Origin of the sequence: Modicisalibacter tunisiensis, from assembly GCF_020148005.1 — a bacterium.
Classification (GTDB): domain Bacteria; phylum Pseudomonadota; class Gammaproteobacteria; order Pseudomonadales; family Halomonadaceae; genus Modicisalibacter; species Modicisalibacter tunisiensis.
Map to the genome: position 1 here is coordinate 1,012,729 of NZ_JAGXFD010000001.1, position 55,656 is coordinate 1,068,384.

Genomic DNA, 55,656 nt, shown 5'->3' on the forward strand with positions numbered 1-55,656 from the left:
CGGCGAGTCGATATCCATTATGCCTTTACGCTGCTGGGCTGCTCTCTGGTCTGTCTGAACAAGCTTCAAGGCAGGTTTTGAAAGGCACTCTAAAGCCCAATACAATTAATGGCTTCGACTATCGCAGCCTGCCATGGGATTCCACCGGTATAGCGAGCACCCCGTCCTCGCCAGGATCTGGGCTACCACAGCGAGCTTGATACACCCGCGTCCATTGATAGTGTCTTTATCGCTGGCCAATTCGATAGATAAAATCTGCTAGATAGTGATGGCATCCGTGTAAGGAAACTGGTCACACAGCAACAAAGGTATGAGAATCCAGAAACATCTCATCAGGAGGGCGTCGCCATGAAACCTTCAATAGTAAAGTCCTTCGCTGTCGTCGCTATATCACTGGCCTCAGTCCCGGCATTTGCCATGGATAGCCTAGTCATCGAGCGATTCTACATACAGAATAAAGAGCCCTTGAATGCGAGCCATAAGGTCGCGGATTATCCAGGATTATTAAGAGTTAGCGAAGGCGATAAAGACAGTGAGGGTATCCGGAATAACATGCGTGTAAACGAAAATGCGTATCATGGAAATATACCCTATCTACAGAGGGCGAGGGCAGTAGGTAATCTCAGGGGGGATGCCGAATAAGACAGTATCTATTGATCTGTCATTACATCAGAGAGTGGAAACGTTTCCACTCTCTTTATTTATGTCGATTGGTTATGAAATGCTTCAGGGGGGGATGGTGACCTGACCCCGAGTGCGGAAAGCGCCGGGTGACCGATGACGGGCTCGTGTAAGGATTCGTGCCGGTAGCCGACAAAGTAGGGCGCAGGCAAGGAGTACGGTGGGAAAGCATCGCGGGTTCGTACCCGAGCATCTGTATAGATGCGCCGGCAAGTTGGCTCGATACTCTCTACGGCAGGCGTTCCAGGGCCATGGCCGACAGGTCGTGCAGCGCAGGTAAATTTTAGAGGTGGGAGGATGGCCTGGCATGAAGATGCGCATGATAGGGATAGCGGTGGGCGCCTGGGGGCTGGTTATCGGCGCGCAGAACACTTTGGCCGCTGAAATCGACTTTTCCGCCCGTGATATGGCGTCCTGGTCAATGCGCTCCTTCGAGGGCGAGACACATTACTCGGTTGTACAAGAGCACGGCGTCGAGGTACTCGAGGCGAATGCTCGGGGCCAGGCCTCCGCGAAGTACCTGAAACGCGAGATCGATCTGCGCAAGACGCCTTACCTGCACTGGTGCTGGAAGGCGAGCGCTCGCTATTCGGGGCTCGATGAGCGCAGCAAGGCCGGCGACGACTATCCCGCCCGGCTCTACGTGGCGCGCAAGACGGGTTTCCTGCCGTGGCAGGTGCACTCGGTGAACTATGTATGGTCGTCCAATCAACCCGCGGGGGCACGCTGGCCGAATGCCTTCACCGACCGGGCGATGCTGCTGGCTCTTCAGGGGCAACGGTCACCACTCGACGAGTGGCGCGCGGAAGTCCGCAACGTGAGCGCTGATTTCAAGGCGCTGTTCGGAGACGCCGCGAGCGAGATCGATGGCGTGGCGCTGATGAGCGATGGCGACAATGCAGGCGGCAACGCCACTGCGCGGTATTACGGCGTGGGATTCTCCGATTCGCCGGAGCCCCCGGCCTGCCCGGGATGAATCAAGCGAGGTTTTCTTCATGTTGAACATGATTCGACGATTGATGAGGGGGGCCGAGCCCGTCGAGCGGACGCCGCAGACCCAGGCGGAAGCCGATGAGCAAGCACAAGGCCTGGCGCTTTATCATTACGAAGGCTGCCCCTTTTGCGGGAAGGTCCGGCGTGCCATTGCCAGGCTGAACATCGAGATCGTGCTGCATGACATCAACCGGGACCCCGGTGCCAGACAGCGTTTGATCGCCGGTGGCGGCAGGAGGACCGTGCCTTGCCTGCGGATCGATGATGGCGACACGACGACCTGGCTCTATGAGTCCAGCGATATCGTCGCCTATCTGGAAAAGCGATTTGCGGCATCGTGATGAACCGCATGACATGGCGTCTCTACCCGCTTCGATGGAAACCGCATGCATGATCTAACGCCACGGCGCATGCCGACCCAGCCACGATTGAGTGTCATCGTGCCGGTATTGAACGAGGCCTCGACGATCCAGGCCTGCCTGACCGCCTTGCTGCCATTATGGGTCTGTGGTGTCGAGGTCATCGTCGTCGATGGGGGCAGCGTCGACGATACCGTCGCCCTGGCACGTCCCCTGGCGGATCGGGTGCTGGTCAGCGAGCGCGCCCGAGCCCGGCAGATGAATCATGGCGCCCGGGAAAGTCGAGGAGAGCATCTTGTCTTTCTGCATGCCGACACGCGCCTGCCGCGCCGCGCCGACCTGTTGATCGACTGGGCATTGAAGGGACCCGGTTGCTGGGGGCGTTTCGACGTGACCATAGAGCGGAGTTTTGTGCTGGCCGGGCTGGTCGGCTGGAGCATGAATCTGCGGTCCCGGCTGACCGGCATCGCCACGGGTGACCAGGCGCTCTTCATGACACGCGAGGTTTTCGCCCTCGTCGGCGGTTTTCCCGACCAGCCATTGATGGAAGACATCGCCATGAGCCGGCTGCTGCGCCGCCTGTCCAAGCCGGTTTGCCTCGCCCCGCGAGTGGCCACGTCGGCGCGACGCTGGCAGCAGCACGGCCCGTTACGCATCATCGTCACGATGTGGTGGCTGCGCCTGCGCTACTGGTGTGGTGCGTCGCCCTGGACCCTGGCGGGGGAGTACACCGATGTTCGCTGACGCAATGGCCCCGGATGCCCAAGTGGTGGTGCTGGTGTTCGCCAAGGCGCCGATCCCCGGCAAGGTCAAGACTCGGCTGATGCCGTCGCTCGATGCCAAGCAAGCGTGCGACGTGCATGTCGCGCTGCTCGAACGCACGCTCGCTGTAGCCTGCCGGGCCTTTTCCCCCGCGCGGGTCCAGCTTTGGGCCGGTCTGGAGCCGACTCATCCGACTCTCGAGGCCTTGGCGGCGTGTCACGGTATTGCGCGGCATGCCCAGTCGTCGGGCGACCTGGGCAGACGGATGCACGCCGCCCTGTGTGCCCAGCAGGGCCCGGCACTGTTGATCGGCAGCGACTGCCCGGTGCTGACGCCGATTCTGCTGGCCCGCTGTGCGCGGGCGCTGGTGGATCACGACCTGGTGCTGCTGCCCGCCGAGGATGGTGGTTATGCGCTAATCGGGGGAGTGCGGCCCCATTGCGGCGTATTCGAGGCCATCGAATGGGGCGGTCGGGACGTGACCGCACAGACTCTGGAGCGGGCCCGGGCTCTGGGCCTTCATGTGGCCTGCCCGGAGACGGTCTGGGATATCGACACGCCGCGCGATCTCGAGCGTTGGCGAAACCTGGACGATTCGACATGAAAACGGGCCGGATAAAGTGGTCAGCGGATGCGTTTCATTGCCATGATGAATCAAGACCATCGATCAGGAGACGTGTCATGGCATCGTTGCCGGATTCATCGCGGGGAGCGCGCGCCGGGCGACCCGTGGAGCCATCCAGTGATCGACAGCGCCGTCTGGCGGCGGTCCGCCCGCGCCTGCTGGCCTTTGCCCGCTTGCAACTGCGCGATGCCTCCGAAGCGGAGGATGTGGTTCAGGAAGCCTTGATCGCGGCGGTCGAGAAGGATGATTGCTTCGAGGGGAAATCCGGTTACGAGACATGGGTCTTCGGGATCCTGAAAAACAAGATCCTGGATGCGCTGCGGGCCCAGAAGCGACGGGGAAAATGGCAGTCCTGGGACGATGACGGCGTCGAGGAGGCCATCGAACGACAATTCCAGGAAACGGGCAGATGGACGAAAATGGCACGCCCCAGGAGTTGGGGCGACCCGGAGAGCACGCTGGCCAGCGAACGTTTCTGGCAGGTGTTCGACAGTTGCATGATCGCGCTTCCCGATAACATTGCCAGGGTCTTCACGCTGCGTGAACTCATGGGGCTCTCCACACAGCAGATCTGTGAGGAGGTCGGCATCAAGGAAAACAATTGCTGGGTCATACTTCATCGGGGAAGGTTGCTGTTGAGGGGCTGTCTGGAAAAAGGGTGGTTGTCGGAGGCCGAGTGATGAGAATTTTGATGTGTCGAGAAGCGACGCGATTGATGTCCAAGCGACTGGATACTTCGCTGAGTTTCCAGGAAAGAATGTCGCTTAAGTTTCACCTGGCCATGTGCGGCGCTTGCCGGAACTGCAACCAGCAGTTCCAGTTGCTTCATGGCCTGGGAGGCGTGCTGGAAGAAAAGGTGAGACCAGCATCCCGTGATACGGGAAATAATGCAGAATGACGCTTCTCGATAAAGCCGTTAACCATGCCAGAGATCCCCTGACGATATTACTGCAGCCTCTTTTTCTGGGAAGCGACTTTTACCACGCTGCCAAGCAGTGCGGTGACTGGTTACTGTCGCACGATCATCCAGTGGCGCCGAGCTTTCATCTGGTTACCGAAGGCCAATGCTGTCTGGCGTGGTTAGATGGTGGCCAGGAGCTGCTGAACCCGGGGGACCTGGTCTTCTTTCCCGGAGATGCCCCGCACCGCCTGACACCTGGGGCGGGTCCAGCGCGTGAGCCGCAGCGGGTGGTTTCGCTGAGCAGTGAAGTCGCCGGCGTGGGCTTGATTTGCGGTCATTTCCGGTTTCTTCATCAGGTGCCACCGGCCTGGTTCAGCGCGTTGCCGCGTATCGTGCGAATTCCTCACAAGGCGCGTGGGCGCGCCTTCCAGAATGTGGTCGAGACGATCGTCGATGAAATGTTGGACGCCGAAGCTCCCGGCCATGAGCTGACGACCAACGCCCTGGCCAATGTCTTGTTGATCCTGATTCTGCGCTACTGTCTGGAACGGGGGCTGTTGGAGGCGCGTAGCCTGATGGAATTTCAGGACCCGCCAGTACGACGGGCACTCGGGCTGCTGCATGAAGACCCCTGTCGCGACTGGACGCTACGGGAGCTGGCGTGCGAGGTAGGCCTGTCCCGCTCGAGTTTCAGCGAGCGTTTTCACCGTGTCGTCGGCACGACCGTAGCCCGTTACCAGGCGCGACTGCGCATGCTTCTGGCGGACCAGGCGCTAGCCAATGGCGAGAGCATTGTGGGCGCCATGCTGGCCAGTGGCTATCGCTCGGAATCCACCTTCCGAAAGGCCTACAAGCGGATCAAGGGCGTTCCGCCAAAACGCATCAAGATGCTGTAGACAGCGTGATCACTTCACTGACCTGCAAGACCGGTTCTGCATTGGTGAAGTGGGGAATATCGTCCATGATCTGTTGTCCGACGGCGTCGAAGGCCGACTCGAAGGCCGCCGGTGAGTCGAACCCCAGGTGGGCGATAAGATAATAGGGTGATGAAGCATCGGTCCCGCGATGCACTCTCGCATAACGCAGGCCATGCTCTCCCAGCTTTTTCTCGACCAGGGGAACATGCTTTTCCAGGTAATACCGATCATCAAAGGCAAGATTATCCTGGCTGGGGTAGGCTACCATGATATCGATCATTTCCGTCTCCTAATGGATAAATCCAGAGATATTTCAAGTAAAAATCCGTATTGGGTACGTCTCGTATGCAAGGCTCGGGGTTATTCCCGGCGTGAAGTCTTGGCCAGGCGCGGGTAAACACTGCCGAGTATGGCACCCCAAATCCAGTGCAGAACCAGGGTCATGACCGGTGCCATGGGTCCGATGCTCAAGCCGAACGGACCGGCGCCCGCCATGGGCATGGCAATCACCATCATCACCAGCCAGGCACCCGTGCTGAACACGAGGCCCTTGGCAAGAGGTGTCTTGCCCGGCAGAGCGTCGACGAGCAAGGCAAACAGCAGCCCCCAGAGCACGGTGCCGATGGCGAAGTGCATCAGCCAACCCAGCAAGGGAGACGGAGGCAGCCCCATTCGGGCATGCAGCATCTGCGCCAGCATCTGGATGACATTCAACTGAGGCATGATCCCCATGCCGGCCTTGAACAGCATGATCAGCGACAGAACGATGGTGGCGGCCAGGCCAGCGACCATGCCACTTGCATAACGGTTCATGGAAAGCTCCTTTCCCGGGTTACCGAAGGTTCTCAACGAATCGGAGCAGCAAACGATGAATTGCAGCTCATTCATGTTGTTGCTCGTCTCGATTAGTCGTCACCCGGCTCTAACCCTTACAAATCGCCTCCCCGCTATTGGGTGAAATTTCTTCCATGAGTTGCCGGCTCAGTGCGATGAGCGAATCAGCCTGCCAGTCAGGCTCGAAGAGCTGTGGGTCGATGACCTTTCCGGGGCGGGCGATGAAGCCGGTTCGGCATCCCGCGCTTGCGGCGCCGATCAAATCCCAGCCATGCGCCGCGATCATGACCAATTCTCGGGTCGAGACTTGCCAGTGATCGGCGACGTATTGATACGCTGGCTGGCTCGGCTTGTAGGTCTCTACGGAATCGACGCTGAGAATAACGTCGAATGAGGTATCCAGCCCTGCATGCGCTAGTTGGTGCTGTACAGTCTCGAGCGTGCCATTGGTCAGCGCGGTCAGTTGAAACCCTCTGGCGCGCAGCTCGGCGAGGGCGGGCGCCGCATCGGGGTGCGCCGGCAGGGCGGCCAGCATGTCGGTAAGCTCGCGTTGATGATCGTCGTCGATGTGGATGCCATGGCGCAGACCGGTTTGCCGCAAGGCACTCTTCGCCAGAAGCCCGAAGGGGAGATAACGACCGGCAAGCGTTGCCGTCATCCATGTTTCCTCCAGGGTAAGGAACCACTCTCCGCGCACTGCCGCCTTGCCAAATAGCTTCTCGAAAAGTGGCGACAGTACTGCGGTGTCGAGCAACGTCTCGTTGATATCGAATACCAGGATCATGGGAGCTTTCCGTTGTCGGATGGACGGTGCCCTCACTCAAGCATGCATGGCAGCGTTTCGCAGCGGTTTTGGCGGGATGATGTACGTTGTGACATGAAATAGAGACGTGGGGTGACATTCCTTCAGCCCGATGGAGCTACCCTTGTGCGTGACATACGTCATCACGAGGAGGGTTACATGACGGACTTTACGCTACACACGGTCGACAGCGCGCCCCAGGAAGCCAGGGAGCGGCTCGAGAGTACGCAAAAACAGATGGGCTTCCTGCCCAACCTGTTCGCCAAGATGGCGGAAGCGCCGGTGCTGCTGGAGGCCTATCAGACACTCGACGAGATCTACTCGCGGACCAGCCTGACGCCGGCACAGCAGCAGGTCGCGCTACTCGCCATCAGTGCCACCAATGGCTGCAGTTTCTGCGTGGCGGCGCACTCCGGGGGCGCGAAGGCCGCCAAGGTGCCGGAGGGTGATATCGAGAAGCTGCGCGAGCTGAAAAATCCCGATGATCCAAAGCTGAATGCTGTGGCACGTTTTGCCAAGCATCTCGTCGAGGCACGAGGCTGGGCCGAGGAGGCCGAGATGCAGGCGTTTCTGGGCGCCGGTTTCGAAAAACAGCAGCTTCTCGAACTGGTCATCGCCGTGAGCCTCAAGACGCTGTCCAACTACACCAATCACATTGCCGGCACGCCACTCAACGACGAGCTCAAGGCTTTCGAGTGGCAGAATCCGCGTGGCTGATTGAGAACGGTGCATCAGAGGCGCCATCACGGGCGCTGTGGGCGATATGCCAGCCTTGGCATATCGCCCTTTTTATGGTGATAGCCGTGGTTCGATGTAAGGATCCTGGTGTGGGCACGACTCAATGCGGGAGCCTCGGCGATTCGGGCATCCTGCCCGGGGCATGGGGCAGGCTGGGGTCGCGTCATGCCGCGTCAACGCCCATGACCAGTCGGTCAACATAAGGGGAAGCGATTGAAACAGTATCGTGTGGTGATTCTTGGCGTGGTTTTGGTGGCGATCGTGGCCTTCTTTGCGTGGGGGTTCGACGATTACCTCACGCTCGAGTCCATCAAGTCGCTGCAAGGGCGGTTCGATCAGTGGTTCTCGGACTCTCCCTGGCTGGTCGCCGGTGGTTTCTTCCTCGTCTATGTCCTGATCGCCGCGCTCTCGCTACCGGGTGCCACGCTGCTCACTCTGCTGGGTGGGGCACTGTTCGGCCTGGGCTGGGGGTTCCTGATCATCTCCTTCGCGAGCACGATTGGTGCCACACTGGCCTTTCTGGTCTCCCGGACCCTGTTCCGGGAGTTGATCGAGCGTCGCTTCGCGCGGCAGATCGAGACGATCAACCGGGGCATCGAGCGCGACGGGGCGTTGTATCTGTTCAGCCTGCGCCTGGTGCCGATCTTCCCGTTCTTCGTCGTCAATCTGGTGATGGGCCTGACCCGGCTGCGCACCTCGGTGTTCTATGTCGCCAGCCAGATCGGCATGATCCCCGGCACTCTGGTCTACGTGAATGCCGGCCAGCAACTCGGCGAACTGCAATCGCTGGGAGGTGTCGTGTCGCCGTCGCTGCTGCTCTCCTTCGCCCTGCTGGGCGTCTTCCCGCTGATCGCGCGTTGGATCGTCGACGCCCTGCAACGCCGCAAGCGCTACCGGGGGTATTCCAAGCCTCGGCACTTCGATTACGACATTTTAGTGATCGGCGGTGGCTCGGCAGGGCTCGTGACCAGCTACATCGCCAGCGCGGTGCGGGCGAAGGTCGCGCTGGTCGAGCGCGACGCCATGGGGGGCGACTGCCTCAATACCGGCTGCGTGCCTTCCAAGGCGCTGATTCGCGCCGCGCGAGCCGCCCAGGACATTCGCGATGCCGAGCGACTGGGCGTCCATGCGGGGGCGCCGCGAATCGACTTCGGCGAGGTCATGGGCCATGTGCGGCGCGTCATCGAGGAGGTGGCGCCCCATGACAGCGAGGAACGCTATACCGGACTGGGGGTCGAGGTTAAACGCGGTAAGGCGCGGCTGTATTCCCCATGGACGGTCGATGTCGACGGCCAGCCACTGACGGCCCGGCATATCGTCATCGCCACCGGGGCCACGCCCAGGGTGCCACCAATCCCGGGCATCGAGCAGATCGAGGTGCTGACCTCCGAGAACCTGTGGACGTTGACCGAGCAGCCGCGCCGCCTGGTGGTGCTGGGCGGCGGCGCCATCGGCTGCGAACTCGGCCAGAGCTTCGCCCGCCTGGGCAGCCAGGTCACGCTGGTCGAGGGGGCCGAGCGGCTGCTGGGGCGCGAGGATGACGAGGTCGGGGAACTCGTCGCCGGCCTGCTTGCCGAGGAAGGCCTCGAGATCATGACCGGTACCCGGGCGCTTGCGGTGACGGTCGAGAACGGCGGGAACCAGCTTCTGGTCGAGGCGGCCGACGGAAAGCAGACCCGCATTCCCTTCGACCGTCTGCTGGTCAGTGTCGGTCGCCAGGCCAACGTCGAGGGGCTCGGGCTGGAAGCGCTGGGGATCGCCACTCGCGACAACGGCACCCTGGAGGTCAACGAGCAGCTACAGACCAGGCTGCCCAACATCTGGGCCTGCGGCGATGTCGCCGGCCCTTATCAGTTGACCCACGCCGCCGCGCACCAGGCCTGGCATGTTGCCGTCAACGCCCTGTTCGGCGAGTTCAAGCGCTTCAAGGTCGACTACCGCATCATGCCCGCGGTGACGTACCTGCAACCCGAAGTGGCCCGCGTGGGGCTCAACGAGCGCGAGGCCAAAGCCCAGGGCATAGCCTACGAGGTCACCCGTTACGAGATGGCCGAGAGCGACCGGGCGATCGCCGAGCGCGCCACCACCGGCTTCGTCAAGATCCTCACCGTGCCCGGCAAGGACCGCATCCTCGGTGCCACCCTGGTCGGCGAAAACGCCGGTGAATGGCTGGCGGAGGTGACGCTGGCCATGAAGCACAACATCGGACTCAACAAACTGCTCGGCACGATTCATCCCTACCCGACCCTCTCGGAAGCCGTCAAGGGCACCGCCGGCGTGTGGAAGAACGCCCACAAGCCCGAGCGGGTGCTTGGTTGGCTAGCATGTTATTTCCGGTGGCGACGTGGAGGGCGTGATTGACGTTGTCATCGCACTCATTCATTGAGGCCGCCATGTGATTCCTTGGATACTGGTGGACATCACTCGATGTTTTGGATCTGCTCGCGCATCTGCTCGATCAGCACCTTCAACTCCACCGCGCAGCGGGTGCTCTCGGCGACCACCGCCTTGGAGGAGAGGGTGTTGGCCTCGCGGTTGAGTTCCTGCATCAGGAAATCCAGGCGCCGGCCGACCGGCCCCTTCTGCTTGAGCTGGCGTTCGACCTCGGTAACGTGGGTCTCGAGGCGGTCGAGTTCCTCGTCGACGTCGGCCTTCTGGGCGAGCAGGGCGATCTCGGCCTCGAGCCGCTGGGGGTCGAGCTCGGCCTTGAGGGCGTCCAGGCGTTCGGTGAGCTGGGTGCGCTGGCGCTCGAGGATGGTCGGCATCAGGCCGCGCACCTCGGCGACCTGCACGCGCACGGCGTCGAGGCGTTGCTGGATGAGCTCGGCCAGCCGCTCGCCCTCGCGGGCGCGACCGTCGATCAGGTCGTCGAGGGCGGCGTCGAACAGCGCCCGGGCGGCCTGCTTGACGGTGTCCAGGTCGATGCCGCGGGCGTCCACCACGCCGGGATGATCGAGCAGGGCCAGGGCATCGGGCAGCGGCGCGTCGGGCAGTTCGGCGCGTACCTCGTGCAGGGCGCGGGCGAGTTCCGCGAGGCGTTGACGGTTGACGCTCAGCGTCTCGCCGCCGGTGGCCGGGTCGAAGCGCAGGCTGCACTCCACCTTGCCGCGGGCCAGCCGCCGGCGCATCGCCTCGCGGAAGGCCGGCTCCAGGTCGCGCAGGGTGTCCGGCAGGCGAAAGTGCGGCTCCAGGTAGCGCTGGTTCACCGAACGCAGTTCCAGTTGCAGGCTGCCCCAGTCGGCGTCCCGGGTCTGCCGGGAAAAGGCGGTCATGCTGTACGCCATGCAAGCTCCTTGGCTGTTCGTCGCGAGAAAGGCCTGCGGCCAGTGTAACGAATCCGCGCCGGGGTGACGCGAACGTGTAGAATGTCGCCCCACCCGGGGCCACCCGGCAAGACTTCGATTCCAGCGATCCTGACGAGAGGTGATATGCACTCAGGTCCTATCCGTCCCAGTGGGCGCCAGCCCGAACAGACCCGCGAGATTCAGCTGATCCGTGACTATACCCGGCATGCCGAAGGGTCGGTGCTGGTGGCCTTCGGCGACACCCAGGTGCTGTGCAACGCCAGCGTCGAGGCCGGTGTGCCGCGCTGGCTGCGTGGCAAGGGCCAGGGCTGGGTGACGGCCGAATACGGCATGCTGCCGCGGGCCACCCATACGCGTGGCGCGCGCGAGGCGGCGCGCGGCAAGCAGGGCGGGCGCACCCTGGAGATCCAGCGGCTGATCGGCCGGGCGCTGCGTGCCTCGGTCAATCTCAGGAAGCTCGGCGAGTTCACCATCACCGTCGACTGCGACGTCATCCAGGCCGACGGCGGCACTCGCACCGCCTCGATCACCGGCGGCTGCGTGGCGCTGGTGGATGCCATCCGCCACCTGCAGCGCGAGAAGCTGATCAAGGGCGACCCGTTCAAGCAGCTGGTCAGCTCGGTGTCGGTAGGGGTCTACAAGGGCACGCCGGTGGTCGATCTCGACTATCCGGAAGACAGCGCCGCGGACACCGACATGAACGTGGTGATGACCGAAGGCGGCGGGCTGATCGAGGTGCAGGGCACCGCCGAGGCGGCCGCGTTCTCGCGGGCCGAGCTCGATACCATGCTCGACCTGGCCGAGGGCGCCGGTGCCGAGCTGTTCGCCCGTCAGCGCGAGGCGCTGGGCATCCGTGCCTGAGGCCGGAGCCTGAAGCAGCGACGCCGGCCCGAGGGCCGGCGTCAGTCAGGCGCGACGAAGGGCAGGGGCTTACAGCTTGAGGTCGTACTCCACGATCAGCGGGGCGTACTCCGAGAAGGTGGCGTCGCGGTCGATCCAGGCGTCGACCACATGGCGGCGAAACTCGGGGCCGACCACCTGATAGTCGATGCGCCAGCCTTCCTGACGGGTGCGCGGCACGTCCTGGTCGAGCCTGGGCCACCAGGTGTACTCGCCGGCGTTGCGGTTGACCTCGCGGAAGGTGTCGATGAAGCCGGTGGGCCCGAACACCTGGTCCATCCAGGCGCGCTCTTCCGGCTTGAAACCGGGCGTGGTCTGGTTGTCCGCCCAGTTGGCGAGGTCGACGGTCTTGTGGGCGATGTGCCAGGTGCCGCAGATGATGTACTCGCGGCGCTTGCGGGCCATCTTGGCCAGATATTCCTGGTACTGGGCCATGAACGACTGCTTGGCGGCGTAGTCGCTGCCGTCGGGCATCAGGAAGCTGGCGATGCTGAAGCGGTCGTAGTCGGCCTGCAGGAAGCGCGCCTCGTTGTCGCACTCCGGAAAGCCCAGGCCGTACATGATCGCCTTGGGGATCTTGCGGCAGTACAGCCCGACGCCCGAGAAGCCGTCCTGCTCGGCATCGAGGAAGTACCCTTCATACCCTTCCGGGTAGAGGATGCGGTCGTCGAGTTCGAAGCTCTTGGTCTTCAGATTCTGCACGCAGACGACGTCGGCATCCTGGTTCTCCAGCCAGTCGAGGAAGCCTCGCTCGACGGCGGCCTGAATTCCGTTGACGTTGATGCTGGCGATTTTCATACATGGTCCCTTTTTCGTCGCGCGTGTATGATACCTGAGCTTTCGACGTTTGGGTAAATGACTCGAGCCAATCATTCGGATAAGGGGAGCATCACGCCGTGGCCGCCCAGTTGCAGGATTATCAGCGCGACTTCATCGCCTTCGCCATCGAGCAGGGCGTGCTCAAGTTCGGTGAGTTCACCCTCAAGTCCGGCCGTGTCAGCCCCTACTTCTTCAATGCCGGCCTGTTCAGAAGCGGGGCCGCGCTGGCGCGCCTGGGACGCTGCTACGCCCAGGCCATCGCCGACAGCGGCATCACCGCCGATGTGCTCTTCGGCCCCGCCTACAAGGGCATCCCGCTGGGCGCCACCACCGCCGTGGCGCTGGCCGACCATCACGACCGTGACCTGCCCTTCGCCTTCAACCGCAAGGAGGCCAAGGACCACGGCGAGGGTGGCCTGATCGTCGGTGCCGAGCTCGTCGGGCGCATCCTGATCATCGACGACGTGATCACCGCCGGCACCGCGATCGGCGAGGTGATGCAGCTGATCGATGCCGCCGGCGCCGAGCCCGCCGGCGTGGTGATCGCGCTGGACCGCCAGGAGCGGGGGCAAGGCGAGAAGAGCGCCATCCAGGAGGTCGAGGCCCGCTACGGCATGCCGGTGGTCAGCATCGTCACCCTCGACGACGTGCTGGCCTATCTCGAGAGCCACGCCGGTGACGCGCTCAAGCCCCATGCCGAGGCGATCCGCGCCTACCGGGAACGCTACGGGGTCGTCGCGGACTGAGCCAACGGAAACGCCGTTTGATAATCGCTAATGTTATGCCATAGTGAAGGCGTTGTCAGGCCGTTACGCGAGGCTTTGCCCATGAAACCGTTGTTCGTTGCCAGCCTGGCCACCGCCGGCCTGGCCCTCAGTCAGTCGGCGCTGGCGCTCAGCATTTCCGCCAATGCCGGTCCCGACGCCGCCGGTGTCGAGGCCAGCCAGACGATCTTCCCCACCCTGCGGGCCGGCGTCGGCTATCTCAGGTCGGACGACAGCGGTGCCGATGCCGACATCTATTCCGGCTCGCTGATGTTCACGCCCTTCGTGCCGGGGATCGACGTTTCCGTGGGCGCCCGCTACCAGTACCAGAACACGGCCTTCGGCGATGGCGGCGGCCTGGGGCTGGGCGGTTCGCTGTTCGTGCCCACGCCGATCCCGTTGACCTCGGTCGGCGGCTACGGCTTCTACACGCCGGACGGCCTCACCCACGGCGACATCGACCGCAGCTACGAGTACGGGGCCCAGGCGCGGGTCGAGCTCGTCTCGCACACCTACGCCTATGGCGGGTACCGCTACTACCGCACCGATTTCGACGACGGCGGCGACCATACTCTGGACAGCGGGCCGGTGATCGGCGTCAGTGTAGGGTTCTAGCCGCCCCGTCCTTTCCGTTCGACGAATCGGCGTCTCTTTCGGGGCGCCGATTGCGTATCATGGCGCGGTCGCCGTCACCCAGGTTTCTGTTCCGCGCATGCTCGATATTGTCTTCTACGAACCCGAGATTCCGCCCAATACCGGCAACCTGATCCGGCTGTGCGCCAATACCGGTTTTCGCCTGCACCTGATCGAGCCGCTGGGCTTCACCCTCGACGACAAGCGCCTGCGCCGGGCCGGGCTGGACTATCACGAGTGGGCCCGGGTGCAGGTTCACGTCGACTGGTCAGCCTTCCTGCGCGCGGTAGCTCCCGTGCGGGTATTCGCCGTTTCCACCCGCGGGCGTACCGGCTACCATGAGCCCGCCTATCGCGAGGGCGATGCCCTGGTGTTCGGCCCCGAGACCCGCGGCCTGCCGCAGGCGCTGCTCGATGCCCTGCCGCCGTCGCAGCGGCTGCGCATCCCCATGCTGCCCGACAGCCGCAGCCTCAACCTGTCCAACGCCGCGGCGGTACTGGTCTTTGAGGCCTGGCGCCAGCTCGATTTCGTCGGGGCCGGCCTTCCGGGGGCCGGCGAATCCGTGACGTCCGCCGAGGCTTCCCGTTCTCCCAACGCGCCCACGGCCGGCGATGCCGGCGACGAGTGATTCATGTCGATTCAACAGCGACTCGCCAAGCTCAATCCCCGCCAGCAGGAGGCGGTGCGCTACATCGATGGCCCCTGCCTGGTGCTGGCCGGCGCCGGTTCCGGCAAGACCAGCGTGATCACCACCAAGATCGCCTACCTGGTCCAGGAGTGCGGCATGAGCGCGCGCAAGATCGCCGCGGTGACCTTCACCAACAAGGCCGCCCGCGAGATGAAGGAGCGCGTCGGCCAGCTGCTCAAGGGCCGCGAGGGCCATGGCCTGACGGTGTCGACCTTCCACACCCTGGGGCTCAACATCATCCGCGGCGAGCTCAGGACGCTGGGCTACAAGCCGGGCTTCTCGCTGTTCGACCCCGAGGATGCCAAGGCGCTGCTGCGCGACCTGATGCAGAAGGATGCCCAGATCGACGCCGAGCAGATCAACCGCGTGCAGCACCAGATCTCGACCTGGAAGAACGACCTGGTGCTGCCCGGGCAGGCCATGTCCCACGCCGCCGATGACGACGAGCAGTTTGCCGCGCGGGTCTACGAGGCCTACAACCGCCACCTCAAGGCCTACAATGCGGTCGACTTCGACGACCTGATCCTGCTGCCGGTGGTGCTGCTCTCCAGCGATGCCGAGGCGCTGGCCCGCTGGCGGCGCAAGATCCACTACATGCTGGTCGACGAGTATCAGGACACCAACATCAGCCAGTACCAGCTCGTGCAGCTGCTGATGGCCGAGCGCGCCACCTTCACCGTGGTCGGCGACGACGACCAGTCGATCTACGCCTGGCGCGGGGCGCGCCCCGAGAACCTGGTGACGCTCGGCGAGGACTTCCCGCGGCTGAAGGTGATCAAGCTCGAGCAGAACTACCGCTCCACCGGGATCATCCTGCGTGCCGCCAACACGCTGATCAGTAACAACCCGCACGTCTACGAGAAGGCCCTGTGGTCGGACAAGGGGATCGGCGCGCCGATCCGCATCGTCGTCAACCGCCACGAGGAGGCCGAGGCCGAGCGGGTGGCCAGCGAGATCCTCACCCGGCGCATCAAGGAGTCGGCCACCTGGCGCGACTTCGCGGTGCTCTATCGCGGCAACTTCCAGGCCCGGCTGCTCGAGCTCAAGCTGCAGCACTACCAGGTGCCCTACAAGCTCTCCGGGGGCACCTCCTTCTTCTCGCGCAACGAGATCAAGGACGCCATGGCCTACCTGCGTCTGCTGATCAACCCGGGCGACGACAACGCCTTTCTGCGCATCGTCAACGTGCCGCGCCGCGAGATCGGCCCCGGCACCCTGGAGAAACTCGCCAACTATGCCACCGAGCGAGGCGAGTCGCTGTTCGCCGCCTGCCACGAGCTGGGCCTTTCCCAGGTGCTGCCCGAGCGGGCCGTGGAGCGCCTGGGCCGCTTCACCCGCTTCATCGACGGCGTGCGCCGGCGCATGGATCAGGGCCATGCCCTGGGCGCGCTGCGCGAGATGTTCCGCGACATGGACTACGAGGCCTGGCTGCACCAGAACGCCAGCGCGCCGACCGTTGCCGAGCGGCGCATGGCCAACGTCTGGACGCTGCTCGACCAGCTCGAGAAGTCCATGGAGCGCGAGGAGGGCGAGGAAACCGATGACGTCGAGTCGGCGATCTCGCGGCTGGTGCTGCGCGACATCCTCGAGCAGCAGGCCGAGGAGGACGACTCCGACCGGGTCCAGCTGCTCACCCTGCACGCCGCCAAGGGCCTGGAGTTTCCCCACGTCTACGTGATGGGCCTCGAGGAGGAGCTGCTGCCCCACCGTAACGCCATCGAGGCCGGCACCATCGAGGAGGAGCGCCGCCTGGCCTACGTCGGCATCACCCGCGCCCGCCAGACCCTGACCCTGACGCTGGCGCGCCAGCGCAAGGCCTACGGCGAACTGATGGACTGCACGCCGAGCCGCTTCCTCGACGAGCTGCCCGAGGCCGACCTCGACTGGGAGGGCCGCGCCGACAAGGAAGACCCCGAGAAGAAGCAGGCCCGCGGCAAGGATGCCATCGCCGGGCTGCGTTCGCTGCTGGGGTGAGCGTCAGGCCGGGGCGCGAGGGGGCTTGTCAGGCAGCCAGCTGCGCCTCGGCGAAGTCGACCAGATTCTGGTAATCGCGCCGGCGAATGATGGTCTCGACGATCTCGGCATCCAGGTTCAGATAGTCGTGGACCAGAGCATTGCGCAGGCCGATGACCTTGTTCCAGGGGATGCCGCTGTCGTCATGGCCCAGGCTCTTCAGCTTGGAGAAGGTCTGGCGGGCGTCGCTGGGTACCACGACGCCCAGCGACTTCAAGCGTTGCTTGGCAATGCCGATGCAGGCTTCGGTCAGCAGCTGCAGGTTGCGCTCCGCCGCACGATAGAGCAGGGCGTTCAGGCCATCGGGAGCCGTGGCGGCCTGATGCAGCAGCGCCAGTTCCTCTGCCAGGGTCGCCAGGTGTTCCTGCATGGCATCGATGTATTCGGTTTCCACGTGATGGGTGCTCGTTGCTTCAGGCGTCGTTTCAGGCGTAGTGCTGCTGATGATACTGGTGATCGATTTCCCACATCGAGGTGATGCGTTGTTCTTCCCGAATCAGCCTCAGCTTGTCTCTGGCGAGCAGTACCCGGCCGGTGCGGATTACCGCATGCGCCAGCGGAAGCGGTGCCAGGTTGATATCCACGATGGAGAGCTGGTCTTCCGCAAGGCCCAGTTCGTCCTGCCAGGTCTGGGCCAGCAGCTGGGGGCGGAGACGGCGCTCCAGAGCGTCTTTCTCGAAGTGGCAAAAGGCCACGGCGAGGTCGTAGTCGCTGTCGGCGCCGGCGGTCCCCTTGGCGCGTGAGCCATAGAGCCACAGTACGGCGATGTCGTCGTCCCGGGCCGCCAGTTCGGCGAGGCTCTTCAGGATATCTGTCGGATCGGCCATCGTTGCTCCTCTGGCGCCTCGGCGCCTGTCTCCGGCGACAGTCTAGCAAGCCAGTCCCTTCTCGATCCTCTTTTCGCTTTCTCCCTCCGGGCAGGTGGCGCCATCGTCTGTCGCGATCTGCCCGTTGCGCGAGGACTGCCTCACTCGTAACGAGTGTCGGAAAGGTCCGCGAAGCGGCCGGTGAAGGGCTTGGGTCGCGGGAAGGCCAGGTCGCCGTGCTTGCTGGTCTGCAGCCCCAGGCCGACCAGTGCCTCGGCCAGCTTGACCGCGGCGGTGACGCCCTCGATCACCGGCAGGCCCACGGCGTCGCTGATGCGGGCGGTGAGATCGGCCATGCCGCCACAGCCCAGCACGATGGCGCCGATGTTGTCGGCGTCGCGGGCGCGGCAGCATTCGGCGACGATCCGCTCGAAGGCGGCGTCGCCGTTCTCCTCCAGGTCGAGTACCGGGATCTCCGCGGCACGCACCCGCCGGCAGTGGCCGGTAAAGCCATAGCTGGCCAGCAGGTGCTCGGCGATGATCCCGGTGCGGCCCAGGGTAGTGACGATCGAGAAGCGCGTGCTGACCAGGCTCGCCACGTGGAAGGCGGCCTCGGCGATGCCGATCACCGGTGCCCGGGTCAGCTCGCGGGCGGCCAGCAGCCCGGGGTCGCCGAAGCAGGCGATGATGTAGGCGTCGGCGCCCTCGGCCTCGCCGCGGCGCACCTCCTCGGTGACGCCCACGGCGCTGATCGCCTCGTCGAAATGGCTTTCGATGGAGACCGGGCCACTGTCGGGGTTGACCGCAGTAATGCGGGTGCCGGGTGCGGCGATGCGCTCGGCGGCCGCGCCGATGGTGGCCGTCATGCCGGCGGTGGTGTTGGGGTTGATGACGCGCAGATCCATCAGCTCGCCTCGCAGTGGTGTCTGTCTTCCCGGGTCAAGATAAACAACTCGCCGGGAAACATGAACAATATGCCTTGATTTTTTGTATACAAAAATTGATGATCCGGTGTCATGTCGATATTATCGACGTGTCGCGATGGTGCATTGCCAGGGTGGCGCCTGCGACATTCGAGGGGGTTGCGCGATCAGTGCGGACAACCTAGCTTTTAATTGTATACATTGGTGAGCCGTGTCAGGCTGGCGAGGCTGTGCTCTCCGGCCGTGCGGCCATCGCGAACAACAAAAGGACCCCGGGAATGATGACACCACGCGACTCCGACTACCCTCGTGACCTGATCGGCTACGGCCGCACGCCGCCGCAGGCCGACTGGCCCGGCCGGGCGCGCATCGCCGTGCAGTTCGTGCTCAATTACGAGGAGGGCGGCGAGAACTGCGTGCTGCACGGGGACGAGGGGTCCGAGCAGTTTCTCTCCGAGATCATCGGCGCCGAGTCCTACCCGGATCGCCACCTGAGCATGGAGTCGATCTACGAGTACGGCGCCCGGGCCGGTGTCTGGCGCATCCTGCGCGAGTTCGAGCGCCGCGGCCTGCCGCTCACGGTGTTCGGCGTGGCGATGGCGCTCGAGCGCAATCCCGAGGTGGCGCACGCCTTCAAGGAGCTGGGCCACGAGATCGCCTGCCACGGCTGGCGCTGGATCCACTACCAGAACGTGCCGGAGCGCATCGAGCGCGAGCACATGAAGCGCGCCATCGAGATCTTCCAGTCGCTGTACGGCGAGAAGCCGCTGGGCTGGTACACCGGCCGCGACAGCCCCGCCACCCGGCGGCTGGTGCTCGACGAGGGCTCGTTCCTCTACGACAGCGACTACTACGGCGACGACCTGCCGTTCTGGACCCGCGAGGCCGACAGCCAGGGCCGGCTCCACGACCATCTGGTGGTGCCCTACACCCTCGACACCAACGACATGCGCTTCGCCGCGCCGCAGGGCTTCAACACCGCGGAGCACTTCTTCACCTACCTGCGCGACGCCTTCGACGTGCTGTATGCCGAGGGCGAGGACACGCCGAAGATGCTCTCGGTGGGCATGCACTGCCGGCTGCTCGGTCGCCCCGGCCGCTTCCGCGCCCTGCAGCGCTTCCTCGACCACATCGAGGCCCATGACCGCGTCTGGGTGACCCGTCGCGTGGATATCGCCCGCCACTGGGCCGAGCATCATCCGGCACCGGCGCGCTAAACCCGGGGCTTATTGCAGGATGCCGTATCGCGCGAGGCTGACCCGTCGGCAGGCTTTCGAGGGGGCGCTGTAAACCCTTCCCTGGGCGCTACCGATGCCATCCCTGGCATCGGACCCCCTCTACAGCCTGTCTCCGGCGCCTCTCGCTTGAGATGATCCCAACTCTTTCAGGACACACCATGCATCAACGTTCCTACTACTCGCCCAAGGGCGGGCTGCCGCCCCAGACCCAGCTGCTCTCGGACCGCGCGGTGTTCACCGAAGCCTATGCGGTGATCCCCAAGGGCGTGCTGCGCGACATCGTCGCCAGCTACCTGCCGTTCTGGGACAACACCCGGCTGTGGGTGCTGTCGCGGCCGCTGTCCGGCTTCGCCGAGACCTTCTCCCAGTACATCATGGAGGTCGGCCCCGGCGGCGGCAGCGACCGGCCGGAGCTCGACCCGGGCGCCGAAGGGGTGCTGTTCGTGGTCGAGGGCGAGCTGACCCTGACCCTGGCCGGCGAACGCCACGTCCTGACGCCGGGCGGCTACGCCTTCATCCCGCCGGGCTGCGACTGGCAGGTGCGCAACGCCGCCGATAGCGAGGTGCGCTTCCACTGGATCCGCAAGGCCTACGAGTTCGTCGAGGGGCTCGGCGTGCCCGATCCGTTCGTGGTCAACGAGGTCGACGTCGAGCCGACGCCGATGCCCGACACCGACGGCAAGTGGACGACCACGCGCTTCGTCGACCCGACCGACCTGCGCCACGACATGCACGTCAACATCGTCAACTTCCAGCCCGGCGGGGTGATCCCCTTCGACGAGACCCACGTCATGGAGCACGGCCTGTACGTGCTCGAGGGCAAGGCCGTCTACCATCTCAACCAGGACTGGGTCGAGGTCGAGGCCGGCGACTACATGTGGCTGCGCGCCTTCTGCCCCCAGTCCTGCTACGCCGGTGGCCCGGGGCCGTTCCGCTATCTGCTCTACAAGGATGTCAACCGCCACCCGAAGCTGCGTCTGGACAGCCGCTGATAGAGCGCCAGCCTGAGGGGCGCCGGGGGCAGGCGGGAAAGGAGGTCCGATGCCAGGGATGGCATCGGTAGCGTCCAGGGAAGGTTTCACAGCGCCTCCTTGATGGTCCGACACTTCGGAGCCTGCCATCGGGTCAGCCCCGGTGTGCAGGCCGGCTGGAGAATGAATTCGAGGAAGCCAACATGCTGGAACTCAAGGCCGAGCCGCTGACGCCGGAGGCGTTCGCCCCGTTCGGCGACGTCATCGACACCCGCGTCAGCGACTCCTTTGCGATCAACGCCGGGCGCACCCGGCGCTACCACGACCTGGCGCGGGTCGAGACCCTCGGCGAGGGGGCGCGGACGCTGGTCAGCATCTTCGTCAGCCAGCCGGTCGAGGTGCCGCTTACGATCGACTTCCTGGAGCGCCACCCGCTGGGCAGCCAGGCCTTCATGCCGCTGCACGAGGAACGCTTCCTGATCGTCGTCGCGCCGCCGGGCGAGACGATCGACCCCGGCGAGGTGCGCGCCTTCGTCACCGACGGCCGTCAGGGCGTCAACTATCGGGCCGGGACCTGGCATGCCATCCAGGCGGTACTCGACCGCGAGGGCGAGTTCCTGGTCGTCGACCGCGGTGGCCAGGGCCACAACTGCGACGAGCATCCGCTGGCGGCACGCATCCAGCTCGCCTGAAAAATAACGGAAATTGATTCCGTAAAATATCGGAGGCCCGGGTCGTCGTTCCCCCCGCTTCCTGTCACACCTTTCCTGCACGCCGGCCAATGCCGGCGTTTTTTTTGTTGCAGTGCACCCGTGAGTCCTGGGGCGAGGCCGTGCCGGTGGCGCCGCGGGCGAGGTTTTCGTTGTCGGAGTTTTTAATGGAAAGTATTTCCAAAAATATTGACAGCCTGTGTCGGGCGGCCTAACTTGGCAGCAACAACAACGATTCGAACCGCTCAGGAGGATCCGCCCGTGACCAGGATGACCGCAGCAGAAGCCGCCGTTCACGTGCTCAGGAAGGAAGGCGTCGACGTCGCCTTCGGCCTGCCCGGCGCCGCCATCAACCCCTTCTACGCCGCCCTGCGCAAGGTCGGCGGCGTGGACCACGTGCTCGCCCGCCACGTCGAGGGCGCCTCGCACATGGCCGAGGGCTACACCCGCGCCCGGGCCGGCAACATCGGCGTGTGCATCGGCACCTCCGGTCCGGCGGGAACCGACATGATCACCGGGCTGTACTCGGCCAGTGCCGATTCCATCCCCATCCTGTGCATCACCGGGCAGGCGCCCAGCGACAAGCTGCACAAGGAAGACTTCCAGGCGGTGGACATCAAGGCCATCGCCGGGCCGGTCACCAAGTGGGCGATCACCGTGCTCGAGCCGGCCCAGGTGCCGCGCGCCTTCCAGCAGGCCTTCCAGCTGATGCGCAGTTCACGGCCCGGCCCGGTGCTGATCGATCTGCCGATCAACGTGCAGATGGCCGAGATCGAGTTCGACCCCGACACCTACGAGCCGCTGCCGGCCTACAAGCCGACCGCCAGCCGCGCCCAGATCGAGAAGGCGCTGGCCATGCTCAACGCTGCCGAGCGCCCGCTGCTGGTGGCCGGGGGCGGCATCATCAACGCCGACGCCGCCGACAAGCTGGTCGAGTTCGCCGAGCTCACCGGGGTGCCGGTCATCCCCACCCTGATGGGCTGGGGCACGATTCCCGACGATCACCCGCTGATGGCCGGCATGGCCGGGCTGCAGACCTCGCACCGCTACGGCAACGCGACGCTGCTGGCCTCGGACTTCGTGATGGGCATCGGCAATCGCTGGGCCAACCGCCATACCGGCGACGTGGCCAGCTACACCGAGGGGCGGACCTTCGTCCACGTCGACATCGAGCCGACCCAGATCGGCCGCATCTTCGGTCCGGACTACGGCATCGTCTCCGATGCCGGGGCCGCGCTGGAGCTGTTCATCGAGGTCGCCCGCGACCTCAAGGCGGCCGGCCATCTCAAGGACCGCAGTGCCTGGGCCGAGACCTGCCGCGAGCGCAAGCGCACGCTGCTGCGCAAGACCCACTTCGACGAGGTGCCGGTCAAGCCGCAGCGCGTCTACGAGGAGATGAACCGCGCCTTCGGCAGGAACACCCGTTACGTCAGCACCATCGGCCTGTCGCAGATCGCCGGGGCGCAGTTCCTGCACGTCTACAAGCCGCGTCACTGGATCAACTGCGGCCAGGCCGGGCCGCTGGGCTGGACGATCCCCGCGGCGCTGGGGGTGTGTCGCGCCGATCCGGATGCCGAGGTCGTGGCGCTGTCGGGCGACTACGATTTCCAGTTCATGATCGAGGAGCTGGCGGTGGGGGCGCAGTTCAACCTGCCCTACATCCACGTGCTGGTGAACAACTCCTACCTGGGACTGATCCGCCAGGCGCAGCGCAACTTCGACATGGATTACTGCGTGCAGCTGTCGTTCGAGAATATCAACTGCCCGGAGATCAACGGCTACGGCGTCGACCACGTGTCGGTCGTCGAGGGGCTGGGCTGCAAGGCACTGCGCGTCACCCGCCCGGACGACATCGCCCCGGCCTTCGCGCGGGCCCGTGAGCTGATGCACGAGCATCGCGTGCCGGTGGTGGTCGAGGTGATCCTCGAGCGGGTCACCAACATCGCCATGAGCGGCAAGGGGCTGGCCGACGTCAACGAGTTCGAGGCGCTGGCCGAGACCGCCGAGGAGGCGCCGACGTCGATTGCGTCGCTGATGTGATAGAGACCTGACTCGAGGAGGGGCGCCGGGGACAGGCCTGAAGAGGGTCCGATTCCAGGGAGGGAATCGGTAGCGCCCAGGGAGGGGTTCACAGCGCCCTCGTCCAGGCCTGTCACCGGATCAGCCCCGAGACACAATGTACGATCCAAAGGAATCCGATATGCCCAGATTCGCCGCCAACCTCAGCATGCTGTTCACCGAAGAGGATTTCCTCGACCGCTTCAAGGCCGCCGCGGACGCCGGCTTCAAGGGCGTCGAGTACCTCTTCCCCTACGACTACCCGGCCGCCGACATCAGGCAGCGGCTCGACGACTTTGGGCTGACCCAGGTGCTGTTCAACCTGCCGGCCGGCGACTGGGCCGCCGGCGAGCGCGGCATCGCCTGCCACCCGGATCGGGTCGAGGAGTTCCGCGCCGGTGTCGACCGGGCGATCGACTACGCTAAGGTGCTGGGCAACACTCAGGTCAACTGCCTGGCGGGTATCCAGCCCGAGGGCGTCAGCGATGCCGAGGCCCGCCGCACCCTGGTGGAGAACCTGCGCTTCGCCGCCGACAGGCTCGCCGACGCCGGTATCCTGCTGATCGCCGAACCGATCAACACCCGCGACATCCCGGGCTTCTTCCTCAACCGCACCGAGCAGGCCCTGGCGCTGTTCGACGAGGTGGGAAGCGACAACCTCAAGCTGCAGTACGACATCTATCATATGCAGATCATGGAGGGGGACCTGGCGCCGACCATCGAGAAGCACCTCGATCGCATCGCCCACGTGCAGCTGGCCGACAACCCGGGCCGCCACGAGCCGGGCACCGGCGAGATCAACTACCCGTTCCTGTTCGCCCACCTCGACCGGTTGGGCTACGACGGCTGGATCGGTTGCGAGTACAAGCCCAAGGCAGGTACTCAGGAGGGACTAGGCTGGCTCGATACGGTGCGAGGCTAAGAAGTTTATGGCTGTCGGATGAGCTGTTCCGGCGTCAAGACGACGCGAGGGCGCTATGAACCCCTCCCTGGGCGCTACCTGCGCCATCCATGGCGCAGGACCCTCGCTCTGTCTTGCCCCCGGCGCTCATCCTTTGTGGGTCCTGAGCGACGTGCCCTGTAAGTGACAAACACTCATATCTCAACGTCAGCAAATCACAAGACAGGAGAACAATCATGAGCAAGATTGGTTTTATCGGCCTGGGCATCATGGGCCGTCCCATGGCGGGCCATCTGATCGACGCCGGCCACCAGCTGGTCACCGTCAAGCGCAACAAGCCGCTGGCCGGCGAACTGGCCGACAAGGGTATGCAGGAGCTGGCCGACCCCAAGGCGGTCGCCGAGGCCTCCGAGGTGATCATCACCATGGTGCCGGACACCCCCGACGTCGAGCAGGTGCTGTTCGGCGAGGGCGGGGTGATCGAGGGGCTCAAGCCCGGCACCCTGGTCATCGACATGAGCTCGATCGCCCCGCTGGCGACCCAGGACTTCGCCCGGCGTATACATGAGGCCGGCGGCGAGTACGTCGACGCCCCGGTCTCCGGCGGCGAGGGCGGCGCGATCAACGCTGCGCTGACGATCATGGTCGGCGCCACCCAGGAAGGCTTCACCCGCGCCGAGCCGCTGCTCGAGATCATGGGCAAGACCATCACCCATATCGGCGGCCACGGCGCCGGCCAGACCTGCAAGGTCGCCAACCAGATCGTCGTCGCGCTGACCATCGAGGCGGTCTCCGAGGGCCTGCTGTTCGCCTCGAAGGCCGGTGCCGACGTCGCCAAGGTGCGCGAGTCGCTGCTCGGCGGCCTGGCCCAGTCGAAGATCCTCGACGTCCACGGCGAGCGCATGATCCAGCGCACCTTCGACCCGGGCTTCAAGATCAAGCTGCACCAGAAGGATCTCAACCTGGCACTGGAAGGCGCACGCAGCCTCAACCTGGCGCTGCCCGGCACCGCCAACGCCCAGCAGCTGTTCCAGGCCTGCGTCGCCCACGACGGCGCCGACTGGGATCACGCCGGCATGGTCCGGGCCCTCGAGGCGCTGGCCAACCACGAGATCGAGTGACCCTCGCGCGGACCCATCGCCCGCGCTCCCTTCCCCTGGCGACCCCGCCACCGGCCTCTCGACACGCCGGCCGGCATGGCGGGGCTTTTTTTACCCCATGCGCACCCGCCGGGCCCTGGCGCCCGGCGGCCCCGGTCGACGCTTGCCGCGGCGGCCGGTAGCGACGCAATGCCCCCCGAGGAGGTCCGGCATGACGGCGTTCACTCCCTTCGCCGACGAGGCGGCGACCCGCACCTGGCTGACCCGACTGGCCGAGACGGCGATCGCCGCCGTTCATCCCGCCAGCCTGTTGCCCGAGCGGCTGCCCGAGCCGCCGCGCGGGCGTACCGTGGTGGTCGGCGCCGGCAAGGCCGCGGCGGCGATGGCCCGGGCCCTCGAGCGTGCCTGGCAGGCCCGCTCCCGGGATGCCGGCCGCGATGATCCACTGGACGGGCTGGTGGTCACCCGACACGGCCACGGCGAGGCGTGCCGGCGCATCGAGGTGCTGGAGGCCTCGCACCCCATGCCCGACGCCCTCGGCGAGCAGGCCGCCGAGCGCATGCTGGCCGCGGTGGAGCCCCTGGGCGAGGACGACCTGGTGATCGCGCTGGTCTCCGGCGGCGGCTCGGCGCTGATGACCCGGCCGGCGCCCGGGCTGACCCTGCGCCAGAAGCAGGCGCTCAACCGCGAGCTGCTGAGAAGCGGCGCGCCGATCCGCGAGATCAATACCGTGCGTCGTCACCTGTCGGCGATCAAGGGCGGGCGGCTCGCCGCGGCGGCGCATCCGGCGCGGGTGGTCAGCTACCTGATCTCCGATGTGCCCGGCGATGAACCCTCGCTGGTCGCTTCCGGCCCCACGCTGCCCGACGACTCCATGCCTGCCGACGCCCTGGCGATCCTCGAGCGGCGCGGCATCGCCGTGCCCGACAGCGTGCGCCGGCATCTGGTCAGCGACCAGAGCGCCCCGCGCCGCGACGACCCCGCCTTCGCCCGCGACGAAGTCGTGGTGCTGGCACGGGCCGCCGACGCCCTGGCCGCCGCCCGCGAACGCGCCGCGCGCAGCGGCCTGGACGTGCGCGTGCTGGGCGACGACCTCGAGGGCGAGGCCCGCGACCTGGGACGCGCCCAGGCGATGCTGGCGATCAAGGCTCAGGGCGAGTGCCGCCGCCCGATGCTGATCCTCTCCGGCGGCGAGACCAGCGTCACCGTGCGTGGCGAGGGGCGCGGCGGGCGCAACGTCGAGTACCTGCTGGGGGTGTTCGACACCCTCAAGGGCGCCGCGGGCATCCACGCCCTGGCCGTCGACACCGACGGCATCGACGGTTCCGAGGACAATGCCGGGGCGGTGATCGGCCCCGACCACTGGCAGCGCGCCCGCGAGGCACGGCTGTCGGCCGCCGACCATCTGGCGCGCAACGACGCCTACAGTTTCTTCGCCGCACTCGACGCGCTGCTCGTCACCGGGCCGACGCGTACCAACGTCAACGACTTCCGCGCCATCCTGGTGATGCCGCGCCGTGACGAGGAAGGTGTGAGGGAGGATGTGATGGAGGGTGCCTTGTGATGAGTGTCAGCGAAAGCCGCCGCCACGCGCCCCTGCGTCGCACCAAGATCGTCGCCACCCTGGGCCCCGCCAGCGACCGCGCGTGCGTGCTCGACGCGATGATCACCGCGGGTGTCGACGTGGTACGCCTCAACTTCTCCCACGGCAGCCCCGAGGACCACCGCCGCCGCCTGGCCGCGGTGCGCGAGGCCGCCGAGCGTCACGGCCGCACCGTCGCCGCGCTCGGCGACCTGCAGGGGCCCAAGATCCGCATCGCGCGCTTCGCCGAGGGCGCGGTGACCCTCGAGAACGGCCAGCCGTTCGTCCTCGACGTCTCGCTCGACCGCGATGCCGGCGACGCCAGCCGCGTCGGCTGCGACTACCGGCAGCTCGCCGAGGATGTCGCCCCGGGCGACGTGCTGCTGCTCGACGACGGTCGCCTCGAGCTCGAGGTGGAGCGCGTCGAGCCGCCGCGGGTGCACACCCGCGTGCGGGTCGGCGGCAAGCTCTCCAACAACAAGGGTATCAACAAGCAGGGCGGCGGGCTCTCCGCCGCGGCGCTCACCGACAAGGACCGCGAGGACCTGAAGACCGCCATCGACATCGGCGTCGACTATCTGGCGGTGTCCTTCCCGCGCTCGGCGGCCGACATGGCGCTCGCCCGCGAACTGCTCGGCGAGGCCGGCGCCGAGATCGGCCTGGTGGCCAAGATCGAGCGCGCCGAGGCGGTCGCCGACGCCGAGACGCTGGACGGCATCATCCGCGCCAGCGAGGCGGTGATGGTGGCCCGCGGCGATCTCGGCGTGGAGATCGGCGACGCCCAGCTGATCGGCGTGCAGAAGCGCCTGATCCAGCGCGCCCGCACGCTCAACCGCGCGGTGATCACCGCCACCCAGATGATGGAGTCGATGATCGAGTCGCCGCTGCCCACCCGCGCCGAGGTGTTCGACGTCGCCAACGCCGTGCTCGACGGCACCGACGCGGTGATGCTCTCCGCCGAGACCGCCGCCGGCGACTACCCGGTGGAGACCATCGAGGCGATGGACCGGCTGTGCCTGGGCGCCGAGCGCGAGCGCAGCGCCCAGGAGTCCAGGCACCGCATCCACGAGGGCTTCTCGCGGATCGACGAGACGGTGGCGCTGTCCGCCATGTACGCCGCCAACCACCTTTCGGGCGTGGCGGCGATCGCCTGCATGACCGCCACCGGCTACACGCCGCTGATCGCCTCGCGGATCCGCTCGGGGCTGCCGATCGTGGGGCTCGCCCACAGTCCCATCGCCCAGCGGCGCATGGCGCTTTACCGCGGGGTGGTCTCGCTGCCCTTCGACACCACCGACATCCCCGCCGAGGACCTCGACGCCCGGGCGCTCAGGCTGCTGCGCGAGCGCGGCATCGCCACGAGCGGCGATCACGTGATCCTCACCCGCGGCGATCACATGAACGCCCATGGCGGGACCAACACGGTCAAGGTGCGGGTCATGATGCCGTGAGGGCGGCGGTCCGGCGGCCGGCGCCCCGGGTGTTGCGAAGCGGGCGGGTGTCCGCCTAGAATGTACCGATCAGTACATTTTCAGGCAGCGACTGCCAGGGAGTCAGAGAACCCATGACCACCTCGACCTATTCGCAACTGTTCAGCCCGGTGCGCCTCAAGGGGCGTGAGCTGGCCAACCGCGCCGTCCTGGCGCCCATGACGCGGGTCAGCGGTACCGCCGAAGGGCACGCCACGGCGGCGATGCGTGACTACTACCGCGATTTCGCCGCCGGCGGCTTCGCCACGCTGATCACCGAGGGCATCTACACCGACGAGGCGTACAGCCAGGGGTATCGGAACCAGCCCGGCCTGGCCAACGACGCCCAGCGCGACAGCTGGCGGCCGGTAGTGGAAGCGGTGCACGAGCAGGGCGGGATGTTCATCGCCCAGCTGATGCATGGCGGCGCCCAGACCCAGGGCAACCGTTTCCGTGACGATACCGCCGGGCCCTCCGCGGTGGCGCCGAAGGGCGAGCAGCTCGGCTTCTATGGCGGCCAGGGGCCGTACCGCGTGCCGCGGGAGATGAGCGAAGCGGACATCGAGGCGGTCATCGCCGGCTTCGTCGATGCGGCCCGGCGCGCTCGCGAGGCCGGCTTCGACGGGGTCGAGCTGCACGCCGCCAATGGCTATCTGCTCGACCAGTTCCTCTCCACTGGCTTCAACCGGCGCCGCGATCGCTGGGGTGGCAGCGTCGAAGGACGCCTGGCCCTGCCCCGTGCTGTCATCCGGGCGGTGCGCGACGCGGTTGGCGAGGATTTCCTGGTCGGCATCCGTCTTTCCCAGGTGAAGGTGACCGATCCGGACTATCGCTGGGCCGGTCTGGACGAGGCCGATGCCCTGCTGCGGGGCGTGGCCGAGGAGGCTCTGGACTACGTGCACCTGTCCGACATCGACGCACGGGCACCCGCCTTCGAGGGCACCGAGCAGAGCCTGGCGGCCCTGGCGCGGGAGCGTGTCGGCGTGCCGGTCATCGCCAACGGCAATCTGGGCGATCCGGCGCTGGCGGAAGCGGTACTGACCGCCGGCGAGGCGGACCTGGTGGCGGTCGGCAAGCTGGCGCTGGCCAACCGGGACTGGCCACGGCGCGTGCGCGAGGGTTTGCCGCTGACGGCGATGGATTTTGCTATGCTGGCCCCGCACGCCAATCTGGCCACCGAAGCGCAATGGCGAGAACGCAATGGAGTCTCCGCAAACCACACCGACACCCGGGAAACCGCCGCTCCGGCGTAAGGGCGAACAGACCCGGCGCCGCATCGTCGACGCCGCCGCCGAGCTGTTCCACGCGCGCGGCGTCGACGGCACCGGCCTGGACGCCATCCTGCGTCGGGCCGGCGCCGGCAAGAGCCAGTTCTATCAGCACTTTCGCAACAAGGATGCGCTGGTCGAGGCGGTGCTGGGCGACTTCGAGGCACGCCTCGAGGCGTCCATGACGCCGCTGCGCGAGGAGGTTGCCACCCTGGCGGCCTTGGAGCGCTGGCTGCTCGGCTTCATCGAGGAGCTGGAGGCGTTGCACTGCCGGCGCGGCTGCCCCGCGGGGACCATCGTGGCCGGCCTTCACGAGAGCGAGGATGGCTATCGCGAGGCCGTGAAGACCTGTTTCGGCGGGGTCGAGGCGGCGCTGACGCCGGTCATCGCCGACCTGCAGGCGCGAGGCGAGATCGCCGCCACGGCGCCGCCCGCGTCGCTGGCGGCCTTCGTCATGGCCCTGCAGCAGGGCGCGGCGACCCTGACCAAGGCGCAGGGCGATACCGCGCCCGCGCGCGAGGCAATTCGTCAGGCCGTGGCGCTGTTGCGGGGTGGCGCCTCGGCCTGAGTCTGCGTTCAGGAGCCGGCGGCGCCGGCTCCCTCCTGACCTTCTCCGGCCTTTCCGGCCGCCCTACAGCCCCAGCTTGCCGCGCAGGGTCGAGAGGTCCTCGGCGAGCACGGTCACCGGGCCGACCAGGGCGCGGCGATCCGCGTCGCTGACCTTCTCGTAGCTGACGAAACCCGCCTCGGGGTCGTCCGCCGCCAGCCGGTAGTGGGCGAGCGTCGCCTCGACGGCGGCGAAGTTGTCCTCGACGCGTTCGACGAACGCCGGGTCCTCCTCGGCGATCAGCGGCTTGAACAGCGCGAAGATCTTCTGCGAGCCGTCCACATTACCCTGGAAGTCCCACAGGTCGGTGTGGCTGTAGCGATCCTCCTCGCCGCTGACCTTGGTCGCGGCCACTTCCTCCATCAGCGCCGCGGCGCCGCCGACCACCCTGGCCGGCGGGAAGGTCAGGCCCTGCACGCGGGATTCCAGGTCGTCGACGTCGCTCATCAGGCGCCTGGCATAGGGGGCCAGCCCGTCGGTGGTCCGCTGCTTGAACAGGCCGTACTCGAGGCGGTGGAAGCCAGTGAAGTCGGGGTCGTCGACGCCCTTCTCGTAGTCGTCCTCGCGGGCGTCGATGCTGGCGTCGAGGTCGGCGAACAGCTCGGCGACCGGCTCGATGCGCTCGTAGTAGACGCGGGTCGGTGCGTACAGCGACTGGGCGCGCTCGAGGTCGCCGGCCTTGATGGCCCGGGTGAAGTCACGGGTGTGGCTGACGAAGGCGTCGAGGTTGTCGAGCACGTAGAGCTTGTAGTCGGCGACCGGCTCGACCAGCGCCTCGGGGTCGACATCGGCCCGGGCGGGGGCCTGCAGGGCCATGAGGCCGAAGGCGGCAGCGGCAATCAGCAGCGAACGGGGTGACATGCAATGACTCCTTGATCGGGGGTGGAGTGGTGGGTCGGCATCAGATCGCGGTCGCCTCGAGCAGCGCGCGACCCAGGTAGTCGCTTGCGTCGACGGCGCCCGGCAGGGTGAAGAAGTAGCCGCCGCCGACCGGCTGGATGTACTCCTCCAGCGGCTCGCCGTTGAGGCGGTTCTGCGCGGTGATGAAGCCCGCCTCCAGGTCCGCCTGGTAGACGATGAACAACAGGCCCATGTCGAGCTGGCCGTTGGCCTCGACGCCGTTGGAGTAGTTGAACGGCCGGCGCAGGATGCGGTGTGTCTCGAAGCCCGGCGTGCGGGGATTGGCCAGGCGGATGTGGGCGTCGAGCGGGGTGATCCTGCCCCCGGGGTCGGCGGCGTAGTCGGGGGTGTCGTGCTCCCGCTCGCCGTCCAGCGGCGCGCCGCTGGCCTTGCGGCGGCCGAACACGGCTTCCTGCTCGGCCAGCGGGGTGCGATCCCAGCGCTCCACGTAGTTGCGGATGAGGCGCACCACCTGATAGCTGCCGCCACGGGTCCAGGCCGGCTCCTCGGGGTCGCTGCCGGTCCAGATCAGCGTGTCCATCAGCGTGGCGTCGTCGGTGTCCGGGTTGGCCGTGCCGTCGCGAAAGCCCAGGTAGTTGCGCGCGCTGGGCGTCGGACCGTGGTCGCGGGGCGGCACCACCGGGACCGTGCCCTCCTGTTTCCAGCGCACCATCAGCAGCCCCGGGGTGTGCTTGATGAGATCGCGCAGGGCGTGAAGGGTGGTGTCGTGGGTGTTAGCGCAGATCTGCAGCGACAGGTCGCCGTGGCAGCGTTCCGGCTCCAGGGCGTCGTTGGGAAAGCCGGTCATGCGCTGCAGGTGGCGCGGCCGGGCGTCGGCCAGGCCGAAGCGCGCATCGAACAGCGAGGCGCCGAGCGAGACGGTGACGGTCAGCCCGTCCGGGGCGATGGTCGGCCCGAGGATGCCGGAGTCCGCCGGCGGGTAGGCGGGGTCGCGCTCGGGGTAGGTACCGCCCTCGGTCAGGAAGGCGATGCGCTCGGTGAGCGTGCGCAGCAGGCGTTCGAGCCCGGCGCGGTCGCGGGCCAGCACGTCGCAGGCGACCACCATGCCGGCCGCCGGCCGCGGGGTGAGAATGCCCTGCTGATGGCGGCCGTGGAAGGGGTAGGCCTGCGCCGTGGTGGTGCTGACCGGGGCACCGGTGACGGCATGGCCATCGGCGGCGCGAGCCGGCAGCCCCAGGCCGCCGGCGGCGACACCGGCGCCGGCCGCGCCGAGCCCCTGCAGGAAGCGGCGGCGATTCAGCGTGAACGGGCAGCGTGAGGTGTTGTCGGGTTGGTCACTCATGGCGGAAAACCGTGATATCGCAAACGTTGAAGGGTCAGCCGTTCAGGGCCAGCGCGGGATTGAGTTCCTGCAGGGCATCGACCAGCGCCCGGGTGTCCGCCACCAGGGCGTCGCGGTCGGCGCCGTCCGCCGTGGTGCTATCGGTCAGGGCCTTCTGGAGCGTGTCGAGCGCATCGTGCAGCCGCTGGCGCAGCGTCGGGGCGCGGCGTTCGAGCAGCGGGTCGAGCAGCGAGACGATCTTGTCGGCACCCTGGGTCAGGCCGTGCAGGTCGCGCCGCTCGCGGGCATCCAGTGCCGATTGATCGGCGGTCGGGTCGCCGCTGTGGTCGAGCCAGACCTGCAGTGCCCGGGCGCTGCCCTCGGCCAGCTGGGCCGGGGGAATCGACGCCCGGCGCAGGCGCGTCGTCAGCGTCCGGACGTCCTCGACCAGCTGCGCGGCGACCGGTGCCAGGCCCTCGGTGCTGCCGGCCGTGAACAGGCCGTGGGCCAGGCGGTGAAAGCCGACGAACCGCGGGTCGTTCTCGCGGCGGGCGAAGTCGTCGGCGTGGGCGTTGAGGCGCTGATCCAGGTCGCTGAACAGCCCGGTGGCCATCGCCAGGCGCTGGTCGATCAGCCGCGCCCGGCGGTAGGCGGCTCGGGCTGTCTCGAGATCACCGGCGACGATGGCCTCTCGCAGGGTGTCGGCGGCGTCGGTCAGCCGCCGGCCTTGCAGGGTGAGGTAGACCTTGTACTCGGCCAGGGCAGCGACGAAGTCCTGGCGCGCCAGGCGGGCCACCGGCGCCGCCTCGTCGTTGGCGGTGACGTGCAGCGTGCCGCGCGGATTGCTCAGCAGGCCGCAGGTCATGGTGTAGTCGCCGGGGGCAAGTCGGGCGGTCAGCGGCTGGTGCAGGCCGGGGGCGATGTTCTCGCGCTCCTCGAGCACCATCACCCCGTCGAGAATCTCCCACTCGATGGCACGCTCGGAGTCGTTGACGAGGGTGAAGGTGGTGTCGCCGGCGGGCACGCTGAGCGTCTCGGGCCGGCAGCCCTCGGCGGTGACGACCAGCCGGGTGCCGGCGTCGGGGCTGCCACGGCCGTCCAGCGACAGGGCGAACAGCCCCAGCGCAGCCAGCATCGCCGCGGCGGCGGCCGGCACGCCCAGCCTGAGCAGACGCGATGACGGGGGGGTAGATTGACTCATGGTGGCTCTCCGGTCAGCGGGCATCGGCCTGCGGGGTGGCGGCCCGCGCCGGGGCGGGGCGGAAGAAGGCCAGCAGGGTGATCAGCAGGTAGCCCACATAGACCACGGCCTCGCCGAGCGTGGGGGCGGGCTGGTAGCCGAACACGCCCGAGAACACCGCGCCCAGCGGCGAGTCCAGCGGCAGGCGCCCGCCCAGATCGAAGAGCACCTGCTGGGCGTGGTTCCACAGCCCGGCCTCATGCAGGGCGCGCACGGCGCCGGCAAGCAGGCCGGCGGCCACCAGCAGGATGAACAGCCCGGTCAGGCGGAAGAAGTGCGCCAGGTTGAGCCGCAGGCTGCCGCGGTAGATGGCCAGGCCCACCGCCACCGAGGCGAGGATGCCCAGCAGGGCGCCCAGCGGTGCGGCGCTGCCGGCACTCTGCTGGAACACCGCGAGCAGGAAGAACACCGATTCCAGGCCCTCGCGGGCGACGGCGAGAAACACCATGCCGATCAGCGCCAGGCTGTGGCCCCGGCCGCTGGCGAAGGCATCGTCGAGGGCGCCGGTCAGCGCCTGGCGCATGCCCCGGGCGGCGCGACGCATCCAGAAGACCATCCAGGTCAGCACACCCACGGCGACCAGGCCGACGAAGGCCTCGAACAGCTCCTGCTCGCGCTGGGGAAACTCGGCACTGGCGAACTGCAGGCCGGCGCCGACAAGCAGCGCCAGCGTGGTGGCCAGAAGGATGCCGATCCACACGGCGGGCATCCAGGCGCCGCGGCCGGTCTGCTTGAGGTAGCTGGCGATGATGCCGACGATCAGGGCGGCTTCGAGCCCTTCGCGCAGCATGATGAGAAAGGGAACGAGCATGTCGGGAGTCCTGATGAGACGGGGTGAAAGGACGCATTCTCGATAACGAATGAGATTCGTTATCGAATGCAAAGGTTACTCCTTCCTCAAGGCGGCGGCAAGTCGGCCGGGATGGCAGAATGTCGCGAGGCGTCACCAACAGGCGATCGAGGGAGACAGCGATGACGACAACAGCAAGTGAGAGCGCGATGGGCGGGCGGCTGTCCGGCGAAGCGTCGCCCGACGGGGCGCCGTCCGGCGACAAGGGCCTGCCCGAGACCGGAACCGACCTGCTGGCGGACGTGAGCCTGCCGGCGGCGGTGATCCACGAACCGGCGCTGGCCCACAACCTGGCGTGGATGCAGCGCTTTGCCGAGGCCCACGGCGCGTATCTCGCGCCCCACGGCAAGACCACCATGGCGCCGGCGCTGTTCCAGCGTCAGCTCGACGCCGGCGCCTGGGGCATCACCCTGGCCACCGCGCCGCAGTGCCGGGCCGCCTTCGCCGCCGGGGTGACGCGCCTGCTGATGGCCAACCAGCTCGTCGGCCGCGCCAACATGACGATCGTCGCCGAGTTGCTGGCCGCCGGCGCCGAGTTCTGCTGCGTGGTGGACGGCGCGGACAACATCCGCGAACTGGGGGCCTTCTTCGCCGAACGAGGGCAGACCCTCGACGTGCTGATCGAGCTGGGCGTGCCCGGCGGGCGCACCGGCTGTCGCGCGCTGGAACAGGTCGAGGCGCTGGCGCAACGGATCGCGGCCGAGCCGGCGCTGCGCCTGATCGGGCTGGAGGGCTACGAGGGGGTGGTGCAGGCGGCCGATCCGGTCTCGGCGGTGCGCGACTATGCCGCGCGGCTGGTCGAGGCGGCGCGTCGCCTCGATCGGGCGGGGCATTTCCCGGTCGAGACGCCGATCATCACCGCGGCGGGCTCGGCCTGGTACGACCTGGTGGCCGAGGTCTTCGAGGCGTCCGGGATCACGGCCCGCTTCACGCCGGTCCTGCGCCCCGGCTGCTACGTGGTCCACGATCACGGCATCTACCGCGAGGCCCAGCAGGGCGTGCTGGCGCGCCGCCCGGCGCTGCACGAGGGCCTGCGCCCGGCGCTGGAGGTCTTCGCCCAGATCCAGTCGCTGCCCGAGCCGGGGCTGGCGATCGCCGCGCTCGGCAAGCGCGATATCGGCGCCGACAGCCTGCCGGTGCCGCTGCGCCGCTTCCGTGAGGGCGGGCGGGCCGATCAGCCGCTGGACGTGACGGGCTGGCGGGTGACCCGGCTGATGGACCAGCACGCCTTCCTGGCGCTGCCGGCGGGAGGGGGCGACGTGTGCGTCGGCGACATGCGCGTCGGCGACATCGTGGCGTTCGGCGCCTCGCACCCCTGCCTGACCTTCGACAAGTGGCGCCGGGTGCTGCGTGTCGATGGCCACCTCGCGGTGCAGGAGGTCATGGAAACCCGCTTCTGAATCCGCGGCATGCTCAGCGGTCGCCCTGCCAGAGGAACATCCCCGCCCGCTTGCGCAGGATCGTGGCGACGATGGGCGGCTCGCTGGGTCGGCCCGCCAGGCCGTAGCACACGTGCAGCGGCAGCAGGTGCTCCTCCCGGGGATGGCAGAAGCGGGCATGGGGGGCGCGCTCCCAGTGGACCAGCCGCTCGGCACGCTGGGCTTCGGTGAGCCCCGTGTCGCCGCAGGTCGTCTCGAGCCACGCCTCGAAGGCCCGATTGCGGGCCTCGATCTCGGGGCTGGAGGGCCCGAAGAATGCCTTCATGTTGTGGAAGGAGAACCCGGAGCCGATCACCAGCAGGTCCGGGACGTCCAGCGCCTGCAGGGCCCGGCCGATGGCCAGGTGGGTCTCGGCATCCAGGCTGTCGACCAGCGACAGCTGCACGCAGGGGATGTCCGCCTGCGGGTACATCAGCTTGAGGGGCACGAACAGCCCGTGGTCGAAGCCCCGCCGGTCATCCAGCCGGGCGGCCATTCCGGCCTGCTCCAGCGCCTGCTGGACCTGCCGCGCCAGTGCCGGGTCGCCGGGGCAGGGATAGGTGATCGCGTAGGACTCGGGCGGGAAGCCGTAGTAGTCGTAGATCAGCCCCGGGCTGGCCCCCGAGGTGATCGTCGGCACTGTCTCCTCCCAGTGGGCACTGATGACCAGGATGGCGGAGGGCCGGCGCAGCCGGCCGGCGAGCTCGGTGAGCCGCTCCACCATCTCGCGGTGATCCGGGTCGCCCAGCAGCGGCATCGGGCCGCCGCCGTGGGACAGGAAAAGCACATCGGTCGTGGAGGTCATGACGTTGGCTCCTTCAGGGGGACGAGTTCGGCACGCGTCACTGGCCGGTTGCCGCGTGCCGGCCGACGCCGCCATCCGCGAGGCGCGAGGCCAGCAGGCCGTCCAGCGAGAAGCGTCCCGCGCCCTGGATGGCCAGGGCCAGCATGACCACGAACAGGCTCAGGGCGTACTCGAAGCCGTTGTTGGCGATGAACAGGCCATTGCCGATATGCACCGAGACGATGGCCACCAGCATGGTGAAGGCCACCACCAGCGCCGCCGGACGGGCCAGCAGGCCCAGCACCAGCGCCAGCCCGCCGAAGAACTCGGCACTGCCGGCCAGCAGCGCCATCAGGTGGCCCGGCGCCAGGCCGATGCTGGCCAGCCACTGGCCGGTGCCTTCCAGCCCGTAGCCACCGAACCAGCCGAACAGTTTCTGTGACCCGTGGGCGGCCAGGATCAGCCCCACCGGAACCCGCAGGACCAGCGCGGCCAGGCCGGCGCGGGTGTGCACCAGGTTGTGTGCGAATCGAGAGTTCATGGTCGTCACCTTGATTCTTTCTCTACGAATGTAGCCCGAGGGCCCTTCCCTCGGGGGAGGATGGCGCCACTTTACTGTTGCCGGGAAAAGAGAATAAGAGGGCAGTCATTGGCTGTTTAGCAATGTTGCGTTGATAATATGGGTGCCCCCGCCCTCTGGAGCGATCGATGGACCGTCTCGATGCCATGCGTACCTTCGTCACGGTGGTGAGCGAAGGCAGCTTCACCAAGGCCGCCGAGCGACTGGCGATGTCCCCGCAGCTGGTCAGCAAGTACGTCTCCCGGCTCGAGCAGCACCTGGGGGTGCGCCTGCTCAACCGCACCACGCGCAGGATCCACCTCACCGAAGCCGGCGCCACCTATCACCAGCGCGCCCAGCAGGTGCTCAGCGACATCGACGACATGGAGCACCAGCTCGGCGACCTGCAGACCCGGGCCCGGGGCCGGTTGCGGATCAGCGCGCCGGTGTCCTTCGGTATTCGCCACCTGGCTCCTTTGGTGAGTGACTTCCAGCGCGCGCATCCCGCCGTCGGCATCGACCTGCAGCTAAATGACCGCAAGGTCGACATCGTCGAGGAGGGCTTCGATATCGCCCTGCGGATCGGCCGCCTGAAGAGCTCCTCGCTGATCGCCAAGCGGATCGCGCCCATCCGCCTGGTGCTGTGCGCCTCGCCCGAGTACCTGGCGCGGCACGGCACGCCGCGATGCCCGGAAGACCTCAAGGCGCATCGCCACCTGCGTTACAGCTACATGGAGCCGGAGGCCGGCGAGTCGGTGTTCCGATGGTTGCCGGGTCGCGGCCGGCCCGCCGAGGGGGACCTGGTCAGCAACAACGGCGATGTGCTGGTCGAGGCGGCCATCGCCGGTGCCGGGATCGCCCTGCAGCCCACCTTCATCGCCGGTGCCGCGATCCGCGCCGGGAGCCTGCAGGTGCTCATGCCGGACCACGCGCCCGAGCCGATGTCGCTCTATGCGGTCTACGTCCACCGCCAGCTGCTGGCGAGCAAGGTGCGCTGCTTCGTCGATTTCCTGGAGGGGGCCTTCGGCGATCCGCCCTACTGGGACTGATCATGGCCGGCGGCCGCCCCACCAACGACACCGGCCCGCATGGCGGCATTCCCGCCCGGCTCGGCGAGGTGGCGAGAGACGGCATCCTCGGGCGTGCCCGTCAGCCCGCGGAACATGCCCATCGAGCCGATCAGGGCCGACGACTCGTAGGGCACAAACACCCGCTCCCCCCGGGCCGCCATGTCGGGAAGGGTCTTGATGTAGGACTGGCCGAGCAGGTAGCTGACCACCGTGCGCTTGTGTTCTTCTCCCTCGCCGAGAGACTCCAGCACCAGCTTGATGGATTCGCGTTCCCCCTCGGCACGCAGGATGGCCGACTCCTTGTCACCTTCCGCGTTCAGGATCGCCGACTGGCGCTCCCCTTCCGCCCGGGCAATCGCCGCCTGCTTGTTGCCCTCGGCCTCGGTGACGGTCGCGCGACGCTTGCGCTCGGCCGCCATCTGGAGCCGCATGGCTTCCTCGACTTCTTCGGGCATGCTGATGTCCTGAACCTCGACGCGAGTGATCTTTACCCCCCACTTTGAAGCCGGTTCCTCCATCGCCGACTGGATCTGGTCATTCACTTCCGACCGGCTCTCGAACAGCTTGTCGAGCTCCATCTTGCCGACGACGCTACGCAGCGTTGTCTTGGCCAGGACCTCTACCGCCTGCACGACGTTCTCGACCTCATACACCGCGTTCTTCGGGTCGATAATCTGGTAGTAGAGGGCACCATTGATCCTGACCGTGACATTATCCGTCGTCACGACTGGCTGGCCCGGGAAGTCCATGACGGTCTCCCGGCGATCGATGCGCGTTTCTTGGCGGCTGATGGCGGTGTATTCGTCGCCCCGCTTTTCATAGCGAATCATCGTGATGGCGCGCGGCTGCTCGATGAACGGGATAATGACGTTGATTCCGCTCTCGATGACACGGTGGAACGAGCCCAGCCGCTCGATGACCATCACTTCCGACTGGCGCACAATGACCAGCCCCTTGACGATGACGAGAATGCCGATCAGGACAATGATCAGCGCCAGCACGGTGGCCGGAGAAAACAGCAGCGCATCAGCCATGGGAGGCTCCTTCTTCTGGGTGGTTTTCCAGGTGCACGATGGCGGTGGCTCCCTCGAAATGATCGAGGATGACGGGCGTGCCGTCCGGCAGGGCCATTTCCCCGCTGCCGGCCACCCGCAGTCGATAGAGATCGCCCTTGATCTTGATGACGGTGGCCTGGTCGAAATCGCGTGTCAGGGTCTTGAACCGCTGACCGGATTCCTGGCCACTGCCGGTGTTGCCGTACTTCATCCCCCTGGGGGAAAAGTGCGGCTGGAGCTTCCAGACGGCGAGTGGCGCCAGCACGCCCGAGAAAATGCCCATCGCCAGCAACTGCATGCTGTACGAGGCATCCAGGGCCGCCACGCCGGCCGTGAGCAGGGCCGCGGCCCCCAGCGCCAGCATGACGACACCGCCTGTCAGCAGTTCGGATAGCCCCAGCAGCAGGGCGATCAGGACCCATACCACCGGGGGACTCCAGCTCATCATTGTCGTCTTGCCTCCTTGTCACTGCCGGGGGCCGGTTGCCCGGCCCGGGGTGTCGATCGGACTCGAGCGGCCAGATCCGCGAGGTTCACCAGGGTCAGCTTGCCGTCGCGGAGGAAGGCCCCGGTATCGGCGTAGAAGACGTTGCCCAGCCAGAGGGGCTCGGGGACGGGGGTGTGCCCCACCACGACGGCATCAATGCCGCCGACAGGCGTGATGTCGCCCTCCCTGATGCGGGACCGACTCCAGATGGTCGGCTCCAGGAGCGATTCGGGGGTGTCCTGCAACCAGCCCCAGTTCAGGGGCGGTTCGGCATGACAGATGCCAATGCGCTTGCCATCGACCCCCACCTCCCGGCCAAGCGGCAGGTAACGGGCGGCCTCCTCCAGCCGGATTTTCACCTCGCGGGCATTCTCGCCGTGAATCCAGCCGCCCCCGTTCGTCTGCCAGAGATCCCAGTCGTGCCGAGTCCCCTGGACGCCGAGCGCCTTCAGCGCCAGCCATTCGTGGTTGCCGAGCACGCAATGGCAGAACGGCTCGAATACCAGTGACAGGCAATCGAACGAGCGAGCGCCTCGGTCGATCAGGTCGCCGACACAGAACAGCCGGTCCCGCCGACGATCGAAGTCCACGGCTCGCAGCGCGTCCTGCAGGGCGTCGTATTGGCCGTGGATGTCACCCACCGCGAAGTCGCGTCCCTCGGTGTTTTCCGCATGGACGACAAGCGCGGGATCGGCCCTCAGTCCGGGCGTATACAGCTCGGCGAGTTGACGGAGCCGGTCCGCAACAGCCGCCCGGACCGGGGAATCCTCCTCGTTGCCCTTGTCGATCACATCGGCAAGGGTGTCCAGCGAGTAATGGCCCTCCGGCAGCCGGTGGCCGAGTTCGTCGGCGATGGCCGACAGGAAGCTCAGGGTCTCGCGATCCACGCTGCGCCAGGGGTCGACCACCACCCTGGCCTGGCCGTCACGCACTTCAATGGTGAGCATGCCTGCGCCCTCCGTTGCGAAGCCTGACGGGGATTGCACCCCAATCATGCCGATTGTCACGATACCCGCGCGAGACTCGTCCGGTCGCTTTCCGGCTCGCGTCGAGCGTGCGGGCCTTGTCCAGCGTGCTGCCGGCCTTCTTGCCGATAATGAGCCAATCGGTGCCGCCGCCGATAGCGTTTTGCACCACCCCCGTGGCGCCCGACTGGAGGCGGCGGGGCCGGCGCGCTAGGCTGGGGCGCGACCGCGCCGGGACAGCGCCGGCCTCGCTCGCCGATCACAGGGAATTGTCATGCCTCATCGCCTCCTCGTCCGCACGTTCATCCTGAGCGCCTGCGGCCTGGGCCTCGCGCCATGCGTCGCGGTGGCCGTGGAAAGCCGCTCTGCCACCCAGCCTGACACGGACGTCATCACCGTCACTGCCCCGCGCCTGGCGCGCGAGCTGTACGCCACTCCCGCCGCGGTGTCGGTGATCGACCGCGAGACGATCGCCCGGGGCCAGCAGCGCGTGCGGCTCGACGAGTCGCTGGCCGGCGTGCCGGGGCTGTACCTGCAGAACCGCTACAACTTCGCCCAGGGCGAGCGCGTGTCGATCCGCGGCTTCGGCGCGCGCACGCCCTGGGGCGTGCGCGGCATCACCGTGATGGTCGACGGCATTCCCTACACCCTGCCGGACGGTCAGGCCCAGCTCGATGCCATCGACCTCGACAGCGCCGAGACGGTCGAGGTGATCCGCGGCCCGGCGGCGGTCCAGTACGGCAATGCCGCCGGCGGGGTGATTGACGTCACCACTGCCAGCGGCGAGAGCGACCCGGGCAGCGCGATCCGCGTCGAGACGGGCAGCGACGGCTATCGCAAGCTGTCGGTGCAGAATGGCGGCGTCGAGGGGCCCTGGTCGCATCACGTCAGCGCCTCGGCGATGGACTACGACGGCTATCGCGAGCACAGCGCCGCCCGCAAATATCTGCTCAACGCCAAGCTGAGCCGCGAGCTGGGCGATGACCGCCGGGTCACCGCCATCCTCAACCTGCTCGACAGCCCCTTCGCCGAGGATCCCGGCGGCAAGACGCTCGAATCCGTGGCCGACGATCGCTTCGCCGCCATGGATACGCGGGGGTACTACGACTATTCGCCGGTCGACATCGACTCGGGGCAGGAGGTCGACCAGCAGGTCATCGGCCTGCAATACGAGGATCTGTCCGCCGGGCCCGGGGCGCTCACGCTCAAGGGCTTCTACCTGCATCGCGACTATCAGCAGCAACTGGCCTTCGCCGGGGGCGACCGTGACGTCACGGACGTGCAGAACTACATCGCCTACGATCGCGACTACTACGGCGGCAGCGCCGAGTATCGCCAGTCGCTGACGCTCGCCGGGCGGCCGTTTCGTTACATGGCCGGCGTCGACGTGGCGCGACAGGTGGACGACCGTCACAGCGACGACGTGCTGATCGACGGTGAGCACGTGCGCCGTTCCCAGGACGAGACGCAGACGGCGACCTCGCTGGGCGTCTTCGCCCAGGGCGACCTGGACCTGACCGAGCGCTGGACGCTCTCGCTGGGCACGCGCTACGACCGGGCACGCTTCGACATCGACGATCACCACCTCGGCGACGGCGACGACAGCGGTGACCGGACCTTCGGTCAGTGGAGCGGCAGCGCGGGGCTGAGTTTCCAGTATCGGCCCGACCACCAGTTTTACCTGGCGACCGGCACCGCCTACGAGACACCGACCTTCTCGGAGTTCGCCAATCCTGACGGCGGCGGCTTCAACCCGGCTATCGAGCCGCAGACGGCATGGAATCGCGAAGTCGGGCTGCGCGGTACCTTCGACAACGGGCTGGACTACGATGTCGCGGTGTTCTCGACCCGGGTCAGAGATTCCCTGGTGGCCTACGAGAACGCCGCCGGCAAGAGCTACTACCGCAACGCCGGCAAGAGCACCCGCGAGGGGATCGAGGCTCAACTGGGCTGGCAGTTCACCCCGAACTGGCGAGTCGACAGCGCCCTGACCCTGGCGCGCTACGAATTCGACGACTACCGCGTCGACGGGCAGGATTTTGATGGCAACCGCATCCCCGGCGTGCCGGAGCGGACCTGGGTCAATCGGCTGTCATGGCAGGGATTCGACCGGCGCTTCGCCACCCTGGAGACCCGGTACATCGGCTCGATGGTCGCCGACGACGCCAACGAGGTGGCGATCGACGACGTCTGGCTGGTCGACCTGCGCGCCGGCGACGGCTGGGCTCTGGGTGGCGATACCGTGCTCGAGGCCTACGCCGGGGTGCGCAACCTGTTCGATCGCGAGCACTACGCCAACGTGATCATCAACGCCAGCCACGAGCGCTACTACGACCCGGCGCCGGGGCGCACGGTGTATGCCGGGGTGGGGATCGAGTTTTGAGGGGCAATGAATCGCGAAAAAGTCTTATCAGTTTTTACAAGCCGCCTGCTCGGCGGTGAACGTGGCGGTGTAGCCGACCTTCGAGTCGACGTATTTCTAAGCCGCCTGCTCGGCGGTGAACTCAAGGAAGGCGGCGAGGTTGCCGGCATCATCTTTCTAAGCCGCCTGCTCGGCGGTGAACCGGGCCGTGTGGCCGCACCGCTTCCCGACGCTTTTCTAAGCCGCCTGCTCGGCGGTGAACGTGGTGGTGACGCTGGCTCTGATCATGGGGGTTTTCTAAGCCGCCTGCTCGGCGGTGAACGACCCGCTCAAGGAAGTCACCGCCGATCTGATTTTCTAAGCCGCCTGCTCGGCGGTGAACGACCCGGCTTCGCGCACGGCTTCGTGACTCCATTTCTAAGCCGCCTGCTCGGCGGTGAACACGGTACTGGCCCACCTGCCCGACGAGAGCCATTTTCTAAGCCGCCTGCTCGGCGGTGAACCCCTTGCCGACCGGGCCTGTCACAATCGCCTTTTTCTAAGCCGCCTGCTCGGCGGTGAACAACGCCGTCCGCAACAACGCCTACGCCGCCAATTTCTAAGCCGCCTGCTCGGCGGTGAACCTGGTGGTGGGCCGGCTGGAACGACTGCGAGCTTTCTAAGCCGCCTGCTCGGCGGTGAACAAGGGGCTGCTGACCAACGGCCAGATCGCGGGATTTCTAAGCCGCCTGCTCGGCGGTGAACGCCGATGGCATCCGGCTGCCGGGGCAGGGCAATTTCTAAGCCGCCTGCTCGGCGGTGAACAACTGGATGTACGGCAGGCCCTGACTATCGGTTTTCTAAGCCGCCTGCTCGGCGGTGAACTCAATGTCGAGAAGACCATGGAAGCCTCGCGCTTTCTAAGCCGCCTGCTCGGCGGTGAACGCGACGCCGCTGACGTTGCGGTTCGTCGCGTATTTCTAAGCCGCCTGCTCGGCGGTGAACGATGCGTTGCAGATGAGCGTCCAGCGTCTGCATTTCTAAGCCGCCTGCTCGGCGGTGAACTCGATCTCAGCGACACCAGCGGCATCGAGGTCTTTCTAAGCCGCCTGCTCGGCGGTGAACTTCGACGACGCCGACCTGGAGACTGTTGTCATTTTCTAAGCCGCCTGCTCGGCGGTGAACGATCGCGCTGATCTACCGCTACACCGCGGCATTTTCTAAGCCGCCTGCTCGGCGGTGAACCTCGCCTTCAACATCGCCGACGCCCCCTTCGATTTCTAAGCCGCCTGCTCGGCGGTGAACCCTGGCCGACGTCAACCGCCAGCTCGCCGACTTTTCTAAGCCGCCTGCTCGGCGGTGAACAGCGCCTTCGACGAGGCATTGGCGGCCGTCAATTTCTAAGCCGCCTGCTCGGCGGTGAACGAGAGACGATCGAGATCTACGACTGGGGCACTTTTCTAAGCCGCCTGCTCGGCGGTGAACTCGGCCGACCCGATGGTGCGCGATGCCGACGCTTTCTAAGCCGCCTGCTCGGCGGTGAACGAGCCCAGTGAGGTATTGCGCCACGATTTCGATTTCTAAGCCGCCTGCTCGGCGGTGAACGTGTCGGCCTCGCCGAACTACTCCACCGAGCCTTTCTAAGCCGCCTGCTCGGCGGTGAACACATTGCTGCTGACCGACCCGAAGCCGCTCGATTTCTAAGCCGCCTGCTCGGCGGTGAACGTCGGTCAGCATGTGCCCCAGGCGCTGGGCGATTTCTAAGCCGCCTGCTCGGCGGTGAACGACAAGGACACCCTCGAAGGGCGCGTTCAGTGTTTCTAAGCCGCCTGCTCGGCGGTGAACAACTTCACGCCCGAGCAATTCGCCGCGCTCCATTTCTAAGCCGCCTGCTCGGCGGTGAACCCGGACAGACCGTGAAGGGCGCCACCGGCCGCTTTCTAAGCCGCCTGCTCGGCGGTGAACGCCTGGACCTGGGCCGAAGAGTCAGCGATCTGTTTCTAAGCCGCCTGCTCGGCGGTGAACAGCAGGTCTATAACGGCGTTACCGATGGCTTTTTTCTAAGCCGCCTGCTCGGCGGTGAACGTCGGGGCGAGCACCGGTCAGCGCCTCGTACTTTTCTAAGCCGCCTGCTCGGCGGTGAACCTTAGTGTTGCGGTTGGTTTTCTGCTGCTCACTTTCTAAGCCGCCTGCTCGGCGGTGAACCGCCGGTGCTGAACCCGCCGGCACCGGCGAAGTTTCTAAGCCGCCTGCTCGGCGGTGAACAAAGTGGCGGCGGATTCCTGGGCGTCGATGTTTTTCTAAGCCGCCTGCTCGGCGGTGAACATCATCCACGCCTACACCACACGGCAGATTACTTTCTAAGCCGCCTGCTCGGCGGTGAACCAGCCGCAAGTCAGCCAAAGCATTCGCCGGCATTTCTAAGCCGCCTGCTCGGCGGTGAACGTAACGATCAGCGGGGGTGGCAATGCCGAAATTTTCTAAGCCGCCTGCTCGGCGGTGAACTGAATCCAAGCGTAGCTGCTGGAGAACTCAGTTTTCTAAGCCGCCTGCTCGGCGGTGAACGGTCAGCGCGGTCGAGCTGATATGCAGTTCAATTTCTAAGCCGCCTGCTCGGCGGTGAACGCTGCTGGCGATCGACTGGATCGCGCCGAAGTTTTCTAAGCCGCCTGCTCGGCGGTGAACGCCCGAGCACTGCGACGTCTGGCCCGAACACTTTTCTAAGCCGCCTGCTCGGCGGTGAACACCTGGTACTTGGGCAGCTTCGTTTTGATCTCTTTCTAAGCCGCCTGCTCGGCGGTGAACGAAATCATCCCGACTCCAATCCGGCCCGCCCATTTCTAAGCCGCCTGCTCGGCGGTGAACGCCGTGCCCCACTCCGTGGCGACGTTGCCCTGTTTCTAAGCCGCCTGCTCGGCGGTGAACTCCGAGAGCGGCGCCGCAATGATCCGGTGTATTTTCTAAGCCGCCTGCTCGGCGGTGAACGTCGACATACGGCTGGGCCATCACGGTCAGCTTTTCTAAGCCGCCTGCTCGGCGGTGAACAGCCGGCCGTCGATCGAGCCCATCGCGTCCCATTTCTAAGCCGCCTGCTCGGCGGTGAACCGGCATCCGCATCTACCACGAAGCCCAGGCATTTTCTAAGCCGCCTGCTCGGCGGTGAACGAGATGGACAGCGATGGCCACAAGATCAGCCATTTCTAAGCCGCCTGCTCGGCGGTGAACTGCCGCTCACTCGAGCGGCTTTTTTCGGCATATTTCTAAGCCGCCTGCTCGGCGGTGAACGATCTCATCTGGCGCCGCTAGGGTTTCGGGTCTTTCTAAGCCGCCTGCTCGGCGGTGAACGCGGACTCCTTGCAGGCCCCTGCGAACTATCATTTCTAAGCCGCCTGCTCGGCGGTGAACACGCAGCAGGCGCGCAGGATGTTCAGGGCGAATTTCTAAGCCGCCTGCTCGGCGGTGAACCGCCGCAAGCCGGAAGGCGAGCATCTCGACCATTTCTAAGCCGCCTGCTCGGCGGTGAACGTCGGCGACGAGGGGGTGATCCAGATCGTCGATTTCTAAGCCGCCTGCTCGGCGGTGAACTTGGCCTGCGTGTAACACGTCTTGCTGATCTCTTTCTAAGCCGCCTGCTCGGCGGTGAACTGTGCTGCGTGACCCGCGACATCGATGCCGATTTTCTAAGCCGCCTGCTCGGCGGTGAACTAGTGAGGCGAGCGAACTATGTTCAATATAATCAAGTGATTGCGCTATTAAAGAGCCAAAGACCCTTTTTTCGAGCCGCCTTGCAAGTTTCTGATTTTACAGGGGGTGAAAGAGACGCTCGAAAAAAGGGTATGCTTGATCTTACGTGATGTCAGGCAAGGGCACCGGATTTGTCGTGGTGGAGAGCCCCCAGGAGTCGGGGGTCGATTCCCGTACCTTCGGCTCGCTGCCCGTGTAGGGCTGTACTGACCAGTAAAGCCGGAACCGTCCCCCGTTACTGTCGCTTTTCATCTGGAAGAAGGGGAGCTCCCGGGCATTGGCCTCCTGGACTCGCTTGAGGCGCACCGAGCGTCCCGGGATACGCTCCGCACGCCGCGAGGGAATGCGAAACCTCTGGTAGATGCTCCATGAGCCGGCGTAGTCCTCTGGTACCGAGCGGGGGTAGTGGATGACTGCCTGCTCGAGCAAGGAAGGAGCCTCTCGAATATTGGCAATCAGCGCATCGAGTTCATCGCGCCCCGAAGCAAACACCCGCAGTACCGAATGTGCCAGCCGTGCATGACTGGGCATGGCCAGTGCATGACGCCCCGGTGCCTGGCGAAAGGCACCGTGCAGCACGCGCACGATGGCTGAAGCGGCCATCGGGCGAGGAAGTGGCTGGGGGCGGACTTCGATATCACAGAACCATCTGGGCTGCATCGGCTTACTCCTTGGAGCCAGAGTAGACGCCACCCCGCATCAGCGCCGAGATCATGAACATGCCATCGGCACTGTCCGGGTCCAGTTCGTCCAGACGCAGGGCAATCTTGAACGCCGAAGCCGCGCCGTCGCGGAAGAAGCGTTGTGCGCCCAGGTTGGCGCCGTTCGGCTCCACGGCGATGGGCTGGCCGTGTTCCTCGTAAGCGGGATACCAGGTGTCGATGGTGCGAAGGGCATTGCTGATCTTCTGGTCACGCAGTGCCGCTTGCCCCATTACCTTAATACCCACTTCACCGGCTCCACTCGAGCGCCTGCGGACTTCGCCGCCGCGAACGTAATAGAGCGGTCGGGCAAATCCCTTCGGCTTGCGCTCGACGTAGTTCTGGGAGGGAAATACCTCCAGAGCCCCGGTGACGCCGAAGTCGATCCGGGCCTCGACGGTCAGTCGAGAAGTGGATTGTCCCGCCATGCTGGCGGCGATCAGGGCGCCCAGCGCTTTCTCGTCATCGCTGTATGCCTCGAAGTGATTCAGCGGAACCGCGAGTGCCGGGAAGGTGGCGAGAGTCTCGCCATCACGCGCCACGGCTACCTCGATGGACTCGGCCAGCTGGCGGTTGCGCCATAGCCAGCGACCATTGGCAATGTTGCGTGCAAAGCGCCGCCCGACCTCCTGCAAACCCTCGGAGCTCTTGGCCTGGGCGATGAAGTTCAGCAGGGTCTGGCGATAGCCGGCGACATCGTCCTTGCCGCCCTTGCTGCTGGCACAGGCGAATATCACATCCTTCAGATCGAGGAAGTTGAGGCCGAAGCTGACGCTCATGCCCCTGGCCTCGGGGTCGAGCTTGGCCGTTTCGGTCTGCTGGATGTTCGATACATCATCGAACTTGTCGGGGATGTTCTGGGTACCACGAATGCCATGGCGGATCACCTCGACGGGCGAGCGCTTGCTGTCCGCCAGCAGGTTTTCAAACACCGCGTCGGTAATCATCAGGCCCCGGGTCAATGAAAGGACGCCGGGCAGTTTGTTGAAAGCCATGGTGGATCTCCTGTGAGTGGCAGGGCGGAAAGAGCGGGTCAGCCGATGGATTCCGGATGGCATTGCACGACAAAGGTGTGCGAGTCGAGCCAGTGCTGGCGCCAGTACGGAACCTGTTTATTCAATTGCCGAGCCGGGACGTACTGAACCATGCCTAGCAGGGGTTCGGCGTAGGCGTGCAGGGTGTGCTGGAGCGTGCTGTCGTTCGGTTGCATCTGCAGGCGGACACCTTCGCGCTCGGCAAAGTCGGTGATGGCCAGGTAGCCCAGCACGGTCGGCACGACCCAGGCATGGGAAACCTCGTGGAGTGGCCGGTTGTGGAGTTCGGGGGTCTTGGATTGCAAGCTCTCGGCTCGCTGGGCAGGGAGCGCGTTGCGTTCGATGGCAGCGAATGTCGAGCCCAGCGGATCGGTTTCGTCGATCAGGTCGGGACGTTCGATCAGCCAGAAGCCGTTGTCGCCCAGGCTGCGGATGGCCGTATTGACGTCATCGACGTTTATCGGTGTCCGATAATCGAGGAGTTGCCCGCCGGCGAGGCGAGCCTTGCGCAGGAAGGGGAGCAGCATCGATTCATCGAGCAGTCCCTCGTACTCGATCAGTAACGACAGTTCGAGATTGCAGCTGGCGGTGGGTTGAGCAGACAGCGTAGGGCCCTTGGTGCCCTTGCCGACATAGTCCTGTTCATTGACCAGCAGGGCGCTGCGCCGTTGATGGGGGAGAACGTCATAGGCGACATCCTCGAGGGCCTGGTGTTCGGCATGATGGTGCCGAACCGCGACCCCAAGGACGTCACACTCGAGATGCCGGACCATCAGGTTATGGACGAACTGGGTGATCGCCATCACAGGGCTGGCATTGACGATGAAGCCGCAGGCCAGGGCGTTGGCGGATTGCACCTTGAGGTGAGGCAACACCAGAAAGCTCATGGGAGGGCCTCCTCGATGCGATTCTCGATACGTACCAGCCATGCCCTGTCGAAGCCGGGGCGACCTTGCCGGGTCTCGTCCGGATAGCGGTAATCCTTGATGGATTGTGCCAACAGGCTGGAAAGTGCCTGGCGCCAGGCGCGATCTCGAAGGCCAGGCTCCAGCAGCCCTTGCTGCACCCGGGGCAGGTGGCGCCACAGGTCGATGGGCTCATCTTCGGCCGGCTGATCCGTTGTCGCGTCGTCCGGCTTGGCAGCTGTCGTTTCCTGAACCAGGATTTTCTGAGCCTCGTGTCGTGCGTGATCAGCGCGGTGCAGCAGACTGCTCATCAGTCGGTCGATGAACCGGTCGACCAACTCGCGGGTCCGCAGGTTGGACGGTAATTCACCGCCTTCGCGCACCAACAGGGGCACCAGGGTATCGCGCAGTTCCGTCATGATCGTGCGGTTGAGCAGTGGCCATACCCCGCGGTAGGCGGCCAGATACTGCTCTCGCACACTCCGGTTGTCGCGAGGGGCCGAGAAAAACAGGGGATATTGCACCAAGCCCCGGTTAGGCAGACGGCCGATGTTCTGGGCGTTATCGCCCCCGAAGCCGAGATAGGCCGTGCGTAGCCGTCGAATGACGGGGTGATCCGGGTCACCCTCATCGTTGTCCTTGGCTTCACGCCAGCGTTCGAGGTTGGCCTGGGTGCGCTCGCGCACGGTGGCCGTCAGGCCGCTGCTGGTGATCGGGGTAATCGCCACGTAGCCGCCGTCGTCACGGGGAAGGAACAGCTGGCGCACGCGTGGCGATACCTTCCCCATGCCGGTTACCCACGGCTCGCGGCTGGCTTGCCGGTAGAGCGCCCGGATGAGCGCCACATCGTCGGGATCGGCGTCGTCTGGGAGCTGCCCGGTCAATACCTGATCGACCTGCTTGGCGATGGTGGCTGCAGGCCCTGAGTTGGTGAGGTAATCCAGTGGCAGGGGGCAGCCGGAAGCGAGTACCGAGGAGGCGCAGAGATAGCGAAGCGGGCGTGTATCAGTCGTGCTCAGGCGGATGCCGACCGCCTTGGCGTTGGAGTTGATGGTCTTCGTGGAAAAGTGCACGAGGCGAAAGATGGCCTCACGATACTGGTCCGTTGTGAACGGTTTCCACTCCGGCGGGGATGATGACTTGGCCATGGGGGTTCCCGTTGATTATGTACTAATCTTAATTTAGCCAAGTTACTTTTTACTATTCAAATAAAAAGGAAAAAAATTTGACATGCGCCATGTCGAACTTCCCTATCTCCTTGTTGGAAGCGGGAAAACGTGTCGAGGAATCCGCCTGCGCGGCGGTGAAGGACGCCGTTGTACTACTCGAACAAAAATTTCTAAGCCAGCGGGAAATCAGGCTGCTGGTTCAGGGCGTCAGGGAGACTATAGCAAAACTCCACCACACGAGATCTCGAGACATACATGAGGACGGGGGAGAGAAACGACAATGACTGCGAGTTGCCAAGCCGATGCCGAACCTGCCGGAATCGGGACGACTCTGGAGCTGGCCAGCCTGATAGCCGGCGTCGCTGGACGATCTCACGATCTGGGCAAGGCCGGGAGCTATTTCGTCGAAAAGCTGCAACATGCCGCCGCCGGCCATGACACCGAGCCGGATCCGGTTCGCCATGAGTGGGTGTCGATGAAGGCCCTGGAGAGGATGCTCCAGGGAATACCGCTTCACGAGGCGCTGGGGAAGCTGCCCCTGATCAGCCTGGCGGAAGGGCCCTCGCTCGGCGATGGCGTGCGTAGTGCCGGCGAGGGATTGCGCTATATCTGTGCGACCCACCATCGCCTGTTCGGACCGCCATGTACCTCCCGGACACAGGCCTTGACCAGGCTGGATGCCTCGAATCACGTCCGCGAGCCAGTGCCCCCGTTTACCTATCCCGTCAGCGCTGACAAGCGGCTCACCCCCTCATTTACCCGTAGGCTCGAGCAGGATTTGCGGAGGCTGCTGGCGGTTGCTGGCGAGTCGCCGGATGACGAGCCTTTCTGGTATGGACTGGTCTGGCTGTCCCGGGTGGCATTGATCCTCGCCGATCAGGGTGTCTCGGCCGATATCGTCGGTGCGGAAGATGGCGCCGGTGGACGCGAGGCCATTCCACCGAATGCGCCTGGCCTCTATGCCAATACCTGGCCGAGGCATGCCGAGATGACCGGTCGCGGCTACAACCAGCCACTGGAATGGCACTTGAGCACTGTCGCGGAGAAGGCGTCTGAGGTGGCTGGCGCCATGTGGCGGATGTCATTGCCGGCGCTTGAGCCCGGCCAGGTCGATGATCTCCTTGCGCCCGCACAGGGCCACCATGTCCGGTACTTTGGCTGGCAGGACGAGGCCGTGGAGGCCATCCGCCAGCATCGGGAAGCGTCCGCGGCCCCTCTTCTGGTGTTCAATGTTGCCAGCACTGGCGCCGGCAAGACGGTCATGAACGTCAAGGCGGCCTGCGCCGCGGCATCGGGCCCGCTACGACTATCGTATGCACTCAACCTGCGCACATTGACCCTGCAGACGGGGGACGCCCTGGAGAGGGACCTGGGGCTGGGTCGGGAGAGCGTCGCCACGGTAATCGGTGACAAGGTTGCCGTTCGCCTGCACGAGACGGAACAGACGGCGGCTGATCCACAGGATGCCGCGCTCGATGCAGCCGGTGTCTTCGAGGACGTGCAGTTCGAGGTGGCCGGGGGCATCAGCCGGCTGCCCGACTGGCTGGCACCGGTCACCGAGAGGCGGACCGAGTGGCGGAGCATCCTGGCGAGTCCGGTCCTGGTGTCGACGGTGGACTTTCTCGTGCAGGCAGGAGAGCCGGGGCGTCAGGGTCACCATGCCGCCGCTTATCTGCGTGTGATGCACAGCGACCTGATTCTGGATGAAGTCGACAGCTACGATACGGAGAGCCTGGTCGCCATCCTGCGCCTCATCCAGGTAGCTGCTTCCCTGGGCCGCAACGTGGTCTGCTCGTCGGCGACACTGCCTCAACCCATCGCCCACGCCATTGCCGAGGCTTATCACTCAGGGCATCGCGTCTGGTCTGCGCTGTGTGGTCAGGCGCAAGAGCATGGTGTCCTGGCCATAACGGATACCTTGCCGCCCAGCTGGATTCAGCCTGGCGCCTCTTTTCAAGAGGACTACCAGACGTTTCTCGGTGCGCTTGGTGGTCGGCGGGGCCCGGCTACTAAGCGGGCCTGCCTGCAATCGGTGGATGACAACAGAGGAGTTGCGGGCCTGTTTGCCGCCATCGAGGCCGGCGTGGAACGGCTGCATGCGTCAAATTGCTGGTCGCATGGCGATACCGGCAAGTCGGTCTCGTTTGGTCTGGTCCGGGTCGCCAATATCCAGACGGCCAATGCGGTGGCGGAGTATCTGCAGCGCCTGCCCGACACCTTCGTGTGTCTGTACCACGCTCGGGATTTCGCGATTCAGCGGCACTCCAAGGAGCGTGCGCTGGATCGTCTACTCAATCGCAAGCGGGGCAACGAGGCCATCGAACAGGATCCGGACGTCGGTGCCCTCTGTGCTGCCACAGAGGGCTCTTGCGTGCGCTTCGTGGTCGTCGCCACGCCGGTCGAGGAGATCGGCCGCGACCATGATTTCGACTGGGCGGTAATCGAGCCATCGGGATCTCACTCGATCGTCCAGACCGCGGGGCGTGTCAATCGCCATCGCCGGATAGCGGTGACCGAGCCGAATGTGGCGGTTCTGCAATACAACGCCCGGGCCCTGCGCAAGGAGAGCGTGGCATTTACCCGTCCCGGTCCGGAAAGCGGCAGGGGCTTTCGCAAGTATCTCGATGCAGGGGATGCGTATCCTGATCTTGGGTATCTGCTCGACTGGGATAGGCTCGATCGGCTGACCGCCGCCATGGCCTTCGATACGGCCCACCCGCTGGTGAAGGGGGAGCAGCATCACCAGCAAGCGTTGCTGAAGGAGCCCCTGAAAGTCCTCAGGCGTGATCGCCGGTATGAAAGCATCTGGATGGGCAGTCGGTTCTACGGAAAATATCCGCTGCGCAGCAAGGAGGATGACGGTCTGGAAGAGTGGCGGGTCTTGCCAAGAGAGGGCGGCGGCAGGCGCTGGGAACGATGGGAACGGCACGGCTTCACCTTGGCGTATACCGAACAGGGCAAGCCGCGGCTCGATATGCACGAAACCAACTGGCTGTCATGGAGCATCGAGGCGCTGTGGGAGGCATGTGACAAGGCGGGAATCACGCCCGAGCAGGGAATGACCTTCAAGATAAGACGGTCGTCCGGCCAAGTGTAGAAGCCCTTCCTGGTGTCGTTTGGCGGGGAGAATTGCCGCACAGGACGATACCCGGTTTCGCGATAGCGTCCCAGCCTGACAGGCCAGGTCCAACCGATGGTGGCTGCAATACACATACCCGACGCAAAACGCCCCCGGCAGGGCCGGGGGCGTTCAAGGACTCGCGCTGGGCGCGGGCTCAATCCTGGTAGTTGGTCTCGGAGTAGAGCACGCGGGTGCGCAGGGTGTGGTCGACCTGCTTGAGCGCCTCGAGGGCCTTGACGCCGTAGGCCTTGTCGACGTCGATCACCACGTAGCCGACCTTCTCGTTGGTCTGCAGGAACTGGCCGGAGATGTTGATATCGTTCTCCGAGAGCACGCGGTTGATCTCGGACATCACGCCCGGCACGTTCTCGTGGATGTGCAGCAGGCGGTGCTTGTCCGGGTGGGCCGGCAGCGCCACCTCGGGGAAGTTGACCGAGGTGATGGTGGTGCCGTTGTCGGAGTAGGTAATCAGCTTCTCGGAGACCTCGACGCCGATGTTCTCCTGCGCCTCGAGGGTGGAGCCGCCGATGTGCGGGGTGAGGATCACGTTGGCCAGGCCGCGCAGCGGCGAGACGAACTCCTCGTCGTTGCTCTTCGGCTCGCTGGGGAAGACGTCGACCGCCGCGCCCAGCAGCTTGCCGGCCTTGATCGCCTCGGCCAGGTCCTCGATGACCACGGTGGAGCCGCGCGAGGCGTTGATGAAGATGCTGCCCGGCTTCATCAGCGCGAACTGTTCCTTGGTGATCATCCAGCGGGTCGAGGGCACGTCCGGCACGTGCAGGGTGACCACGTCGGCACGGGCCAGCAGCTCTTCCAGGCTGCCCACCTGTCGGGCGTTGCCCATCGCCAGCTTGGTGACGACGTCGTAGTAGATGACGTCCAGGCCCACCGACTCGGCGAGCACCGAGAGCTGGGCGCCGATGCTGCCGTAGCCGATGATGCCCAGGGTCTTGCCGCGGGCCTCGTGGGAATTCTTCGCCGACTTCAGCCAGCCGCCCTCGTGAGCGCGCGTGCTCTTCTCGGGAATGCCGCGCAGCAGCATGATGGTCTCGGCCAGCACCAGCTCGGCCACCGAGCGGGTGTTGGAGTAGGGCGCGTTGAACACCGGGATGCCGCGGGCCAGTGCGGCGTTCAGGTCGACCTGGTTGGTGCCGATGCAGAAGCAGCCCACCGCGGTGAGCTTCTCGGCGGCGGCGAAGACCCGCTCGTTGAGCTGAGTCCGCGAGCGAATGCCGATGAAGTGCACGTCGCGGATCTTCTCGATCAGCGTCTCTTCATCCAGCGAGGTGGAGAGGTGCTCGATGTTGGTGTAACCGGCGTTCAGGAAGTTATCCACCGCGGACTGGTGAATGCCCTCGAGCAGCAGGATCTTGATCTTGCTCTTGTCCAGGGACGTCTTGGCCATTGTCGATTCAACCCTTTCGTCGACTGACGACGCGAATTGGCGTCGGGAATGTGGAGTCTGTTGGCGGCGTTTCGAGCGGCAACGGCCCGTGGCGGGTACGAAAAGGTGAGGGCCGAGCCAGGCATGGGACAGCGCAACAGGGGGCACATGGTACCACACCGGCCTGTCGCCGGAATGAAAACGCTGCGTGTCCGGCATGAGCGAAATCGAAGTGGTGCCGGCGTGGCCGGGGCAGACGCACCCCGGGGATGAGCGTGTA

The 55,656-nt window shown here is 65.9% G+C and carries 51 protein-coding genes and 1 CRISPR repeat array; of the genes, 29 read left to right on the plus strand and 22 right to left on the minus strand.

Annotated features, from left to right (window positions below):
* The first annotated feature begins 348 nt into the window (after positions 1-348).
* The 8 genes from KGQ91_RS04670 to KGQ91_RS04705 all read left to right on the plus strand — a co-directional run bounded on the left by KGQ91_RS04670 (position 349) and on the right by KGQ91_RS04705 (position 5,217).
* Entirely contained in the window at positions 349-642 is a 294-nt protein-coding gene (locus KGQ91_RS04670; RefSeq protein ID WP_224420389.1) for a hypothetical protein, read from the plus strand.
* 346 nt (positions 643-988) lie between these two features.
* On the plus strand, positions 989-1,657 hold the full coding sequence (locus KGQ91_RS04675; protein WP_224420390.1) for a DUF3047 domain-containing protein: 669 nt from the start codon (positions 989-991) through the stop codon (positions 1,655-1,657).
* A 19-nt stretch (positions 1,658-1,676) separates the two neighbouring features.
* Positions 1,677-2,015 (plus strand): glutaredoxin family protein, encoded by a 339-nt coding sequence (locus tag KGQ91_RS04680; RefSeq protein WP_224420391.1) that lies wholly within the window; start codon positions 1,677-1,679, stop codon positions 2,013-2,015.
* A gap of 45 nt (positions 2,016-2,060) precedes the next feature.
* Complete coding sequence (locus tag KGQ91_RS04685) at positions 2,061-2,777, plus strand: TIGR04283 family arsenosugar biosynthesis glycosyltransferase (protein ID WP_224420392.1); 717 nt, start codon at positions 2,061-2,063, stop codon at positions 2,775-2,777.
* Positions 2,767-3,399, plus strand: a complete 633-nt coding sequence (locus tag KGQ91_RS04690; protein WP_224416070.1) for a TIGR04282 family arsenosugar biosynthesis glycosyltransferase — start codon at positions 2,767-2,769, stop codon at positions 3,397-3,399. Before KGQ91_RS04685 ends, KGQ91_RS04690 begins: the two co-directional genes overlap by 11 nt.
* Before the next feature lie 77 nt (positions 3,400-3,476).
* Entirely contained in the window at positions 3,477-4,100 is a 624-nt protein-coding gene (locus tag KGQ91_RS04695) for a sigma-70 family RNA polymerase sigma factor (protein WP_224416069.1), read from the plus strand.
* A gap of 11 nt (positions 4,101-4,111) precedes the next feature.
* Positions 4,112-4,318: a zf-HC2 domain-containing protein gene (locus KGQ91_RS04700; RefSeq protein WP_224416822.1), complete on the plus strand. Its 207-nt coding sequence runs from the start codon at positions 4,112-4,114 to the stop codon at positions 4,316-4,318.
* Positions 4,315-5,217: an AraC family transcriptional regulator gene (locus tag KGQ91_RS04705; protein ID WP_224416068.1), complete on the plus strand. Its 903-nt coding sequence runs from the start codon at positions 4,315-4,317 to the stop codon at positions 5,215-5,217. The genes KGQ91_RS04700 and KGQ91_RS04705 overlap by 4 nt, the downstream gene beginning before the upstream one ends.
* Here KGQ91_RS04705 and KGQ91_RS04710 read toward each other — a convergent pair.
* The 3 genes from KGQ91_RS04710 to KGQ91_RS04720 all read right to left on the minus strand — a co-directional run bounded on the left by KGQ91_RS04710 (position 5,204) and on the right by KGQ91_RS04720 (position 6,856).
* Positions 5,204-5,518: an EthD family reductase gene (locus KGQ91_RS04710; protein ID WP_224416067.1), complete on the minus strand. Its 315-nt coding sequence runs from the start codon at positions 5,516-5,518 to the stop codon at positions 5,204-5,206. The genes KGQ91_RS04705 and KGQ91_RS04710 overlap by 14 nt on opposite strands.
* Before the next feature lie 80 nt (positions 5,519-5,598).
* The gene (locus KGQ91_RS04715; RefSeq protein WP_224416066.1) at positions 5,599-6,126 is read right to left on the minus strand and encodes a DUF6789 family protein; all 528 of its coding nucleotides are present in this window, start codon (positions 6,124-6,126) and stop codon (positions 5,599-5,601) included.
* 34 nt (positions 6,127-6,160) lie between these two features.
* A complete protein-coding gene (locus KGQ91_RS04720) occupies positions 6,161-6,856 on the minus strand; it encodes a haloacid dehalogenase type II (protein ID WP_224416065.1) in 696 nt (231 codons plus the stop codon).
* 177 nt (positions 6,857-7,033) lie between these two features.
* Between KGQ91_RS04720 and KGQ91_RS04725 the strand changes: the two genes are divergently transcribed.
* The gene (locus tag KGQ91_RS04725; protein ID WP_224416064.1) at positions 7,034-7,591 is read left to right on the plus strand and encodes a carboxymuconolactone decarboxylase family protein; all 558 of its coding nucleotides are present in this window, start codon (positions 7,034-7,036) and stop codon (positions 7,589-7,591) included.
* A 234-nt stretch (positions 7,592-7,825) separates the two neighbouring features.
* Positions 7,826-9,973: an FAD-dependent oxidoreductase gene (locus tag KGQ91_RS04730; protein WP_224416063.1), complete on the plus strand. Its 2,148-nt coding sequence runs from the start codon at positions 7,826-7,828 to the stop codon at positions 9,971-9,973.
* 59 nt (positions 9,974-10,032) lie between these two features.
* On the opposite strand, the gene KGQ91_RS04735 is transcribed toward KGQ91_RS04730, so the two are convergent.
* A complete protein-coding gene (locus KGQ91_RS04735; RefSeq protein ID WP_224420393.1) occupies positions 10,033-10,896 on the minus strand; it encodes a YicC/YloC family endoribonuclease in 864 nt (287 codons plus the stop codon).
* A 144-nt stretch (positions 10,897-11,040) separates the two neighbouring features.
* On the opposite strand from KGQ91_RS04735, the gene rph reads away from it, so the two are divergent.
* Complete coding sequence (rph, locus tag KGQ91_RS04740) at positions 11,041-11,778, plus strand: ribonuclease PH (RefSeq protein ID WP_263478943.1); 738 nt, start codon at positions 11,041-11,043, stop codon at positions 11,776-11,778.
* A gap of 69 nt (positions 11,779-11,847) precedes the next feature.
* On the opposite strand, the gene KGQ91_RS04745 is transcribed toward rph, so the two are convergent.
* The gene (locus tag KGQ91_RS04745; protein WP_163647945.1) at positions 11,848-12,615 is read right to left on the minus strand and encodes an exodeoxyribonuclease III; all 768 of its coding nucleotides are present in this window, start codon (positions 12,613-12,615) and stop codon (positions 11,848-11,850) included.
* Between the two features lie 98 nt (positions 12,616-12,713).
* Between KGQ91_RS04745 and pyrE the strand changes: the two genes are divergently transcribed.
* The 4 genes from pyrE to rep all read left to right on the plus strand — a co-directional run bounded on the left by pyrE (position 12,714) and on the right by rep (position 16,695).
* The gene (pyrE, locus tag KGQ91_RS04750) at positions 12,714-13,382 is read left to right on the plus strand and encodes an orotate phosphoribosyltransferase (RefSeq protein WP_163647944.1); all 669 of its coding nucleotides are present in this window, start codon (positions 12,714-12,716) and stop codon (positions 13,380-13,382) included.
* A gap of 81 nt (positions 13,383-13,463) precedes the next feature.
* Positions 13,464-14,015, plus strand: a complete 552-nt coding sequence (locus KGQ91_RS04755; protein WP_163647943.1) for a YfaZ family outer membrane protein — start codon at positions 13,464-13,466, stop codon at positions 14,013-14,015.
* A gap of 97 nt (positions 14,016-14,112) precedes the next feature.
* Positions 14,113-14,661, plus strand: coding sequence for a tRNA (uridine(34)/cytosine(34)/5-carboxymethylaminomethyluridine(34)-2'-O)-methyltransferase TrmL (gene trmL, locus KGQ91_RS04760; RefSeq protein WP_224420394.1), 549 nt, complete (start codon positions 14,113-14,115; stop codon positions 14,659-14,661).
* A 3-nt stretch (positions 14,662-14,664) separates the two neighbouring features.
* Complete coding sequence (rep, locus tag KGQ91_RS04765; RefSeq protein WP_224420395.1) at positions 14,665-16,695, plus strand: DNA helicase Rep; 2,031 nt, start codon at positions 14,665-14,667, stop codon at positions 16,693-16,695.
* A 28-nt stretch (positions 16,696-16,723) separates the two neighbouring features.
* Here rep and hepT read toward each other — a convergent pair whose 3' ends face one another.
* The 3 genes from hepT to KGQ91_RS04780 all read right to left on the minus strand — a co-directional run bounded on the left by hepT (position 16,724) and on the right by KGQ91_RS04780 (position 18,445).
* Positions 16,724-17,128 carry a type VII toxin-antitoxin system HepT family RNase toxin gene (gene hepT, locus KGQ91_RS04770; RefSeq protein WP_224420396.1) on the minus strand — a complete coding sequence of 135 codons (405 nt, stop codon included), beginning with the start codon at positions 17,126-17,128 and terminating at the stop codon, positions 16,724-16,726.
* 31 nt (positions 17,129-17,159) lie between these two features.
* Positions 17,160-17,561: a type VII toxin-antitoxin system MntA family adenylyltransferase antitoxin gene (gene mntA / locus KGQ91_RS04775; protein WP_224420397.1), complete on the minus strand. Its 402-nt coding sequence runs from the start codon at positions 17,559-17,561 to the stop codon at positions 17,160-17,162.
* 140 nt (positions 17,562-17,701) lie between these two features.
* Complete coding sequence (locus tag KGQ91_RS04780) at positions 17,702-18,445, minus strand: aspartate/glutamate racemase family protein (RefSeq protein WP_224420398.1); 744 nt, start codon at positions 18,443-18,445, stop codon at positions 17,702-17,704.
* A gap of 296 nt (positions 18,446-18,741) precedes the next feature.
* Here KGQ91_RS04780 and puuE point away from each other — a divergent pair, with 296 nt between their 5' ends.
* The 10 genes from puuE to KGQ91_RS04830 all read left to right on the plus strand — a co-directional run bounded on the left by puuE (position 18,742) and on the right by KGQ91_RS04830 (position 30,328).
* On the plus strand, positions 18,742-19,680 hold the full coding sequence (puuE, locus tag KGQ91_RS04785; protein ID WP_224420399.1) for an allantoinase PuuE: 939 nt from the start codon (positions 18,742-18,744) through the stop codon (positions 19,678-19,680).
* A gap of 179 nt (positions 19,681-19,859) precedes the next feature.
* Positions 19,860-20,693 carry a bifunctional allantoicase/(S)-ureidoglycine aminohydrolase gene (locus KGQ91_RS04790; RefSeq protein ID WP_224420400.1) on the plus strand — a complete coding sequence of 278 codons (834 nt, stop codon included), beginning with the start codon at positions 19,860-19,862 and terminating at the stop codon, positions 20,691-20,693.
* Positions 20,694-20,875: 182 nt separating this feature from the next.
* The gene (locus KGQ91_RS04795; RefSeq protein WP_224420401.1) at positions 20,876-21,364 is read left to right on the plus strand and encodes an ureidoglycolate lyase; all 489 of its coding nucleotides are present in this window, start codon (positions 20,876-20,878) and stop codon (positions 21,362-21,364) included.
* Between the two features lie 279 nt (positions 21,365-21,643).
* The gene (gene gcl / locus KGQ91_RS04800; RefSeq protein ID WP_224420402.1) at positions 21,644-23,422 is read left to right on the plus strand and encodes a glyoxylate carboligase; all 1,779 of its coding nucleotides are present in this window, start codon (positions 21,644-21,646) and stop codon (positions 23,420-23,422) included.
* A gap of 160 nt (positions 23,423-23,582) precedes the next feature.
* On the plus strand, positions 23,583-24,362 hold the full coding sequence (hyi, locus tag KGQ91_RS04805) for a hydroxypyruvate isomerase (protein ID WP_163647934.1): 780 nt from the start codon (positions 23,583-23,585) through the stop codon (positions 24,360-24,362).
* 215 nt (positions 24,363-24,577) lie between these two features.
* Complete coding sequence (locus tag KGQ91_RS04810) at positions 24,578-25,462, plus strand: 2-hydroxy-3-oxopropionate reductase (RefSeq protein WP_224420403.1); 885 nt, start codon at positions 24,578-24,580, stop codon at positions 25,460-25,462.
* 190 nt (positions 25,463-25,652) lie between these two features.
* Positions 25,653-27,005, plus strand: coding sequence for a glycerate kinase type-2 family protein (locus tag KGQ91_RS04815; RefSeq protein WP_224420404.1), 1,353 nt, complete (start codon positions 25,653-25,655; stop codon positions 27,003-27,005).
* Positions 27,005-28,474 (plus strand): pyruvate kinase, encoded by a 1,470-nt coding sequence (gene pyk / locus KGQ91_RS04820; RefSeq protein ID WP_224420405.1) that lies wholly within the window; start codon positions 27,005-27,007, stop codon positions 28,472-28,474. Before KGQ91_RS04815 ends, pyk begins: the two co-directional genes overlap by 1 nt.
* A gap of 113 nt (positions 28,475-28,587) precedes the next feature.
* Positions 28,588-29,745, plus strand: a complete 1,158-nt coding sequence (locus KGQ91_RS04825) for an oxidoreductase (RefSeq protein ID WP_224420406.1) — start codon at positions 28,588-28,590, stop codon at positions 29,743-29,745.
* Positions 29,693-30,328: a TetR/AcrR family transcriptional regulator gene (locus KGQ91_RS04830; protein WP_224420407.1), complete on the plus strand. Its 636-nt coding sequence runs from the start codon at positions 29,693-29,695 to the stop codon at positions 30,326-30,328. The genes KGQ91_RS04825 and KGQ91_RS04830 overlap by 53 nt, the downstream gene beginning before the upstream one ends.
* Before the next feature lie 63 nt (positions 30,329-30,391).
* Here KGQ91_RS04830 and efeO (KGQ91_RS04835) read toward each other — a convergent pair whose 3' ends face one another.
* The 4 genes from efeO (KGQ91_RS04835) to efeU are packed head-to-tail and all read right to left on the minus strand — an operon-like array spanning position 30,392 to position 34,600.
* Entirely contained in the window at positions 30,392-31,228 is an 837-nt protein-coding gene (efeO, locus tag KGQ91_RS04835; RefSeq protein ID WP_318010248.1) for an iron uptake system protein EfeO, read from the minus strand.
* A 40-nt stretch (positions 31,229-31,268) separates the two neighbouring features.
* A complete protein-coding gene (gene efeB, locus KGQ91_RS04840) occupies positions 31,269-32,570 on the minus strand; it encodes an iron uptake transporter deferrochelatase/peroxidase subunit (protein WP_224420408.1) in 1,302 nt (433 codons plus the stop codon).
* Positions 32,571-32,604: 34 nt separating this feature from the next.
* Positions 32,605-33,750 (minus strand): iron uptake system protein EfeO, encoded by a 1,146-nt coding sequence (efeO, locus tag KGQ91_RS04845; protein WP_224420409.1) that lies wholly within the window; start codon positions 33,748-33,750, stop codon positions 32,605-32,607.
* A 13-nt stretch (positions 33,751-33,763) separates the two neighbouring features.
* Complete coding sequence (gene efeU, locus KGQ91_RS04850; protein WP_224420410.1) at positions 33,764-34,600, minus strand: iron uptake transporter permease EfeU; 837 nt, start codon at positions 34,598-34,600, stop codon at positions 33,764-33,766.
* A gap of 188 nt (positions 34,601-34,788) precedes the next feature.
* Here efeU and KGQ91_RS04855 point away from each other — a divergent pair, with 188 nt between their 5' ends.
* On the plus strand, positions 34,789-36,039 hold the full coding sequence (locus KGQ91_RS04855; protein WP_224421376.1) for an amino acid deaminase: 1,251 nt from the start codon (positions 34,789-34,791) through the stop codon (positions 36,037-36,039).
* A gap of 13 nt (positions 36,040-36,052) precedes the next feature.
* Here KGQ91_RS04855 and KGQ91_RS04860 read toward each other — a convergent pair whose 3' ends face one another.
* Positions 36,053-36,862 carry a DODA-type extradiol aromatic ring-opening family dioxygenase gene (locus KGQ91_RS04860; RefSeq protein WP_224420411.1) on the minus strand — a complete coding sequence of 270 codons (810 nt, stop codon included), beginning with the start codon at positions 36,860-36,862 and terminating at the stop codon, positions 36,053-36,055.
* A gap of 37 nt (positions 36,863-36,899) precedes the next feature.
* Positions 36,900-37,382 (minus strand): DoxX family protein, encoded by a 483-nt coding sequence (locus tag KGQ91_RS04865; RefSeq protein WP_224416040.1) that lies wholly within the window; start codon positions 37,380-37,382, stop codon positions 36,900-36,902.
* Positions 37,383-37,549: 167 nt separating this feature from the next.
* Between KGQ91_RS04865 and KGQ91_RS04870 the strand changes: the two genes are divergently transcribed.
* Positions 37,550-38,449, plus strand: coding sequence for a LysR family transcriptional regulator (locus KGQ91_RS04870; RefSeq protein WP_224420412.1), 900 nt, complete (start codon positions 37,550-37,552; stop codon positions 38,447-38,449).
* Here the strand turns inward: KGQ91_RS04870 and KGQ91_RS04875 are convergent.
* The 3 genes from KGQ91_RS04875 to KGQ91_RS04885 are packed head-to-tail and all read right to left on the minus strand — an operon-like array spanning position 38,437 to position 40,959.
* Entirely contained in the window at positions 38,437-39,504 is a 1,068-nt protein-coding gene (locus tag KGQ91_RS04875) for an SPFH domain-containing protein (protein ID WP_224420413.1), read from the minus strand. The two genes, KGQ91_RS04870 and KGQ91_RS04875, sit on opposite strands and share 13 nt — an antisense overlap.
* Positions 39,497-39,973 carry an NfeD family protein gene (locus KGQ91_RS04880; protein ID WP_318010249.1) on the minus strand — a complete coding sequence of 159 codons (477 nt, stop codon included), beginning with the start codon at positions 39,971-39,973 and terminating at the stop codon, positions 39,497-39,499. The genes KGQ91_RS04875 and KGQ91_RS04880 overlap by 8 nt, the downstream gene beginning before the upstream one ends.
* The gene (locus KGQ91_RS04885; protein WP_224420414.1) at positions 39,970-40,959 is read right to left on the minus strand and encodes a metallophosphoesterase; all 990 of its coding nucleotides are present in this window, start codon (positions 40,957-40,959) and stop codon (positions 39,970-39,972) included. Before KGQ91_RS04885 ends, KGQ91_RS04880 begins: the two co-directional genes overlap by 4 nt.
* 292 nt (positions 40,960-41,251) lie before the next feature.
* Here KGQ91_RS04885 and KGQ91_RS04890 point away from each other — a divergent pair, with 292 nt between their 5' ends.
* The gene (locus KGQ91_RS04890) at positions 41,252-43,360 is read left to right on the plus strand and encodes a TonB-dependent receptor family protein (RefSeq protein ID WP_224420415.1); all 2,109 of its coding nucleotides are present in this window, start codon (positions 41,252-41,254) and stop codon (positions 43,358-43,360) included.
* A gap of 33 nt (positions 43,361-43,393) precedes the next feature.
* Positions 43,394-47,023: a CRISPR direct-repeat array (repeat unit 28 nt; unit sequence TTTCTAAGCCGCCTGCTCGGCGGTGAAC).
* A gap of 141 nt (positions 47,024-47,164) precedes the next feature.
* Here KGQ91_RS04890 and KGQ91_RS04895 read toward each other — a convergent pair.
* From KGQ91_RS04895 to KGQ91_RS04910, 4 genes are read right to left on the minus strand one after another with little or no spacing between them, the layout of a single operon-like run.
* Positions 47,165-47,722, minus strand: a complete 558-nt coding sequence (locus KGQ91_RS04895) for a type I-F CRISPR-associated endoribonuclease Cas6/Csy4 (protein ID WP_224416035.1) — start codon at positions 47,720-47,722, stop codon at positions 47,165-47,167.
* 4 nt (positions 47,723-47,726) lie between these two features.
* Complete coding sequence (csy3, locus tag KGQ91_RS04900) at positions 47,727-48,758, minus strand: type I-F CRISPR-associated protein Csy3 (protein ID WP_224416034.1); 1,032 nt, start codon at positions 48,756-48,758, stop codon at positions 47,727-47,729.
* 38 nt (positions 48,759-48,796) lie between these two features.
* Positions 48,797-49,684, minus strand: coding sequence for a type I-F CRISPR-associated protein Csy2 (locus KGQ91_RS04905; protein WP_224416033.1), 888 nt, complete (start codon positions 49,682-49,684; stop codon positions 48,797-48,799).
* Positions 49,681-50,850, minus strand: coding sequence for a type I-F CRISPR-associated protein Csy1 (locus KGQ91_RS04910; protein WP_224416032.1), 1,170 nt, complete (start codon positions 50,848-50,850; stop codon positions 49,681-49,683). The genes KGQ91_RS04905 and KGQ91_RS04910 overlap by 4 nt, the downstream gene beginning before the upstream one ends.
* Before the next feature lie 301 nt (positions 50,851-51,151).
* On the opposite strand from KGQ91_RS04910, the gene KGQ91_RS04915 reads away from it, so the two are divergent.
* Positions 51,152-53,968, plus strand: coding sequence for a P-loop NTPase family protein (locus KGQ91_RS04915; RefSeq protein ID WP_224416031.1), 2,817 nt, complete (start codon positions 51,152-51,154; stop codon positions 53,966-53,968).
* 178 nt (positions 53,969-54,146) lie between these two features.
* Here KGQ91_RS04915 and serA read toward each other — a convergent pair whose 3' ends face one another.
* Entirely contained in the window at positions 54,147-55,397 is a 1,251-nt protein-coding gene (gene serA, locus KGQ91_RS04920) for a phosphoglycerate dehydrogenase (RefSeq protein ID WP_224416030.1), read from the minus strand.
* Positions 55,398-55,656 lie beyond the last annotated feature (259 nt).

What these genes read in the sequence shown, in the direction of transcription:
- hyi (WP_163647934.1), top strand. Translation starts at nt 23,583, where the DNA reads ATGCCCAGATTCGCCGCCAACCTCAGCATGCTGTTCACCGAAGAGGAT.
- pyk (WP_224420405.1), top strand. Translation starts at nt 27,005, where the DNA reads ATGAGTGTCAGCGAAAGCCGCCGCCACGCGCCCCTGCGTCGCACCAAG.
- trmL (WP_224420394.1), top strand. Translation starts at nt 14,113, where the DNA reads ATGCTCGATATTGTCTTCTACGAACCCGAGATTCCGCCCAATACCGGC.
- KGQ91_RS04705 (WP_224416068.1), top strand. Translation starts at nt 4,315, where the DNA reads ATGACGCTTCTCGATAAAGCCGTTAACCATGCCAGAGATCCCCTGACG.
- KGQ91_RS04915 (WP_224416031.1), top strand. Translation starts at nt 51,152, where the DNA reads ATGACTGCGAGTTGCCAAGCCGATGCCGAACCTGCCGGAATCGGGACG.
- efeB (WP_224420408.1), bottom strand. Translation starts at nt 32,570, where the DNA reads ATGAGTGACCAACCCGACAACACCTCACGCTGCCCGTTCACGCTGAAT.
- efeO (WP_318010248.1), bottom strand. Translation starts at nt 31,228, where the DNA reads ATGTCACCCCGTTCGCTGCTGATTGCCGCTGCCGCCTTCGGCCTCATG.
- KGQ91_RS04910 (WP_224416032.1), bottom strand. Translation starts at nt 50,850, where the DNA reads ATGGCCAAGTCATCATCCCCGCCGGAGTGGAAACCGTTCACAACGGAC.
- KGQ91_RS04695 (WP_224416069.1), top strand. Translation starts at nt 3,477, where the DNA reads ATGGCATCGTTGCCGGATTCATCGCGGGGAGCGCGCGCCGGGCGACCC.
- efeO (WP_224420409.1), bottom strand. Translation starts at nt 33,750, where the DNA reads ATGAGTCAATCTACCCCCCCGTCATCGCGTCTGCTCAGGCTGGGCGTG.
- KGQ91_RS04720 (WP_224416065.1), bottom strand. Translation starts at nt 6,856, where the DNA reads ATGATCCTGGTATTCGATATCAACGAGACGTTGCTCGACACCGCAGTA.
- KGQ91_RS04825 (WP_224420406.1), top strand. Translation starts at nt 28,588, where the DNA reads ATGACCACCTCGACCTATTCGCAACTGTTCAGCCCGGTGCGCCTCAAG.
- serA (WP_224416030.1), bottom strand. Translation starts at nt 55,397, where the DNA reads ATGGCCAAGACGTCCCTGGACAAGAGCAAGATCAAGATCCTGCTGCTC.
- KGQ91_RS04885 (WP_224420414.1), bottom strand. Translation starts at nt 40,959, where the DNA reads ATGCTCACCATTGAAGTGCGTGACGGCCAGGCCAGGGTGGTGGTCGAC.
- KGQ91_RS04710 (WP_224416067.1), bottom strand. Translation starts at nt 5,518, where the DNA reads ATGATCGATATCATGGTAGCCTACCCCAGCCAGGATAATCTTGCCTTT.
- KGQ91_RS04875 (WP_224420413.1), bottom strand. Translation starts at nt 39,504, where the DNA reads ATGGCTGATGCGCTGCTGTTTTCTCCGGCCACCGTGCTGGCGCTGATC.
- KGQ91_RS04745 (WP_163647945.1), bottom strand. Translation starts at nt 12,615, where the DNA reads ATGAAAATCGCCAGCATCAACGTCAACGGAATTCAGGCCGCCGTCGAG.
- KGQ91_RS04680 (WP_224420391.1), top strand. Translation starts at nt 1,677, where the DNA reads ATGTTGAACATGATTCGACGATTGATGAGGGGGGCCGAGCCCGTCGAG.
- mntA (WP_224420397.1), bottom strand. Translation starts at nt 17,561, where the DNA reads ATGGCCGATCCGACAGATATCCTGAAGAGCCTCGCCGAACTGGCGGCC.
- KGQ91_RS04870 (WP_224420412.1), top strand. Translation starts at nt 37,550, where the DNA reads ATGGACCGTCTCGATGCCATGCGTACCTTCGTCACGGTGGTGAGCGAA.
- rph (WP_263478943.1), top strand. Translation starts at nt 11,041, where the DNA reads ATGCACTCAGGTCCTATCCGTCCCAGTGGGCGCCAGCCCGAACAGACC.
- KGQ91_RS04890 (WP_224420415.1), top strand. Translation starts at nt 41,252, where the DNA reads ATGCCTCATCGCCTCCTCGTCCGCACGTTCATCCTGAGCGCCTGCGGC.
- KGQ91_RS04675 (WP_224420390.1), top strand. Translation starts at nt 989, where the DNA reads ATGAAGATGCGCATGATAGGGATAGCGGTGGGCGCCTGGGGGCTGGTT.
- KGQ91_RS04810 (WP_224420403.1), top strand. Translation starts at nt 24,578, where the DNA reads ATGAGCAAGATTGGTTTTATCGGCCTGGGCATCATGGGCCGTCCCATG.
- KGQ91_RS04855 (WP_224421376.1), top strand. Translation starts at nt 34,789, where the DNA reads ATGGGCGGGCGGCTGTCCGGCGAAGCGTCGCCCGACGGGGCGCCGTCC.
- rep (WP_224420395.1), top strand. Translation starts at nt 14,665, where the DNA reads ATGTCGATTCAACAGCGACTCGCCAAGCTCAATCCCCGCCAGCAGGAG.
- KGQ91_RS04905 (WP_224416033.1), bottom strand. Translation starts at nt 49,684, where the DNA reads ATGAGCTTTCTGGTGTTGCCTCACCTCAAGGTGCAATCCGCCAACGCC.
- KGQ91_RS04755 (WP_163647943.1), top strand. Translation starts at nt 13,464, where the DNA reads ATGAAACCGTTGTTCGTTGCCAGCCTGGCCACCGCCGGCCTGGCCCTC.
- KGQ91_RS04795 (WP_224420401.1), top strand. Translation starts at nt 20,876, where the DNA reads ATGCTGGAACTCAAGGCCGAGCCGCTGACGCCGGAGGCGTTCGCCCCG.
- KGQ91_RS04815 (WP_224420404.1), top strand. Translation starts at nt 25,653, where the DNA reads ATGACGGCGTTCACTCCCTTCGCCGACGAGGCGGCGACCCGCACCTGG.
- puuE (WP_224420399.1), top strand. Translation starts at nt 18,742, where the DNA reads ATGATGACACCACGCGACTCCGACTACCCTCGTGACCTGATCGGCTAC.
- KGQ91_RS04790 (WP_224420400.1), top strand. Translation starts at nt 19,860, where the DNA reads ATGCATCAACGTTCCTACTACTCGCCCAAGGGCGGGCTGCCGCCCCAG.
- KGQ91_RS04690 (WP_224416070.1), top strand. Translation starts at nt 2,767, where the DNA reads ATGTTCGCTGACGCAATGGCCCCGGATGCCCAAGTGGTGGTGCTGGTG.
- KGQ91_RS04735 (WP_224420393.1), bottom strand. Translation starts at nt 10,896, where the DNA reads ATGGCGTACAGCATGACCGCCTTTTCCCGGCAGACCCGGGACGCCGAC.
- KGQ91_RS04780 (WP_224420398.1), bottom strand. Translation starts at nt 18,445, where the DNA reads ATGGATCTGCGCGTCATCAACCCCAACACCACCGCCGGCATGACGGCC.
- KGQ91_RS04880 (WP_318010249.1), bottom strand. Translation starts at nt 39,973, where the DNA reads ATGATGAGCTGGAGTCCCCCGGTGGTATGGGTCCTGATCGCCCTGCTG.
- efeU (WP_224420410.1), bottom strand. Translation starts at nt 34,600, where the DNA reads ATGCTCGTTCCCTTTCTCATCATGCTGCGCGAAGGGCTCGAAGCCGCC.
- KGQ91_RS04685 (WP_224420392.1), top strand. Translation starts at nt 2,061, where the DNA reads ATGCATGATCTAACGCCACGGCGCATGCCGACCCAGCCACGATTGAGT.
- KGQ91_RS04860 (WP_224420411.1), bottom strand. Translation starts at nt 36,862, where the DNA reads ATGACCTCCACGACCGATGTGCTTTTCCTGTCCCACGGCGGCGGCCCG.
- KGQ91_RS04715 (WP_224416066.1), bottom strand. Translation starts at nt 6,126, where the DNA reads ATGAATGAGCTGCAATTCATCGTTTGCTGCTCCGATTCGTTGAGAACC.
- KGQ91_RS04895 (WP_224416035.1), bottom strand. Translation starts at nt 47,722, where the DNA reads ATGCAGCCCAGATGGTTCTGTGATATCGAAGTCCGCCCCCAGCCACTT.
- KGQ91_RS04830 (WP_224420407.1), top strand. Translation starts at nt 29,693, where the DNA reads ATGGAGTCTCCGCAAACCACACCGACACCCGGGAAACCGCCGCTCCGG.
- KGQ91_RS04670 (WP_224420389.1), top strand. Translation starts at nt 349, where the DNA reads ATGAAACCTTCAATAGTAAAGTCCTTCGCTGTCGTCGCTATATCACTG.
- csy3 (WP_224416034.1), bottom strand. Translation starts at nt 48,758, where the DNA reads ATGGCTTTCAACAAACTGCCCGGCGTCCTTTCATTGACCCGGGGCCTG.
- KGQ91_RS04700 (WP_224416822.1), top strand. Translation starts at nt 4,112, where the DNA reads ATGTGTCGAGAAGCGACGCGATTGATGTCCAAGCGACTGGATACTTCG.
- KGQ91_RS04865 (WP_224416040.1), bottom strand. Translation starts at nt 37,382, where the DNA reads ATGAACTCTCGATTCGCACACAACCTGGTGCACACCCGCGCCGGCCTG.
- KGQ91_RS04725 (WP_224416064.1), top strand. Translation starts at nt 7,034, where the DNA reads ATGACGGACTTTACGCTACACACGGTCGACAGCGCGCCCCAGGAAGCC.